General features: G+C 66.9%; 62 protein-coding genes, 1 tRNA gene and 1 pseudogene (1 of these 64 running past the window's edge). 26 read left to right on the plus strand and 38 right to left on the minus strand.

Annotated elements, in window-relative coordinates:
• The first annotated feature begins 197 nt into the window (after positions 1–197).
• Positions 198–629 carry a MarR family winged helix-turn-helix transcriptional regulator gene (locus AC14A7_RS00950; protein ID WP_484006006.1) on the plus strand — a complete coding sequence of 144 codons (432 nt, stop codon included), beginning with the start codon at positions 198–200 and terminating at the stop codon, positions 627–629.
• Here the strand turns inward: AC14A7_RS00950 and AC14A7_RS00955 are convergent.
• Positions 626–1,225 carry a TetR/AcrR family transcriptional regulator gene (locus AC14A7_RS00955; RefSeq protein ID WP_484006007.1) on the minus strand — a complete coding sequence of 200 codons (600 nt, stop codon included), beginning with the start codon at positions 1,223–1,225 and terminating at the stop codon, positions 626–628. The two genes, AC14A7_RS00950 and AC14A7_RS00955, sit on opposite strands and share 4 nt — an antisense overlap.
• Positions 1,226–1,300: 75 nt before the next feature.
• On the opposite strand from AC14A7_RS00955, the gene AC14A7_RS00960 reads away from it, so the two are divergent.
• Complete coding sequence (locus tag AC14A7_RS00960; RefSeq protein ID WP_484006008.1) at positions 1,301–2,155, plus strand: alpha/beta hydrolase; 855 nt, start codon at positions 1,301–1,303, stop codon at positions 2,153–2,155.
• Here the strand turns inward: AC14A7_RS00960 and AC14A7_RS00965 are convergent.
• Genes AC14A7_RS00965 through AC14A7_RS00990 form a run of 6 tightly spaced genes read right to left on the minus strand, consistent with a single transcriptional unit; the run spans position 2,139 to position 7,067 of the window.
• Complete coding sequence (locus AC14A7_RS00965; protein WP_484006079.1) at positions 2,139–2,990, minus strand: prenyltransferase; 852 nt, start codon at positions 2,988–2,990, stop codon at positions 2,139–2,141. The two genes, AC14A7_RS00960 and AC14A7_RS00965, sit on opposite strands and share 17 nt — an antisense overlap.
• Positions 2,983–3,282 carry a lycopene cyclase domain-containing protein gene (locus AC14A7_RS00970; protein ID WP_484006009.1) on the minus strand — a complete coding sequence of 100 codons (300 nt, stop codon included), beginning with the start codon at positions 3,280–3,282 and terminating at the stop codon, positions 2,983–2,985. The genes AC14A7_RS00965 and AC14A7_RS00970 overlap by 8 nt, the downstream gene beginning before the upstream one ends.
• On the minus strand, positions 3,279–3,599 hold the full coding sequence (locus tag AC14A7_RS00975) for a lycopene cyclase domain-containing protein (RefSeq protein WP_484006010.1): 321 nt from the start codon (positions 3,597–3,599) through the stop codon (positions 3,279–3,281). The genes AC14A7_RS00970 and AC14A7_RS00975 overlap by 4 nt, the downstream gene beginning before the upstream one ends.
• A complete protein-coding gene (crtI, locus tag AC14A7_RS00980; RefSeq protein WP_484006011.1) occupies positions 3,599–5,134 on the minus strand; it encodes a phytoene desaturase family protein in 1,536 nt (511 codons plus the stop codon). Before crtI ends, AC14A7_RS00975 begins: the two co-directional genes overlap by 1 nt.
• Entirely contained in the window at positions 5,131–6,000 is an 870-nt protein-coding gene (locus AC14A7_RS00985; protein ID WP_484006012.1) for a phytoene/squalene synthase family protein, read from the minus strand. Before AC14A7_RS00985 ends, crtI begins: the two co-directional genes overlap by 4 nt.
• The gene (locus tag AC14A7_RS00990; RefSeq protein WP_484006013.1) at positions 5,997–7,067 is read right to left on the minus strand and encodes a polyprenyl synthetase family protein; all 1,071 of its coding nucleotides are present in this window, start codon (positions 7,065–7,067) and stop codon (positions 5,997–5,999) included. The genes AC14A7_RS00985 and AC14A7_RS00990 overlap by 4 nt, the downstream gene beginning before the upstream one ends.
• A 14-nt stretch (positions 7,068–7,081) precedes the next feature.
• Between AC14A7_RS00990 and idi the strand changes: the two genes are divergently transcribed.
• Entirely contained in the window at positions 7,082–7,609 is a 528-nt protein-coding gene (gene idi, locus AC14A7_RS00995; RefSeq protein ID WP_484006014.1) for an isopentenyl-diphosphate Delta-isomerase, read from the plus strand.
• Between the two features lie 6 nt (positions 7,610–7,615).
• Here idi and AC14A7_RS01000 read toward each other — a convergent pair whose 3' ends face one another.
• The 3 genes from AC14A7_RS01000 to dcd are packed head-to-tail and all read right to left on the minus strand — an operon-like array spanning position 7,616 to position 10,991.
• Entirely contained in the window at positions 7,616–9,613 is a 1,998-nt protein-coding gene (locus tag AC14A7_RS01000) for a sensor histidine kinase (RefSeq protein ID WP_484006015.1), read from the minus strand.
• A gap of 21 nt (positions 9,614–9,634) precedes the next feature.
• Entirely contained in the window at positions 9,635–10,366 is a 732-nt protein-coding gene (locus AC14A7_RS01005; protein ID WP_484006080.1) for a putative protein N(5)-glutamine methyltransferase, read from the minus strand.
• A gap of 19 nt (positions 10,367–10,385) precedes the next feature.
• A complete protein-coding gene (gene dcd / locus AC14A7_RS01010) occupies positions 10,386–10,991 on the minus strand; it encodes a dCTP deaminase (protein ID WP_484006016.1) in 606 nt (201 codons plus the stop codon).
• Between the two features lie 130 nt (positions 10,992–11,121).
• On the opposite strand from dcd, the gene AC14A7_RS01015 reads away from it, so the two are divergent.
• Positions 11,122–11,192: transfer RNA gene (locus tag AC14A7_RS01015), tRNA-Gly, on the plus strand.
• Between the two features lie 10 nt (positions 11,193–11,202).
• Here AC14A7_RS01015 and AC14A7_RS01020 read toward each other — a convergent pair.
• Positions 11,203–11,868: a TetR/AcrR family transcriptional regulator gene (locus AC14A7_RS01020; RefSeq protein WP_484006017.1), complete on the minus strand. Its 666-nt coding sequence runs from the start codon at positions 11,866–11,868 to the stop codon at positions 11,203–11,205.
• Between the two features lie 116 nt (positions 11,869–11,984).
• Here AC14A7_RS01020 and AC14A7_RS01025 point away from each other — a divergent pair, with 116 nt between their 5' ends.
• The 12 genes from AC14A7_RS01025 (at position 11,985) to AC14A7_RS01080 (ending at position 20,217) form a co-directional block, all read left to right on the plus strand.
• A complete protein-coding gene (locus AC14A7_RS01025) occupies positions 11,985–12,470 on the plus strand; it encodes a DUF6326 family protein (RefSeq protein ID WP_484006018.1) in 486 nt (161 codons plus the stop codon).
• A 69-nt stretch (positions 12,471–12,539) separates the two neighbouring features.
• Positions 12,540–12,995 (plus strand): cupin domain-containing protein, encoded by a 456-nt coding sequence (locus AC14A7_RS01030; protein WP_484006019.1) that lies wholly within the window; start codon positions 12,540–12,542, stop codon positions 12,993–12,995.
• 151 nt (positions 12,996–13,146) lie between these two features.
• Positions 13,147–14,094, plus strand: coding sequence for a hypothetical protein (locus tag AC14A7_RS01035; RefSeq protein WP_484006020.1), 948 nt, complete (start codon positions 13,147–13,149; stop codon positions 14,092–14,094).
• Positions 14,091–15,878 (plus strand): peptidase M16 family protein, encoded by a 1,788-nt coding sequence (locus tag AC14A7_RS01040; protein ID WP_484006021.1) that lies wholly within the window; start codon positions 14,091–14,093, stop codon positions 15,876–15,878. The genes AC14A7_RS01035 and AC14A7_RS01040 overlap by 4 nt, the downstream gene beginning before the upstream one ends.
• A gap of 49 nt (positions 15,879–15,927) precedes the next feature.
• Positions 15,928–16,200 carry a hypothetical protein gene (locus AC14A7_RS01045; protein WP_484006022.1) on the plus strand — a complete coding sequence of 91 codons (273 nt, stop codon included), beginning with the start codon at positions 15,928–15,930 and terminating at the stop codon, positions 16,198–16,200.
• Positions 16,201–16,209: 9 nt separating this feature from the next.
• Entirely contained in the window at positions 16,210–17,184 is a 975-nt protein-coding gene (locus AC14A7_RS01050) for a zinc-binding dehydrogenase (protein WP_484006023.1), read from the plus strand.
• The gene (locus tag AC14A7_RS01055; RefSeq protein ID WP_484006024.1) at positions 17,181–17,795 is read left to right on the plus strand and encodes a dienelactone hydrolase family protein; all 615 of its coding nucleotides are present in this window, start codon (positions 17,181–17,183) and stop codon (positions 17,793–17,795) included. Before AC14A7_RS01050 ends, AC14A7_RS01055 begins: the two co-directional genes overlap by 4 nt.
• Positions 17,796–17,815: 20 nt before the next feature.
• Positions 17,816–18,115, plus strand: a complete 300-nt coding sequence (locus tag AC14A7_RS01060; RefSeq protein ID WP_484006025.1) for a DUF2470 domain-containing protein — start codon at positions 17,816–17,818, stop codon at positions 18,113–18,115.
• Positions 18,108–18,524: a DUF4383 domain-containing protein gene (locus tag AC14A7_RS01065; RefSeq protein WP_484006026.1), complete on the plus strand. Its 417-nt coding sequence runs from the start codon at positions 18,108–18,110 to the stop codon at positions 18,522–18,524. The genes AC14A7_RS01060 and AC14A7_RS01065 overlap by 8 nt, the downstream gene beginning before the upstream one ends.
• Positions 18,524–19,018 (plus strand): hypothetical protein, encoded by a 495-nt coding sequence (locus AC14A7_RS01070; RefSeq protein WP_484006027.1) that lies wholly within the window; start codon positions 18,524–18,526, stop codon positions 19,016–19,018. The genes AC14A7_RS01065 and AC14A7_RS01070 overlap by 1 nt, the downstream gene beginning before the upstream one ends.
• A 43-nt stretch (positions 19,019–19,061) precedes the next feature.
• Positions 19,062–19,709: a biliverdin-producing heme oxygenase gene (locus AC14A7_RS01075; RefSeq protein WP_484006028.1), complete on the plus strand. Its 648-nt coding sequence runs from the start codon at positions 19,062–19,064 to the stop codon at positions 19,707–19,709.
• A 127-nt stretch (positions 19,710–19,836) separates the two neighbouring features.
• Complete coding sequence (locus AC14A7_RS01080; RefSeq protein ID WP_484006029.1) at positions 19,837–20,217, plus strand: hypothetical protein; 381 nt, start codon at positions 19,837–19,839, stop codon at positions 20,215–20,217.
• An 8-nt stretch (positions 20,218–20,225) separates the two neighbouring features.
• Here AC14A7_RS01080 and AC14A7_RS01085 read toward each other — a convergent pair whose 3' ends face one another.
• Entirely contained in the window at positions 20,226–21,503 is a 1,278-nt protein-coding gene (locus AC14A7_RS01085; protein WP_484006030.1) for an ATP-dependent DNA helicase, read from the minus strand.
• A 67-nt stretch (positions 21,504–21,570) separates the two neighbouring features.
• Here AC14A7_RS01085 and AC14A7_RS01090 point away from each other — a divergent pair, with 67 nt between their 5' ends.
• Positions 21,571–22,527 carry a hypothetical protein gene (locus AC14A7_RS01090; RefSeq protein ID WP_484006031.1) on the plus strand — a complete coding sequence of 319 codons (957 nt, stop codon included), beginning with the start codon at positions 21,571–21,573 and terminating at the stop codon, positions 22,525–22,527.
• Here the strand turns inward: AC14A7_RS01090 and AC14A7_RS01095 are convergent.
• The 14 genes from AC14A7_RS01095 to AC14A7_RS01160 form a co-directional block, all read right to left on the minus strand.
• Positions 22,496–24,490 (minus strand): bifunctional copper resistance protein CopD/cytochrome c oxidase assembly protein, encoded by a 1,995-nt coding sequence (locus AC14A7_RS01095; protein ID WP_484006032.1) that lies wholly within the window; start codon positions 24,488–24,490, stop codon positions 22,496–22,498. The genes AC14A7_RS01090 and AC14A7_RS01095 overlap by 32 nt on opposite strands.
• 86 nt (positions 24,491–24,576) lie before the next feature.
• A complete protein-coding gene (locus tag AC14A7_RS01100; protein ID WP_484006033.1) occupies positions 24,577–24,864 on the minus strand; it encodes an HU family DNA-binding protein in 288 nt (95 codons plus the stop codon).
• Between the two features lie 69 nt (positions 24,865–24,933).
• The gene (gene rpsN, locus AC14A7_RS01105; protein WP_484006034.1) at positions 24,934–25,239 is read right to left on the minus strand and encodes a 30S ribosomal protein S14; all 306 of its coding nucleotides are present in this window, start codon (positions 25,237–25,239) and stop codon (positions 24,934–24,936) included.
• 2 nt (positions 25,240–25,241) lie between these two features.
• A complete protein-coding gene (rpmG, locus tag AC14A7_RS01110) occupies positions 25,242–25,409 on the minus strand; it encodes a 50S ribosomal protein L33 (protein WP_484006035.1) in 168 nt (55 codons plus the stop codon).
• On the minus strand, positions 25,409–25,645 hold the full coding sequence (gene rpmB, locus AC14A7_RS01115) for a 50S ribosomal protein L28 (RefSeq protein ID WP_484006036.1): 237 nt from the start codon (positions 25,643–25,645) through the stop codon (positions 25,409–25,411). Before rpmB ends, rpmG begins: the two co-directional genes overlap by 1 nt.
• 186 nt (positions 25,646–25,831) lie before the next feature.
• Entirely contained in the window at positions 25,832–28,072 is a 2,241-nt protein-coding gene (locus AC14A7_RS01120; RefSeq protein ID WP_484006037.1) for a DUF5979 domain-containing protein, read from the minus strand.
• Between the two features lie 126 nt (positions 28,073–28,198).
• Positions 28,199–28,585, minus strand: a complete 387-nt coding sequence (locus tag AC14A7_RS01125) for a Fur family transcriptional regulator (protein WP_484006038.1) — start codon at positions 28,583–28,585, stop codon at positions 28,199–28,201.
• Positions 28,582–29,436: a metal ABC transporter permease gene (locus AC14A7_RS01130; RefSeq protein ID WP_484006039.1), complete on the minus strand. Its 855-nt coding sequence runs from the start codon at positions 29,434–29,436 to the stop codon at positions 28,582–28,584. Before AC14A7_RS01130 ends, AC14A7_RS01125 begins: the two co-directional genes overlap by 4 nt.
• On the minus strand, positions 29,433–30,245 hold the full coding sequence (locus AC14A7_RS01135) for a metal ABC transporter ATP-binding protein (RefSeq protein WP_484006040.1): 813 nt from the start codon (positions 30,243–30,245) through the stop codon (positions 29,433–29,435). Before AC14A7_RS01135 ends, AC14A7_RS01130 begins: the two co-directional genes overlap by 4 nt.
• Entirely contained in the window at positions 30,242–31,093 is an 852-nt protein-coding gene (locus AC14A7_RS01140) for a metal ABC transporter solute-binding protein, Zn/Mn family (RefSeq protein ID WP_484006041.1), read from the minus strand. The genes AC14A7_RS01135 and AC14A7_RS01140 overlap by 4 nt, the downstream gene beginning before the upstream one ends.
• Before the next feature lie 78 nt (positions 31,094–31,171).
• The gene (locus tag AC14A7_RS01145; protein ID WP_484006042.1) at positions 31,172–32,506 is read right to left on the minus strand and encodes a dihydrolipoamide acetyltransferase family protein; all 1,335 of its coding nucleotides are present in this window, start codon (positions 32,504–32,506) and stop codon (positions 31,172–31,174) included.
• Positions 32,507–32,519: 13 nt separating this feature from the next.
• Positions 32,520–33,500, minus strand: a complete 981-nt coding sequence (locus AC14A7_RS01150) for an alpha-ketoacid dehydrogenase subunit beta (protein ID WP_484006043.1) — start codon at positions 33,498–33,500, stop codon at positions 32,520–32,522.
• Positions 33,497–34,615: a thiamine pyrophosphate-dependent dehydrogenase E1 component subunit alpha gene (locus AC14A7_RS01155; protein ID WP_484006044.1), complete on the minus strand. Its 1,119-nt coding sequence runs from the start codon at positions 34,613–34,615 to the stop codon at positions 33,497–33,499. Before AC14A7_RS01155 ends, AC14A7_RS01150 begins: the two co-directional genes overlap by 4 nt.
• A 4-nt stretch (positions 34,616–34,619) precedes the next feature.
• Positions 34,620–35,711, minus strand: coding sequence for a histidinol-phosphate transaminase (locus AC14A7_RS01160; protein ID WP_484006045.1), 1,092 nt, complete (start codon positions 35,709–35,711; stop codon positions 34,620–34,622).
• A 61-nt stretch (positions 35,712–35,772) separates the two neighbouring features.
• Here AC14A7_RS01160 and AC14A7_RS01165 point away from each other — a divergent pair, with 61 nt between their 5' ends.
• On the plus strand, positions 35,773–36,195 hold the full coding sequence (locus AC14A7_RS01165) for a phage holin family protein (RefSeq protein WP_484006046.1): 423 nt from the start codon (positions 35,773–35,775) through the stop codon (positions 36,193–36,195).
• Here the strand turns inward: AC14A7_RS01165 and AC14A7_RS01170 are convergent.
• Both AC14A7_RS01170 and AC14A7_RS01175 read right to left on the minus strand, forming a co-directional pair.
• Positions 36,192–37,595 (minus strand): hypothetical protein, encoded by a 1,404-nt coding sequence (locus tag AC14A7_RS01170; protein ID WP_484006047.1) that lies wholly within the window; start codon positions 37,593–37,595, stop codon positions 36,192–36,194. The two genes, AC14A7_RS01165 and AC14A7_RS01170, sit on opposite strands and share 4 nt — an antisense overlap.
• A complete protein-coding gene (locus tag AC14A7_RS01175; RefSeq protein WP_484006048.1) occupies positions 37,588–37,857 on the minus strand; it encodes a hypothetical protein in 270 nt (89 codons plus the stop codon). The genes AC14A7_RS01170 and AC14A7_RS01175 overlap by 8 nt, the downstream gene beginning before the upstream one ends.
• Positions 37,858–37,968: 111 nt before the next feature.
• Here AC14A7_RS01175 and AC14A7_RS01180 point away from each other — a divergent pair, with 111 nt between their 5' ends.
• On the plus strand, positions 37,969–38,484 hold the full coding sequence (locus AC14A7_RS01180) for a low molecular weight protein-tyrosine-phosphatase (protein ID WP_484006049.1): 516 nt from the start codon (positions 37,969–37,971) through the stop codon (positions 38,482–38,484).
• A complete protein-coding gene (gene purB / locus AC14A7_RS01185; RefSeq protein WP_484006050.1) occupies positions 38,481–39,872 on the plus strand; it encodes an adenylosuccinate lyase in 1,392 nt (463 codons plus the stop codon). The genes AC14A7_RS01180 and purB overlap by 4 nt, the downstream gene beginning before the upstream one ends.
• 13 nt (positions 39,873–39,885) lie before the next feature.
• Here purB and AC14A7_RS01190 read toward each other — a convergent pair whose 3' ends face one another.
• The 9 genes and pseudogenes from AC14A7_RS01190 to AC14A7_RS01230 all read right to left on the minus strand — a co-directional run bounded on the left by AC14A7_RS01190 (position 39,886) and on the right by AC14A7_RS01230 (position 46,589).
• Positions 39,886–40,137, minus strand: coding sequence for a hypothetical protein (locus tag AC14A7_RS01190; protein WP_484006051.1), 252 nt, complete (start codon positions 40,135–40,137; stop codon positions 39,886–39,888).
• Entirely contained in the window at positions 40,134–40,775 is a 642-nt protein-coding gene (locus tag AC14A7_RS01195) for a DUF308 domain-containing protein (protein ID WP_484006052.1), read from the minus strand. Before AC14A7_RS01195 ends, AC14A7_RS01190 begins: the two co-directional genes overlap by 4 nt.
• Positions 40,776–40,862: 87 nt before the next feature.
• Positions 40,863–41,300 (minus strand): SRPBCC family protein, encoded by a 438-nt coding sequence (locus tag AC14A7_RS01200; RefSeq protein WP_484006053.1) that lies wholly within the window; start codon positions 41,298–41,300, stop codon positions 40,863–40,865.
• A gap of 140 nt (positions 41,301–41,440) precedes the next feature.
• Positions 41,441–42,820 carry a replicative DNA helicase gene (gene dnaB / locus AC14A7_RS01205; RefSeq protein ID WP_484006054.1) on the minus strand — a complete coding sequence of 460 codons (1,380 nt, stop codon included), beginning with the start codon at positions 42,818–42,820 and terminating at the stop codon, positions 41,441–41,443.
• A gap of 442 nt (positions 42,821–43,262) precedes the next feature.
• On the minus strand, positions 43,263–43,715 hold the full coding sequence (gene rplI / locus AC14A7_RS01210) for a 50S ribosomal protein L9 (protein ID WP_484006055.1): 453 nt from the start codon (positions 43,713–43,715) through the stop codon (positions 43,263–43,265).
• A gap of 11 nt (positions 43,716–43,726) precedes the next feature.
• Positions 43,727–43,990: a 30S ribosomal protein S18 gene (gene rpsR, locus AC14A7_RS01215; RefSeq protein ID WP_484006056.1), complete on the minus strand. Its 264-nt coding sequence runs from the start codon at positions 43,988–43,990 to the stop codon at positions 43,727–43,729.
• 27 nt (positions 43,991–44,017) lie between these two features.
• Complete coding sequence (locus tag AC14A7_RS01220; protein WP_484006057.1) at positions 44,018–44,542, minus strand: single-stranded DNA-binding protein; 525 nt, start codon at positions 44,540–44,542, stop codon at positions 44,018–44,020.
• 149 nt (positions 44,543–44,691) lie between these two features.
• Positions 44,692–45,033, minus strand: a pseudogene (gene rpsF / locus AC14A7_RS01225) (30S ribosomal protein S6); the annotation flags it as partial.
• 119 nt (positions 45,034–45,152) lie between these two features.
• Positions 45,153–46,589, minus strand: a complete 1,437-nt coding sequence (locus AC14A7_RS01230; protein WP_484006058.1) for a CCA tRNA nucleotidyltransferase — start codon at positions 46,587–46,589, stop codon at positions 45,153–45,155.
• A 55-nt stretch (positions 46,590–46,644) separates the two neighbouring features.
• Between AC14A7_RS01230 and AC14A7_RS01235 the strand changes: the two genes are divergently transcribed.
• The 6 genes from AC14A7_RS01235 (at position 46,645) to AC14A7_RS01260 (ending at position 53,758) form a co-directional block, all read left to right on the plus strand.
• Entirely contained in the window at positions 46,645–48,312 is a 1,668-nt protein-coding gene (locus AC14A7_RS01235; RefSeq protein WP_484006059.1) for a DUF6049 family protein, read from the plus strand.
• Positions 48,309–49,976, plus strand: coding sequence for a murein biosynthesis integral membrane protein MurJ (murJ, locus tag AC14A7_RS01240; RefSeq protein WP_484006060.1), 1,668 nt, complete (start codon positions 48,309–48,311; stop codon positions 49,974–49,976). The genes AC14A7_RS01235 and murJ overlap by 4 nt, the downstream gene beginning before the upstream one ends.
• Before the next feature lie 108 nt (positions 49,977–50,084).
• Positions 50,085–51,050 (plus strand): thioredoxin-disulfide reductase, encoded by a 966-nt coding sequence (gene trxB / locus AC14A7_RS01245; RefSeq protein WP_484006061.1) that lies wholly within the window; start codon positions 50,085–50,087, stop codon positions 51,048–51,050.
• 16 nt (positions 51,051–51,066) lie between these two features.
• Positions 51,067–51,393, plus strand: a complete 327-nt coding sequence (gene trxA, locus AC14A7_RS01250) for a thioredoxin (protein ID WP_484006062.1) — start codon at positions 51,067–51,069, stop codon at positions 51,391–51,393.
• Between the two features lie 96 nt (positions 51,394–51,489).
• On the plus strand, positions 51,490–52,794 hold the full coding sequence (locus AC14A7_RS01255; protein ID WP_484006063.1) for an aminotransferase-like domain-containing protein: 1,305 nt from the start codon (positions 51,490–51,492) through the stop codon (positions 52,792–52,794).
• Positions 52,795–52,798: 4 nt separating this feature from the next.
• A complete protein-coding gene (locus tag AC14A7_RS01260; protein ID WP_484006064.1) occupies positions 52,799–53,758 on the plus strand; it encodes a D-alanine--D-alanine ligase family protein in 960 nt (319 codons plus the stop codon).
• Here AC14A7_RS01260 and AC14A7_RS01265 read toward each other — a convergent pair.
• Positions 53,755–54,212 carry the end of a ParB/RepB/Spo0J family partition protein gene (locus AC14A7_RS01265; protein WP_484006065.1) on the minus strand. It continues 502 nt past the right edge of the window, so only the last 458 of its 960 coding nucleotides appear in the window; its start codon lies beyond the right edge, outside the window; the stop codon is at positions 53,755–53,757. The two genes, AC14A7_RS01260 and AC14A7_RS01265, sit on opposite strands and share 4 nt — an antisense overlap.

The following is a 54,212-nucleotide window of genomic DNA, read 5'->3' on the forward strand; positions in this document are numbered from 1 at the left end:
TCTGTCATCGGCCACCCCGGTGCGGTCGCACTGACGAGGCTCGCAGAGCTCGGAGTCTCGCGGGTGAGCTTCGGGCCGTTCATGCTCGGCCTCACCCTCGCGCACCTGCAGGCGGCAACCACGCAGCTCACCGGCCTCGGCGAATACCCCTCCGAACTGGGGTTCTCTTACTAGGCGCGGCGGCGTAGCTTGGGCCTATGACTGATCAACGCCCGATCGGATACTGGCTCAAGCTCGTCGACCGCCTTATCGACGAGCAGTTCGAATCGACGCTCGACGAGCACGGGGTGACCCGTCGGCAGTGGCAGCTGCTCAGCGTGCTCTCGCGCGGCACGGCAACCGTTGCCGAGATGGATGAGGCGATCGCGCCATTCCTCAGCGCCGACCCGGCCGGAGCCGCGAACGAGTCGTCGGCAGAGCACCTCTCCGAGCTCATCGAGAGCGGCTGGGTGGCAGCGACAGCCGACGGCTACGAGACGACGGAGCGCGGCCAGGCGGCCTACAGCCGGCTCGCGGGCGTCGTCGCCCAGAACCGGGCGCGCATCTCGAACGGCATCTCAGAAGCGGAGTACCTCGAGACGATCGGCACGCTCGAGCGCATGGCCCGCAACCTCGGCTTCACCGGCTAGGCGAGCAGCCGCGACAGCGCGGTGCGGGCTCGGGCGTATGGCGCTGCCGACCGGAACAGCAGCGAGTCGGTGTTGGCGGCATCCAGCAGCGCCCGGATCTCGAACACCAGCTGTTCCGTCTCGATCGTCGACGAGAACTCGCCCTTGTCTCTCGCCCGATCGATGACCCTCGCCAGGGAGCTGTTCCACAGCTCGATATGGGCAGCGACCGAGTCGCGCACCGGTCCGGGCTTCGACGCCACCGCGAGCGAGGTGGCGGCGAAGAAGCAGCCGCCAGCAAAGACCCGCGACTCGCTGTAGACGATCCAGTTCTCGAGCAGCGCATCGAGTCGGGCGCGCCCACCCGCCACCTGGAGGGCTGGATACACCACCACCGTGGCGAAGACCGCGGCGGCCGCCTCGATGGTGGCAAGCTGCAGCTGCTCCTTGGTGCCGAACAGGGCGACGACCCCACTCTTGCTCATGCTCGTCGCCGTCGCCAGCGCCCCGAGCGACAGGCACTCGATTCCCTCGAGGGAGGCCGTGTCCATCGCAGCGCGCATGATGGAGCCGCGCGAGCGCTCGCCGCGGATTCGACGGCCATCAGTCTCGATCATTGTGCTTCCCAGTATTGCGGTGTGCGGCATCCTGTAGATAGTGTACGACCGTTCGTTTACTTTAGAGGAGTCCCGATGAAGCCGCTGCCCGGTTGGTTCCGCACGATGGTGCGGATCGCGAGCATCATTCCTCCGCTCGGCACGGCGATCGCCTGGCGGCTGTTCTGGAGCCTCGGCACCCCGGTCACCGTGCGCCCATCAGAGCTGGAGACCCACCAGCGCGCCCGTCGTGGCACGCTCGATGTCGACGGCGCGACCATCGCAACCTACGAGTGGGGATCGGGTGAGCGCACCGTGCTTCTCGTGCACGGCTGGCGCAGCAGGGCGTCCCGTTTCGCGGCGCTCGTCGACGAGCTCGTCGGCCGCGGCTTCACCGTCGTCGCCTTCGACGCTCCCGGCAACGGAGACTCGACGGGCACTCGCATGGATGCGCTGCAGGTCACGTCGATCGTGCAGCGCCTCGCCTCGCAGCACGGGCCGCTCGAGGCAATCGTCGGCCACTCCTTCGGCGGCATGCCGACCTTCATCGCCCGGCGCCGGGGGGTCGACGTCGCGCGACTCGTGACCATCGCGAGCGCCCACAACTTCTCTGCTGTCATAGCCATGTTCGCGGCCGGGATCGGCCTTCCGAACACCCGCGGTCTGCACCGCCGCAGCGAGGCGTGGGGCCGCGAGCGCGGGATCGACATCTGGCGCACCGCACTGGCAGAGCTCGACCCGACCGACACCAGCACTCCCCTTCTCGTAGTGCACGACGCGAACGACCGGGAGGTTCCCCTCGAGCAGGCCATGCTGATCGTCGAGGCGCACACCGGCGAGGTCGAGACTCTCATTACCGATGGGCTCGGACACCACCGCGTGCTCAGCGACCCCGACGTCGTCGGCCGAATCGCCGCGTTCGTCTCCGGCTCGGTCAGAGCAGGGCGCTGAGGATGAACAGCATCGTCACGCAGAATCCCGTGGCGAAGTTGAGCCAGAGGAATCGCCGCCAGCCGCGGTTGGCTGACTCTGCTTCGGCATCCGTGATGTTCCAGTACACCGCGCAGCTCGCCGCGTAGGGAATCGCGAGCACCGACGCCAGCACGCCCGGCCAGCCGCTGAGCAGCAGCAGCACTCCGGCGAGCAGATACAGGATGACCGAGAGACGCACCGTGGCGCGCGCGCCGATCACGGTCGCGACCGAGGCGAGGCCGCCCTCCCGGTCGGCGATGACATCCTGCACCGCTCCGAAGGCGTGGCTGGCCGCACCCCAGAGGAAGAACGCGCCGAGCACGGCCACCAGCTGCGGGGTGAATGCGGCTCCGGCGAGCACGAGGCCGTAGACGGCTGGCGACACGAAGTGGGTGCTGCTCGTCAGGGAGTCGAGGAACGGCGTCTCCTTGAACCGCAGCCCCTTGGCGGAGTACGCGATGACCGCGAAGACGCTGACCGCCAGCACGAGCCACGAGAGCGGGGAGCCGACCGCAACGAGGTAGACGAGGAAGGGCACGTTGGTGACGACGACGGCGATGAGGGTAGGTCGGTGCATCGATCGGTCGAGCACCGCGCCCTCGACGCCGCCCTTGCGCGGATTGCGCAGGTCGGACTCGTAGTCGAAGACGTCGTTGATGCCGTACATCGCGAGGTTGTATGGAATGAGGAAGTAGAGCGTGCCGACCACGAGCGTGAGATCGACGCCGGCGGTGAGAACATAGGCCGCCGCGAAGGGAAAGGCTGTGTTGACCCAGCTCAGCGGGCGGCTGGAGACGAACAGCGCCCTAAGCACGACGACCACCGACCAGCGTCCACAGTGACGGCAGCAGGATGACGGCTGCGACCGCGTAGGCGAAGTCCTCCAGCGGCGCGACGCCGATGAACGCCCCGCTGATGAGCTCTGCGTTGTAGCCGACCAGGCCGACGCCGATCATGATGTTGTCGAACACCGCGGTCATGACCAGCACGACACCGAGGACAAGGCCGACGGATGCCCACCGCGGCGCGCGCTTCGACAGCACCGCCGCGAGGGCGACGGCCGCGACCACGCCGAGGAACACCGCGTTGAGCGCCCAGTAGGTCACGACGCGCTCCGCGGCCGAAGCCGGATGGCAAAGCCGTAGAGGTTCATCGTCAGGTAGCAGAGCAGGGTGAGGAAGAAGAGCTCCTCCACCGGCAGCTCCGGCGCGACCTGGAGTCCCGTCATGAACGAGGTCTCTCCGCGAAAGAAGATGCCGAGCCCGATGCCTGCGAGATCCCACACGACGAAGAACGCGACGCCGATGAGCAGCACGGCCAGCGCCCGCCGCCACGACGCCCAGAAGAAGAGCGAGAAGCGCCGGTCGAGCAGCACCATGCCCGTGAGGGCAATGAGCAGCGCAAGCAGGTAGAGGAATGCCATCAGCGCAGCGGTTCCGCCAATGGGCCGGCCGAGGTGTCGCCGCGCAGTCGCTTCACCAGCACCTCTGCACTGATGAGGCACATCGGCAGCCCGATGCCGGGAATCGTCGATCCGCCGACGTAGTAGAGCCCGTCGACCTTCTTCGACTTGTTGCCGGCGCGGAAGAAGGCACTCTGCCGGAGTGTGTGGGCGGGGCCGAGGGCAGTGCCGCGCCAGGCGTTGAGGTCGTCGGCGAAGTCGCCAGGGCCGACCGTGCGGCGCACGACGATGCGGTCGGCGAGATCGGGCACGCCGGTCCACTCCGCGATCTGCGCGATGGCGTCGTCGCCGAGCTTCTCGAGGTCTGGATCTCCGCCCTTGCCGATGCTCGGGTCGGCCGGGATTGGAACGAGCACGAAGAGGTTCTCATGGCCCTCGGGGGCGACATCCGGGTCGAGGCCACTCGGCTTGCAGATGTAGAGCGACGCCGGGTTCGGCACCGACGTCTCCCTGCCGAAGATCGCGTCGAAGCCGCGCTTCCAGTGCCTGGTGAACAGCAGGGTGTGGTGCTCGAGCTGGGGAACCCTGCCCTCGATGCCGAGGTAGAGCAGCAGTGCGCTCGGCCCTGGCACCTTGGCGTCCCAGTAGCGCTGCGGGTAGGTCTGCTGCTTCGGCTCGAGCAGCTGGGTCTCGGTGTGGTGAAGGTCTGCCGCCGACACCACGATGTCGGCATCGGCGAAGAGCACCTCGCCGTTGGCCCCGCGGTACTCGACGCCCTCGACGGCTCCGTCGCGCACGAGGATCTTCTGCACAGCGGCGCTCGTGATAATCGTTGCACCCTCGCGGCGGGCAAGGTCGGCGATGCTCTCGATCACCCGCGTGAATCCTCCGACGGGGTAGAGAACCCCGTCTTCGAGGTCGAGGTAGCTCATGAGGTGGTACATGCTCGGCGTCGCATACGGCGACGAGCCGAGGAAGACGGCTGGGTAGCCCATGACCTGTCGCAGCTTGGGGCTGCGCCAGGTGCGCGCCACCTTTCTGGAGAGCGGCTCGATGAGCAGCCGCGTGAAGGTGAGTCCCTTGGCGAGAACCTCGCGGGTGAACGAGGTGCGCAGGTCGACGAAGGTCGAGTACAGGAAGTACTTCTTGGCCAGCTCGTAGGTCTCGCGGGCAGAGATGAGGTAGTCGTGCAGCTTGAACCCGGCCCGCTTCTCGACAGCCTCGAAGATGTCGAGGTTCTCGTCGCGGTTCGCCGCGATGTCGAGTGGCTTCTCGTCGCCCTCGAAGAACACCCGGTAGCCGGGGTCGAGGGTCACGAGCTTGAGTTGCGCGTCGGCACTCGTGCCGAGCAGGCGGTAGAAGTGGTCGAAGACCTCAGGCATGAGATACCACGACGGACCGGTGTCGAACCGGAAGCCGTCTTTCGACCACGAACCGGCGCGGCCGCCGACCTCTGGACGGCCCTCGAGCACCGTCACCTCGTGTCCTTCGCGCGCGAGCAGGGCAGCGGAGGCCAGGCCGGCGATCCCCCCGCCGACGATGACGATCTGACTCACTGGGGAAGCCTTCCGCTCGCAGCACGCAGCACGAGTCTTGCCTTGACGGGATTGGGCACGCGCACGCGCGTGGTGCGCAGGCGTTCTGCCGGCGTCGCACGCAGTCTGCGTGAGAGCTCGGCGAAGAGTGACTGCGCGAGGGCGACCGCGCGACGGCTGCTCGACGGGAGGAGGGGGAGCACGGATGCCGAAACGGCAAGGTCGGCATCGATGTCGTCGAGAAGCCGCAGCTTGGTCTGCTCGTCGAAGGACTCCACGCGCACCCCGGGAAAGTAGCTGCGGCCGAGCGCATCGAAGTCGGCGGCGAGGTCGCGGAGGAAGTTGACCTTCTGGAAGGCAGCGCCGAGGGCGCGGGCGCCGCGCTCGAGAGTGGCGGCGTCATCCACTCGCTCATCGGCTGTCGGTGCATCCTGCATGAAGGCGCGAAGGCACATGAGGCCGACCACCTCGGCCGAGCCGAACACGTAGCGCTCGAAGCTCTGCTGGTCGTGCACCGTCTCGGTGAGGTCCATGCGCATCGACTCGAAGAACGGGCGGGTGAGGTCGGCACCGAAGCCCGTCTCCCGCGCGGTCAGGGCGAAGGCATGCACGACGAGGTTGGCGCTGAACCCGAGCTCGATGGCCAGCTCGGTCTCCTGCTCCAGCGCGTTGAGCGCCTGCCCTGTCTCGAGCAGGGTGAGCCCAGCCGCCTCAGCGGAACCGTCGACGATCTCGTCGGCGACGCGAACCAGCGCGTAGATGTTCTCGACGTGCTGGCGCACCCCTGCACCGAGCAGTCGCGAGGCAAGCCCGAACGAGGTGGAGTAGCGGCGGATGACGATGCTCGCGGTCTGCTCTGCCACCTCGTCGTAGAGTGTGCGGGTCATCGCACCCTGCTCAGCACGGCATCGGCGACAGGGTGCAGCTCGAGCCGCAGTGCCTCGGGAATATGCGTTTCGGCCAGTCGCGCGAGCGCACGGTTGCCGTAGTAACGGGCGAGCCCGTTGGCGAAGGACCGCGCGCCACTCGCGACGAGCACCGCACGGATGCGCTCCGCCTCCGCCTCGGTGAGGTCGTGCTTGCCGATGAGCGGCTCGATCGAGTCCCACTCCTCTGTGCTCGTCGCATAGGAGATCATGACGGTGCGCTTGCCCTCGCGCAGGTCGCCGATCGTGGTCTTGCCGGTCTGAGTCTCCTCGCCGAAGACCCCGAGCACGTCGTCGACGATCTGGTAGGCGATGCCGATCTCCCGGCCGAAGTCACCGAGGGTCGCGACCACGTCTTCGCTGGCTCCCGCGAGCACGGCCCCCGCCTGCAGCGGACTTTCGAACGAGTAGACCGCGGTCTTGAGCCGCTCCATCGTGAGGATGTCGTCGACCCTCGGCATGCTGGCCGCGGTTGCGAAGTCCACGTCGATCAGCTCGCCGGCCGCGGATGCGAAGAGTGCCTCGTCCATGATCTCGATGAGCCGGTGCCGCACCTGGTCGCTGACGCCGCTGCGGTCGATGAGGCGGTAGGAGTTGAAGAGGGCGAGGTCACCCGCGATCACGGCGGCGGAGAGGCCGCGGTGCTCAGCGCCGGCCGTCGTCGCACCCTGCTCGAGGGCGAGGTCACGGTATCGCCCGGAGATGTTCGGAGCGCCACGTCGGGTGAAGTCGTGGTCGATGACGTCGTCGTGCACGATGAGGGCGGTGTGCAGCAGCTCGAACGCGGCGCCGATACAGGCGGCGGCCTCGAGATCGGTGCCACCGAGGGACTGGTATGCGGCCATGACCATGCGTGGCCGAAACCGCTTGCCGCCGATGGTGTTCGACTCGAGTGTCTGCCACAGCTCGACGTACTGGTGGCCGAAGGCCTCTGCACGCTTCTTGGCTACACTGAAGAAGCGCTCGAGAACAGCATCCACTTGGGCTTGTCTCGAGTCAGAGGCGGCGACCAGCCGGGATGCATCCACCTAAGCAGGATACCGTGACCGTCCCTCAGCCAACCGAGCTCGTCTCTCTCCTTGACAACGACGGCACACCCATCGGCGTCGCCGACAAGGTCTCGGTGCACTCGACAGACACGCCGCTGCACCTTGCCTTCTCGTGCCACCTCTTCAACGACAACGGGGAGGTGCTGCTGACCAGGCGTGCGCTCGGCAAGCGCACCTGGCCAGGCGTGTGGACGAACTCGTTCTGCGGGCATCCCGCACCCGGCGAGCCGATGGAGGACGCGGTCGTGCGTCGCGCCTCGTTCGAGCTCGGCGTCGCGATCGAGGGGCTCACCCTGGCACTGCCCGACTTTCGCTACCGCGCCGTCGACGCATCCGGCATTGTCGAGAACGAGGTCTGCCCCGTCTACCGCGCGCACATCGCATCCGACCTCGCACCGAACCCCGACGAGGTAGTCGAGTGGCAGTGGGTCTCCCCCGCTGCCCTGCGCGCCGCCGTCGACGCCACGCCGTTCGCCTTCAGCCCGTGGATCGTGCTGCAGCTGGAGGCGTGGTCGTACTGACCGCGGCTAGTCTGCGCTGGTCGCGACGGGGATGCTGACCAGCACCGCTGTTCCCGTTGCACCGTCAGAGGTGAGCCAGATCTGCCCGCCGAGGCCCTCGACGAGCGCCTTGGTGATCGGCAGCCCGAGACCCGTTCCCGGCATGAGCTCGGTCGACTTGGATCGGAAGAACCGGGTGAAGACGTTCTCGAGGTCCTCAGCCGGAACCCCCACACCCGTGTCGACGACTCGCAGATGCAGCTCCGTGTCGGTGCGCTCTGCAGTGATGGTGACCGAGCCTCCCGCTGGCGTGAACTTGACGGCGTTGGAGACGAGGTTGCTCATGATGCGCTCGAGGTCGCGGCGCACCGTCCTGATCTCCCCGGCGCTACTCGCCTCGGCGATCGACAGCTCGATGCGCTTGTCGGCCGCCCTCGTCGAAAGGTCCTCCCGTATGTGCGAGAGCAGCTCGTCGACGTCGACGACCTCAGGCTCTGGCTGTGCCTCCGCGGCTGCGGCCGTTCCCACCTGCAGGAGGTCCTCGATGAGCGAGGCGAGTCGCTGGGCATTTCGGTTGATGGTCGTGACGAACCCTCTGGCCGGCTCATCCAGGTCGAGCTCGATGAGTTCATCGCTGAAGCCGAGGATGCTGGTGACCGGAGTGCGCAGCTCGTGGCTGACGGCTGAGACGAAGTCGTCTTTCTGGCGGTTGAGGTCGGTGAGCCGATCGACCGTTGCCTTCTCGTTGCTCAGGGCGTTGGCATCCGCGATCTCTGCGAGTCGTCGGGCAGTGGCGTCCTCGACCTCCACCGTCATCACGTAGCCGCTTGTTGCATCGTCGACTCGCGAGAGCCGAACCTGCAGCGTGTGCCCAGCCTCTGTCTCGACCGCTCCCGACCACGTCGTCGAACGCCCACTGCTGACCGCTGCGAAGGGCGCCGCTATGGCCTCTGGCACATCGCTGAGCGGGAAGTCCTCTCCCGGCACCCACCCCTCGGTCGAGAACAGCAGTGCCGCACCGTTGTTGAAGGCGGCGCGGCGCAGGCGACCGCCGGCCCTGCCCTCGAGCACGAGAATGCCGACCGTCGATGCCAGGATCCCGCTGCGCAGTACCGCCTCGCGCGCCGCCACCCCGGCGATCAGCCGCTCCCGCTCGTTGCGGCCCTCGCTGATGACGAGCAAAGTCGCCGAGACGACGATGATGAACGCCTGCAGCGCGTGAAGGGCGAGCCGTGGGTCGGAGTCTGCCGCCGCCTCGAACGGCCCGCCCCCGAGGATCGTCAGTGTCGTCGTGGCGATAGCGACCGCAAGCGACTGGATAAGGACTGTTCCAGAGCGGAACCGGAACGCCGCCCAGACAAGAATCGGGATCGGCATGAATGCGAAGGGGTAGGACTGGTCTGGCCAGAAGACGAACGCGACGACCGCGATGAGAGCGAGGTGCTGCCACAGCATCTCAAGGCTTGGCGGAGTGCGGAAGGCCGAGAGCGGCTTGAGGAAGAGCGGCACGACCACGAGCACGGCAGAGGCGTGGGAGGCGCCGATCGACCACAGCGATGTGGCGAAGTCGCCTCCGCCTGCTGCAATCGTTGCTCCCGCAAGAACGCCGATCACCAGTCCGCCACCCAGGCTGGCCAGCACGAAGCGCACCGCCCTCCCGACGCTGCCAAGGCGGAGAAGGCCGTGGCGGTCGGAGGCTAGCCTCCACACGAGCCAGGCCTCTGCGGCGTTGGCGAGGCCGAAGCAGACGGACACCCACAGCGGGCGACCCGCGGCGAAGTTCGCGAGCGTTCCGACTGCCACGACGACCAGGGCCGTCGGAAGGCGAGACCCCCGAGAGCACGCGACCGCCAGCACCGCAGCGCTCGCGGCTGGCCACCAGGCGGCACTGCTCGAGCCCGCGGGCGTCATCAGGATCGCGAGCGAGCCGAGAGGAATGGTGAGAAGGGCGAACCCGGCGACGATGAGTCGCCGGTAGGCCGCGGGAAGCGCAAGCACATTGGCAACGATGCTCCTGCCCTGCATGAGCGGCCTCCCTTGAACCGGTTAGTTAGACCGTACTCTGTGGTCGGGTGCCGCGATCACGATCGTCGCGCCCTTCTTGCGCTTTACGCGGGTGCTGAAGCCGTGCTCCTCGAAGGCACGTGCGGTGAGCGGCGCCTGCGCGCGGCTCGTCTCGACGAGCACGTGCGCGGTGGGTGAGAGCCATGGCGCGCATTCGGCGGCGACGCGGCGGTGGAGGGCGACGCCATCCGGTCCTCCGTCCAGGGTGACGAGCGGTTCGAACTCGCGCGCCTCTCTTGGCATGTTCACGATCTCGTCGGTCGGCACGTACGGCGCGTTGACGACGAGGATGTCGACGCGCCCCCGCAGGTCGTCTGGCAGTGCCGCGAACAGGTCGCCCTCGTACACGCGCGCAAGGTTGCGGCGTGCGTTCACCACTGCCGCGTGATCGATGTCGGCCGCGTGCACCTCTGCCGAGGGCAGTGCCGCCTCGACGGCCGCACCGATCGCACCGGACCCACAGCAGAGGTCGACGACGACATCGCCCGGCCTGGCCAGCTTGATCGCCTGGTTGGCGAGGTAGGCGGTGCGCTGGCGAGGCACGAAGACCCCGGGGTCGATGAACACCCGGATGCCCGCGAACGACACCCAGCCGAGGATCACCTCGAGTGGTTCGCCCGCCTCCCGTCGCTGCACGAGCTGCTCGAGGTCACGACCGTCCGCTTCGAGCAGCGCGGCCTCATCCTCTGCGAAGACGCAACCGGCCGCTCGCAGGCGCTCTACGGTGTCCGTACTACGCGCCCTTTGATCCGGCGTCGGTGACCGAGACGTCGACCTTCGAGAAGTTCTGAAAACTGCGGCTCGCCGTCGGGCCGCGCTGGCCCTGGTAGCGCGAGCCGTAGTGGTCGGAGCCGTAGGGGTGCTCAGCGGCGCTCGACAGCCGGATGAAGCAGAGCTGCCCGATCTTCATGCCGGGCCAGAGCTTGATCGGCAGGGTCGCGACGTTGCTGAGCTCTAACGTGACGTGTCCGCTGAACCCGGGGTCGACGAAGCCGGCGGTCGAGTGCGTCAGTAGGCCGAGGCGGCCGAGCGAGCTCTTGCCTTCGAGCCGCGCGGCGATGTCATCGGGCAGCGTGACGAGCTCGTAGGTGCTGCCGAGCACAAACTCGCCAGGGTGAAGGATGAACGGCTCGTCTGGCGCCGTCTCGACGAGGTGCGTGAGGTCAGGCTGGTCTTCTGCCGGGTCGATGAACGGGTACTTGTGGTTGTCGAACAGCCGGAAGAAGCGGTCGAGTCGCACGTCGATGCTCGACGGCTGCACCATGGCAAGGTCGAGGGGCTCGAGGCCGACCCGCCCGCTCGCGAGCTCTGCCTTGATGTCGCGGTCTGAGAGAAGCATGGGGCAAGACTACTAAGGGCCAAGTACAGTTGAAGAGCTGGTGCACGTCGGTTCCTGACGAGCGAGACGCTCGTCAGCGCTGGCTGCGCGGCGAAGGCCAGAAACGGCCTTCGCTCTGAGCAAGCAGCGCGCGGATGTAGTTCAATGGCAGAACTTCAGCTTCCCAAGCTGATAGCGCGGGTTCGATTCCCGTCATCCGCTCTCGTGTGCGTCAGTTGCCGAGTGCGCTCTCGAGAGCGCCGAGGATCAGGTCGAGGCCGTAGGCGAACTCGTCGGCCGGGTCGTAGCCGCTCGTCATGAGCTCTGTGGCCGCATCGTTCAGGTATGGGTACTCCGCCGGGGGCAGCTGCGGCAGGTACACCTCGTCGATCATGTGCTCGAGCTCACCGGCGTCGGCGAACGGGAGGCTCGCCTCCTGAAGGGCATGCCCGTAGACATAGCTGTTGAGCAGCCAGTTCGCGTGGGTGGCCAGCTGCACAGAGAGGCCTGCGGTGCGCAGCGTTGCCATCACCGCCTCGCGGTGCCGCAGGTTGGCGGGCCCCGGCGTGGTGCGTGACTCCATGAGGGAGATCGCCCAGCGATGCCGAGCGAGCACGTCTCTGGCCGAGACCGCCTCCGCCCTCAACTCCGCCTGCCAGTCACCGCGGCGATCTGGCAGGTAGATCTCGGCAAAGACGAGGTCGACCATGCCGTCGAGCAGCTCTTCCTTGTTGCCGACGTAGTGGTAGAGCGACATCGTTCCTGCGTCGAGCTCCTTGCCGAGCGAGCGCATGCTGAGCCCGTCGAGTCCACCGGTGTCGGCAAGGGCGATGGCCTGGCGCAGCACCCTTTCCTTGCTGAGGGGTATTGCGGGGGCCGCACGTCGTTCGGTCACCATTCCGGTGTCCCTTCGCTTGCCATGTTGACTTACGTACAGCGTACGCCTATCGTACACCGTACGAGTTTCGTACGGTGTACTACTCATTTTCATCCACGACCAACGAAGGAGAACCCATGTCCCGACAGGACCCACATGTCGAGGAGTCGATGACCCAGAGGATCCCGGTGCAGGCCAAGCTCGCTGCAGCCTGGGCCAGCCTCATGTTCCTCGTCATCTATATCGACTACTTCCACCTCTACCAGCCCGGCGAGATCGATCTCATTCGCGATGGCGTCATCTTCGAGTTCGACATCAGCGCCACCTTGATGTCTGTCTTCTTCGTGATCATCGCGATCCCGGCCCTGATGATCACGCTCTCCGTGGTGCTGCCTGCCCGCGCGAACCGCATCACGAACCTCATCGTCGCGTCGCTCTACGTGGCCGTCATGGTGTTCAACGTGTCAGGGGCGACCGCCGACTGGGTCGGCTACTACGCCCTCACCATCGGCGTCGAGGTGGTGATTCTCGCCTTCATCCTGCGCGCCGCGTGGACGTGGTCGCGCGCTCGCTCCGGCACTACAGCGGTCGGCACCGCGACACGACAGCGAGCCAGCGTCTGAGCCGTCGGCGGCTCGCCGCAGCCCCTTCTGGGGCATGTGCGCGGGCCGCCGAGGCGGCAGACTCTGCCCATGAGACTCGTGCTTCCCGTGATCGCGTTCGCCATCATCCTGAGCGGTTGCGCGACTCCCGCACCAAGTCCGGAACCGTCGGCGAGCATCGCCCCCGTCACTGCCGTCGACCTCGCCGCCGGTGTCAACGACGATGGCGTGGATGTCGAGGTCGCCGGCCCGACGCAGGTCGTCATGCGCGAGATCACCCTCAAGCCCGGCGCAGGAACCGGCGAGCACTGCCACTACGGCCAGCTCATCGCCGTCGTCGAGCAGGGGGTGTTCACCCACTACGCGCCGATCTACCCTGAGGGGGTGCACGTCTACGAGGCGGGCGACTCGATCGTCGAGGGCTCCGGCTACGTGCACCAGGGCATGAACGAGGGAACCGAGGATGTCGTGCTCACCGTGACCTACGTCATCCCCGCCGGCGAGCCCCTCGCCGAGACCGACCTGGCGAACTGCGACCCGGAGTAGTCACTGAGGAGACCCCCATGGCAAGGCCACGGCCCCAGTTCGAGTCAACATATTCTCACATCCTCGCCCGATTGCTAATCTGGCAGGGGTTCCACGCAATGGGGCTTACCGTCCAGCTCGGGAGCGGAACCGCAGAGAACAGGAATGACGCATGGATACGCTCGTGCGGAACTTCCAGACTTTCGAGTCGACGCCCGAGTACGCGCCGATTCGAGCAGCCCTTGCGACGAACCTATGGCCGCCTGTCGAAGTCGAGCTGGCGCGAATGCCTGCAGAGCACCTTGGGTACGCTCTTTTTCTCCTCGGCCAGGTCGAAGGGATCGAGGGATTTCTGCGGTACGCGGTCGATCACCATCCACGATCTCCCTACGCTCGTACGGCACTTGCCGCGTGTTTCGCGATGCTTGGCTGGAAGGAGCGAGAGGCGGCGCCATCCTTCGACTCCGCGCAGTTCAGCGCATTCGAGCAGTGGATGAACTCGACGGAACAACTGCTGCTCGATGTCTGCGCCGAGTACCCGCGGTTCGCTCCCGCATGGTCCTTCCGGGTGCTGACCGCTCGCGCACTGCAGGTGGGCGAGTCGGAGGCCAGGCGGCGCTATCGTCGGCTCGCTGAGCTGTCGCCGCACGACTACCCGTCGCAAGCCCAGATGCTGCAGTACTTCCTGCCGCGCTGGATGGGATCTCCGGAGTCCGCGCTCGCATTCGCCCGCGACTGTTCGCGCGATGCCCCGCCCGGATCGAACTCGCCTGCCATCATCGCCCTGTGTCACATCGAGCACTGGGTCTCTCTAGGCCGGGGCAAGCCCGGCACGGCCTACATGGGGTCACCGGAGGTGCATGCCGAGCTACTCGACGCCGCACACCGGTCGGTGCTGGATCCGAACCACCGCCTGGATCCGATCGGTGTCGAGGCGCGCAGCGCATTCGCGATGGCCTTCTACGCCGGCGGCCACTTTGCCGACGCTGCCGATCAGATTAGAGCGCTCGGCGACCGAGCTACTTCCTTTCCTTGGTACTACGAGGCCGACACCGTTGACGGTCTCAACCGGGTGTACCGCACAATATTCGACGCGGCCAGCACGGCGGGCCGACGATGAGCAACGGCACCGGAGGCCTCTCGGAGCTCGCCCCCATAGCGGATCTGATTGGAAGCACGCGCATCGACGGGATTCCGGCCGTCTACGCACCTCGCGACGGTCTCATTGCAGCAGGGCTCATGTTTCGCGTTGGCATGGCCGACGAGCCTCTATCGCTTTCCGGAATCACCCATCTCGTCGAGCACCTGGCGCTTTTCGACTACAGCAACGGCGATGTCCATCACAACGGTGAGACCAGCGACGCCTTCACGCACTTCTATGTGGTGGGAACCGAAGCCGAGGTGGTCACGTACCTCAATCGGGTGTGCCGATCACTCCGCGAGCTCCCGCTTGATCGGTTGGAGACGGAGAAGCAGATCCTGCGAACGGAAGCCAGCCAGAAGCCGGCCAGTGCGATGCGTACGCAGCGCTACGAGAGATTCGGTGCCCGTGGTTTCGGGATCGCCGGGCTCGGCGAGCTCGGGCTGGATGGGCTCACGACCACTCACGTGCTGGACTGGTCGCGCACGCGCTTCACCCGCCACAACGCCATCGTCTGGATGACGACCGCCGAGCCACTCACAGGGCTCGATCTTCGCCTTCCCGATGGCTCCTGGATTCCGCTCGCACCCCCGCAGGACATCATCGAGACCAAGCCCGCCTACTTCGGAGGGCCAGAGGGCGGTGTTCTGCTCGACGCTCTCGTTCCGCGTTCGACCGCTGCGACAGTGTTCTCTCTCCTTGCGTCGAGAGTGCTGTACCGAGCGCTTCGTCAAGAGGGCGGCTATTCATACACGGCCACGTGCTCCTACGAGCCAGTGGATGCGCGAACGGCCCGAGTCTCACTGTTCGCCGACGCGCTTCCCCAGCAGCAAGCAGCCGTCGTCGGAGGATTGGTAGACGTGCTCGCATCCCTGCGAGCGGGAACAGTCGACCCGGAGGACCTTGCGTACGCCATCGGCACCTTCGACCACATGATCGACGTTCCCCACCTCGGCTCTACCCTGCTGGTGTCGACGGCGAGTCGACTGCTTCTCGGTGCGCCCATCGAGCATCCTGCGGCAATCGTCGCCGAGGCGAAGGCAGTGACCGTTGCCGACATTGCTGGCGTCGCAGCCATGGTCTGGCAGAATGCAGTCGCGCAGATACCTGAGGGCAATCTGGCCTGGGCGGGATTCGCCTTCGCACCCCGGTCATCACGGGATGTCGTTGTGGGCGACCTTTTTCCCTATACGGAGTACCCCGATTCGGCGATCATTATCGCGAGCGACGGCGTCTCCTTCACTGGCCAGGGAGCACAGTCGACGGTGTACTTCAGAGACTGCGTCTCCATGCTCGCTACCCCAGATGGAGCGCGCACCTTCGTCGGCAGTGATGCGTTCAGGGTGAAGATCGAGCCAACCCTTATCGATGGGATGACGCCGGAGATCACGACCTGGCTCGATGCACAGGTGACCCCTGAGGTGATCGTGCGATTGCGACCCCGGCTCGCCGCAGACATCCCTCAACCCGATCCAGCCGCTGTCGCTGCCGTTCGCGCTCGCTCTGCGGCCGCGCGCAAGGGTCTCGGTCGGTGGGCGTGGTTTGCCCTCCTCCCGGCTGCAGTGACCAGCTTCCTCATGCTGATGCTGGTCAGCGGACACACGGACGCGTTTGGCGAGCCCACTGCTCTTGGTCGCAGCCTCACAGTCCCGCAACTTCTGTCTGAGTGGACAGCGACGATCGCCGTGACGGTCTTCAGCTTCTACCTTGTGATCGGCATCAGCACACGAGCCAAGTGGAAGGCCGCGCGGCCCACCGCCTGAGGTGATCGCCACCTCACAGACGCCCTGCGCGCCGAGGTAGATTCTCGACATGGAGTTCGCGGTCGTCGTGGCAGTCGCGGCCATCCTCTGCGCATTCTTCATCGGCTGGCCGGCGCTCGTGCGCCACCGCCGACGCACCGACCCGAGCTACTCTCCACCCCGCGTCATCGGCGTGCTCGACGAGCTCTATCAGCCGAGCGCCCACAACGCTGAGCTGGAGAAGGACACTCGGCGCGAGATGTCTGCGCCAGCTCCGAGCCCCGACGAGCCGGATCTCGAGCGCGGCCGCGTCACCATCGACCTCGACACCCCGCAGAGCTAGCCTCAGTACATGCTGGCCGTCAGGGCGATACGCGCCTCCCCGGAGTCTCCCCTCGATGCACTGCGGGTCGGCGATGTACCAGACCATGAGATCGAGGATGCCGCACCCGCCGACTGGGTGCCCGTCACCCTGCGCGCGATGGCCCTCAACCAGCACGACCTCTGGAGCCTGCGCGGTGTCGGTCTCGCAGAGGCCCACCTGCCGATGGTGCTCGGCTGCGACGGAGCTGGCATCACCGACGACGGCCGAGAGGTCATCGTGCACGCCGTCATCATCAGCCCGGACTGGACGGGGCCGGAGACGCAGGACCCGAAGCGCTCCCTGCTCAGCGAGCGGCACAACGGCACCCTCGCAGAACGCGTGTGGGTACCTCCGCAGAACCTCGTGCCGAAGCCGCCCTCCCTGAGCTTCGAGGAGGCCGCCTGCCTACCGACGGCGTGGCTCACGGCGTACAGCATGCTCGGCAAGGCTGGGCTGAGCGATGGCGACACCGTGCTCGTGCAGGGAGCCGGCGGCGGGGTGAGCACCGCGCTCGTGAGCCTCGGCTCCGCGCTCGGCTACCGGGTCTGGGTCACCTCCCGCGACGCGGCCAAGGGCCAGCGAGCCGTCGGACTCGGCGCCGACCAGGCATTCGAGAGCGGCGCGCGACTGCCCCAGCGCGTGGATGCCGTCATGGAGAGCGTCGGCAAGGCCACCTGGGCGCACTCGCTGCGGGCCCTTCGACCGGGCGGCACGATAGTGACGTGCGGCGCGACGAGCGGCGACGACCCGAGCGCGGAGCTCAACCGGGTCTTCTTCCAGCAGCTGCGGATCCTCGGGTCGACGATGGGAAGCCGGCGCGAGCTGGAGGAGGTGGCGGCGCTGGTTGCCGGCCGCGGCATCCATCCGGTCATCGACTCTGTTCGCCCGCTCGCCGACGCCGGCGGCGCCATCGAGCGACTCCTCTCTGGCGAGGCGTTCGGCAAGCTCGTGCTCACCGCATGAGCGAGACGGTCTACCTTGGCGAGCAGGCAGCGCCCCTCGTGGTGATCGTGCACGACTGGTTCGGCCGGCTCCCGTGGCTGTCGTCGTTCGCGGGGGCGCTCGTTGCCGAGGGGCTGCAGGTGGCGATTCCCGATTTCTACGACGGGTTCACGACGACCGATGCCGAGGCAGCACGGGCGCACGTGAGGAGCATGGACATCGGCGGCTGCCTCGCTGTCATCGACGACATCATCGACGAGGCGCGCCTCTACGGCTCGGAGCGATTCGGCACCCTCGGCTTCTCGACCGGCGGCTGGCTCGCCCTCGTGCACGCGCAAGGTGGAGACGTGGATGCGGTTGTCGCCTACTACGCGAGCGTCGACGACCGGCACCACAGCGTCATCCCGTGCCCCGTGCTGCTGCAGTACGCGGAGCGCGACGAGTGGGAGTACGGCGGCGAGCCGCAGGCGTTCCTCGACCGGCTCGACGAGCACGGAACACCGGTCACCCGGTTCGGCTATGTCGGCACCTCGCACCACTTTGCCAACCCCGCCGTCGCCGAAGCCGATCCGCATGCCGCCGCACTCGCGCAGGCTCGGGCCGCCGCGTTCCTCGCCGCCCAGCTCGACTGACCTACGGGTAGCGTTGGAGCGTGCCAACCTTCACCGCAGACGTCGTGACCGCCGTGCTCTCGCACATGAACGGCGACCACCTCGACGACAACCTGCTCATCGCGCGCGCGTTCGGATCGCCGGATGCCGAGTCGGCAACCATGACATCCCTCGACGAGAACGGCGGCACCTTCCGCTACACGGTCGGCGCCGAGGAGCACGAGGTCACGGTTGCGTGGACTGCTCCCATCAGCGAGCGCGCGGAGATCCGTCGGGAGGTGGTCGTGCTCTATGACCGTGCGTGCGGGATCCTCGGCCTCGAACCCCGTGCCCATGACTGACGCCGCCCCGGTCACGGCGTCGGCCAACCGCATCACGGCACTCTCGGTCGGCGCGGCCTTCCTCGCCCTCGGTGCCGTCGGGCTGGCTATCGGCGCGGGGCTGCCGTCGACGAGCCCCGTCGGCGTGCTCCTGCTGGGGGTCGTGAGCGTCAACCCCCTGCTGTCTGTCGTGCACCTCGCGGTTGGCGCTGCCCTCGTGGCCGCGGCGATCCGCGGACGCACACCGGCGCGGCTCATCACGCGCATCGTTGGAACCGTGCTGCTCTGCCTCGGCCTCGCCGGGCTCTTCCTCTCGTCGACAGAGCAGAACGTGCTCGCGGTGAACGCGGCGGCCAACCTCGTGCACTTCCTCGCGGCGGCCGTGCTGCTCGCCGTCGGTCTCGGCACCGACCGCGAACCGCGCCGCTAGTGTCGCCGATCACGCGCAGCTGGATCGCCTTCGCCTCGGTCGGGGCGGGTCTCATCTACCTCGCCCTGGTGATCTCCGCGACCCCCGCCGTCGGCGCCGTGCTCGCCGCGATAGGCGTGGCCGGCTTCGGCTGGGGGGTGCTCGTCATGTTCGACGAGCGCTTCCTCGCTCCTCGCATCGCCGTGGTGGCGGTGCTCGCTCCTATCGTCATCTGGCTTCTCATCGTGCTGCTGTCATCGGCCGGGGTCGCCGAACTCGCGGCGGGGTTTCGCCCACTCCCCCTCGGCGTTGCCACGGCCCTCGAGCTGTTCGTCGCGGTCGCTCTCGCACTGCACCTCCGGCGCGGACCGCGCACCGCACCGGTGTCGACCCGGCGCTATGTGATCGGGCTGCTCGCGGGCATCCTCGTTGTCGGCGCGGTCGTTGCCCCCGCCCTCGCGGCGACCGACGGACTTGCCCCGTCTGCACGGTTCGAAGACGGTGTGCACCACTGACCGCGTTCAGTATGCTTAGGGCACCCTAACCTCTGGAGCTGCCGTGTCTGTCATCCCCTTCTCGCAGGCGCTTCGCGAACGCACGCGCTCCGGCCACTCGGCCAGCGAGGGCGCGAGCTTCATGGACGACCTCATGACCGGCGCCGGTTCTCGCGACGACTACATCGCCCTCGTTGCCCAGCACTACTTCATCTACGAGGCCCTCGAGGCGGCGGCGGCGAGACTCGCCGACAACGCGGAGGCAGCGGCATTCATCACGCCACAGCTCACGCGCCTGCCGGCGCTCGAGTCCGACCTGTCGTTCCTCATCGGCGACGACTGGCGATCGGCGATCGCGCCGCTGCCGACGACGGCGCGCTACGTCGCCCGCATCACCGAGGTCGCCGACCAGGGCTGGGCCGGCGGGTTCATCGCGCACCACTACACGCGCTACCTCGGCGACCTCTCTGGCGGGCAGATCATCCGCACGCTCATGCAGCGCCGGTTCGGCTTCGAGACCAACGGCGTCGGCTTCTACCTCTTCGACGAGATAGCCAAGCCGAAAGAATTCAAGGAGACCTACCGCGACCAGCTCGACGCTGTCGACTGGAGTGAGCCGGAGCGCGAGCGCGTCATCGACGAGGTGCTTCTCGCCTACACCTTCAACACTGACCTGTTCAGCGACCTCGCCCGCGCAAAGGCCGCCGCCTGACCCCGCCCTGCATTTCGTAAAACAGGAATCTGGGTGGCCAGTGTTGCTGCTGGGTCAAACGGGCTCCCGCTGATGACAATCTGCCACTCCGGCCCCACACCTTCCTGTTTTGCGAAAGGGTGGAGGGATGGATGACGCCACCCTCCTCTCGCAGTTCGAGGACTGCACACTCCCAGAGCTGAGCCACCGTGACCACGTGCGGCTGGTGTTCCTCTATGCGCAGCAGGATTCTGCGTACGAGCGCGTGCGCGAAGGGCTCAAGGCGTACACGGCCTCACGCGGGTCGTCGCAGTGGTTCCACGAGACGCGCACCTGGGCGTGGGCGGCGCTGATCGCCGAGGCCCTCTCGGAGGACGCGGCAGCGGGCTTCGGCGGCGACTTCGATGCGTTCTGGATGCGGCATCCAGAATTCGACCGCCGCGACCTTCTCGACGACTACTACTCCGACATCCTGAAATCGGATGCCGCGCGCACGACCGTGCTGCAGCCCGACCTGCGCCCGCTCTAGCTCGTTGCTCAGGCCTCGATCGCCGGGATCGCCGTCGCGCGCGACATGAAGCGGGCCACATGCTCGTCGACGATCACGTCGGAGGGGCGCAGCGGGCGCGAGAGGTAGAGGCCGTCGAGGGAGGAGATGCGGCTGAGGGCGACGTAGGTCTGGCCGGGGGCAAAGGAGCGCTGGCCGAGGTCGACAACCGCGCGGCTGTAGGTCTTGCCCTGCGACTTGTGGATGGTGACGCCCCACGCCAGCCGAAGGGGGAACTGCGTGAACTCCGCGATGATCTCCTTCTTGAGCTCCTTGGTCGCCGGAGAGTAGGAGTAGCGGAACTTCTCCCACGTCGAGGGTTGCACCTCGAACTCCTCTCGATCGATCTCGACGTAGACCGTGTCTTTGATGCGGGAGACGACGCCGACTGATCCGTTGACCCACCGCTGGTCTGGGTCGTTGCGCAGGAACATGACCTGGGCGCCCACCTTGAGCTCCAGCTCCTCGTCGGCGGGAAAGGCCCGCCCGGCGAAGTCTCCCACCACCTCCGCCTTCGCGGTCAGCGCACGACCGGGGATGCGCGCGAGCTCCGTCGCGTTGATGCGGTTGACCGTCGCGTTCGTCGTCGCGAGGGTAATGATGCCCTCGTCTGGCGGGGTTCTGGCACCCGTCGTGTTGAGGCGCTCCGCGATCTCCGCCGTCACCTGCCCGTGCCGCACGGCGTTGAGCATGTAGCGGAACTCCGCCTCGTGCTGGCGGTGCACGGTCGCGAGCTCGAAGATGCGCAGGTCTGCCTCGTTCCACACCTTCGCGTCGAAGAACCACATCGACTCGTAGTGGTCGGCGAAGTAGGCGCGCTCGTCGCCGTCGCCGGGCACCGGGGCAAGCTGGTACGGATCACCGAACAGCACGAGCTGCACTCCCCCGAAGGCCTCGTGCCGCCGCGAGCGCGCGATGCGCAGTGAGCGGTCGATCGCATCGAGCAGGTCGGCGTTGACCATCGAGACCTCGTCGATCACGAGCGTGTCGATCGTGTTGAGCAGCTTGCGCAGCTCTGCACTGTGCTCGATCTCGTGGTCGGCGATGACCCCGATCGGCAGCCGGAACAGCGAGTGGATCGTCTGCCCGCCGACGTTGAGTGCCGCAACCCCCGTTGGCGCGCAGATGACGACCTGCTTCGACGTGTTCCACGACAGCTGGTTGAGCAGCGTCGACTTGCCCGTGCCGGCGCGACCGGTCACGAAGATGTGCTCGCGCGTCGTCTCGATCGCCGCGAACACCGCTGCCTGCTCTGGCGAGAGTTCCACTGCACCAAATCTACCGGCCAGCGGATGCCGCGGCCCGGCCCGTGCACAGCGTGCCTAGGATGAACGCATGCACCGCTCCCCCGTTCCGTGGCTCGTGGTGTTCGCCCTTCTGGTCGTCGGCTTCGGCGCAACCGTGCTCGCCCTCAACAGCGATGTGTACAGCGCGCACGGGTTCGTGAGGTCGTACCTGCAGGCCCTCGAGCGCAAGGACGCCGACGAGGCACTCGCGTTCGCCGGTGTCGTCGTGCCGGAGTCGGAGGCGGCCACGCTGCTGGTCGACGGGGCGCTGGGGGGTGTTGGAGACATCCGGTTGCTGAGCGATGTCGCCGATGGCGACGAGCGCGTGGTGCGGTTCGCGTACACGATCGACGGCGCAGAGGAGATCACCGAGTTTCGCGTGCGGCCGACGGGAACGACCTTCGGTCTGTTCTCCACCTGGGCCTTCTCCGTATCACCGCTCGCCCGCCTCGACGTGTCGGTCGTTGGCGACTCCCGCTTCACCGCCAATGGCGTGGATGCCGCCGCTGGCACACCGCTGCTGGTGCTGGCTCCCGGCGCCTACGTGGTCGATCGCGACACGGAGCTGCTCGACACGGCTGGGGTGACCGTTGCCGTCACGGCCATCGGTGACACGGAGTCGGTCGATATCTTCGCAACGCCGACCAGTGCGTTCACCGCAGAGGCGACGGATGCCGTGGCCGCCTTCCTCGACACCTGCGCAACCCAGCAGGTGCTCAAGCCCACCGGCTGCCCCTTCGGCTTCTCCGAGGCGAACCGCATCGAGGGCGTTCCGCGCTGGAGCGTCGAGTCCTACCCACAGGTGACCCTTGCTGCCGCCGACGAGAGCGCGACCTGGCGCGCCACCGGCACCGGTGGCGCCGTCGGCCTCGAGGTCACCGTCAAGTCGGTGTTCGACGGCAGCGTGCGCCGCGTCGACGAGAGCCAGCCCATCGCTGGCAGCTACCTGCTCGCGATCGGCGACGACGACGCCGTCATCGTGCTGGAGGCGACGACGACTCCCTAGGCCGTTGCTTCGAGGCGCGTGCGGCGAGCATGGCGTTGTACTCCTCGAGCTCTGCGTCGCCGTCGCGGTCGGCCTTGCGGTCGTAGCGCTTCGCGGTGCGCGCGTCGCTGCGCGACCACATGAGCGCGACGACGATGGCGAGGGTCACGGTCGGGATCTCCCCGACGCTCCACGCGATGCCGCCTCCGGTCTGCTGGTCGACCAGGGCATCGGTGCCCCATCCCATGGCGCCGTACCAGTCGGCCAGCAGCAGGCCGGTGCCCGACATGAGCGCGAGGCCGAAGAAGGCGTGGAAGGCCATGGTCGCGAGCAGCACCATGAGCCGGATGGGGTACGGAGCGCGGTTGGGGGCGGGGTCGACGCCGATGAGGGAGGAGACGAACAGGTAGCCGGCCCCGAGGAAGTGGATGATCATCCACTCGTGACCGACGTGGTCGACCGTCGCCCAGCGGAACACCCCGGTGTAGTAGAACACCCAGAGCGACCCGGCGAAGATGACGGCCGAGACCACGGGGTTGGTCAGGATGCCGAAGTAGCGCGAGTGCACCACGAGCAGCAGCCATTCCCGCACGCCGCGACTGCCGTCGTCCCGTTTACGGATAGCCCGCAACGCGAGCGTGATGGGAGCCGCCGGAACGAGCAGCACCGGCACCATCATGCCGAGCGTCATGTGCCCGAACATGTGCTGGCTGAAGAGGAACTTCTGGTAGACGTTGACGCCGCCGTTGGTGACCCAGAACAGCAGCGCGAGCCCGAGCAGCCACAGCACGGTGCGGTACCACGGCCACGAGTCGCCGCGGCGGCGAAGGCGCCACACGCCGGCGAGGTAGAAGGCCGCGGCGAAGGCGCAGAACAGCGCCCAGACGAGATCGAAGCTCCACGACGTGAGCAGTCGCTCGATGGTCACGGGCGGCGGGAGGGGTGAGCCCTGCGTGACGATCTCGGCGGCCGTCGCATCGCCCGTCGACTGCTCCTGCCCGATCGGGGTCGCGGTGCGCGCGAGGGCTGCGGCCGTGCCGGAGGCAACCCCCATGAACGCGAGCTCTGCCACCACGAGGTACCAGAACCAGCGGCGGCGCTGCCCGTCGGTGGCGAGCCGCGCGATGAAGAACCGCCGGTACCCGATTCCGAAGAGCCCGAGGGCGACGAGCGCCCCGATCTTGATGAGCACGAGGATGCCGTAGGGCGTCAGCAGGTTCTCGATTGTGCCGACGCGCAGCTCAGCGCTCACATAGCCCGACGCCACGATCGCGACGAACGCCGCGAGGGCGAGCGAGGAGTACCGTCCGACCAGGTCGGCGAGCCGTTTCGACTCGACGGTGCGCGACACGAGTGCCACCGTCAGCAGGCCGCCGAGCCACACCGCGGCGGCGACGATGTGCACCCAGATGGCGCTGATCGCCTCGTCGTGGCTCGCCTCATCGCCCGAGTGGCCCTGCAGCGCCATCGGTATCAGCGAGAGCACGGCGCCGATCGCCATCGCGAGAACGACCGACTGGTTGCGCACCGCGAAGGCGAGGATGGTGAGCACGGCACCCGCAAGGGTCGTGGCCAGCCAGGCCTGGCCGACCTCGTACCCGGTGAGGTAGCTGCCGAGGAGGTTGCCGAACTCGTCATCGAGCGAGACCGGCTGCTGGTAGATGGCGAGGAAGCTGAAGAAGCCGGTCGCCGCGGCCGCAACGGTCAGCAGCGCGGATGCGGCCGCAGCAATATCGAGGGCCAGTGCGTAGGCGCGTGCCTCGGCATCCAGTGCGAACGCGGCAATTGCGAGTGCGCCGATCGCGCCGGCCGCGCCGAGGTTGACGGCGAGCTTGGCGAACGGAAGGCCGTAGCGTACGACCTCGCCGGAGTCGGCGATGAGCTGTGGCGCCGCGCCACCGCCGATGGCAAGGGCCGCGATGCACGCGAGCAGCGCGGCGAGCAGCAGCGCCGCGGGGGCTGCGATTAGCACGGGTCGTGGCACCAGCCAAGCCTAAGCGCGAGTGCTCGAGCTTAAAGCAACGAGGGCACCGACTCTCGTCGATGCCCTCGTTACAGGTGAAACAAGAACTACTTGGCAGCAGCCTTCAGCTTCGAGCCAGCGCTGATCTTGACGCCCTTGCTCGCTGCGATCTGGATGGTCTCGCCCGTCTGCGGGTTGCGACCGGTGCGCGCTGCGCGGTCGGTGCGCTCGACCGAGAGCCAGCCCGGGATCGAGACCTTGGTGCCCTCGCTGAGCGAGGTGGAGAGAACCGCGAACACACCATCGACAACGCTGGTGACCGCGGCCGTGGTCTGCCCCGACTCAGCGGCAACAGCGGCGATGAACTCTGAACGGTTTAGTGACTTGTCAGCCATGTGTTGTCCTCCTCGGACTTAGTGCTTTGAAGGAACCAGTAGCGGGGGCCACAGGAACCGCCTGTGAATCTACCAGCTTGACTTGGTAATTCCGGGCAATTCTCCACGGTGAGCCATGTCACGGAAGCGAACACGCGAAACGCCGAACTGGCTGAGGAAACCACGGGGGCGTCCGTCGATGGCGTCACGACCGCGCACGCGAACGGGCGAGGCGTTGCGGGGGAGCTTCTGCAGGGCCACGCGAGCGGCCTCACGCGACTCGTCGGTGCCGGCCGGGTCGACCAGTGCCTTCTTGATCTCGAGGCGCTGTGCGGCGTAGCGTGCCACGATCACCTTGCGCTGCTCGTTCTTTGCGATCTTGCTCTTCTTAGCCATGTTTAGCGCTCCTCGCGGAATTCGACGTGCTTGCGCACAACGGGGTCGTACTTCTTCAGAACCAGGCGGTCTGGGTTGTTACGACGGTTCTTCTTGGTCACGTAGGTGTAACCGGTGCCCGCAGTCGAGCGGAGCTTGATGATCGGACGAATGTCCTGCTGCTTTGCCATTAGATCTTCTCCCCACGTGCAAGGAGGTCCTTGACGACGGATTCGATACCGCGAACGTCGATGACCTTGATGCCCTTGGCGGACAGCTGCAGCGTGACGTTACGGCGAAGCGACGGCACGTAGTACGTCTTCTTCTGGATGTTCGGATCGAAACGACGCTTGGTGCGTCGGTGCGAGTGCGAGATGTTGTGTCCGAAGCCGGGAACGGCTCCGGTCACCTGGCATGTTGCTGCCATGGGTGTACTCCTAGTCTGGTTACCGTAGGGCGACTGCCCTACCCAAGGTCACTTGTCGGCACGCGACCATCCCGCCGTGAACGACAGGACTGCGTACGATGTGCGCCCGATTACTCAGGCACCAAGGGGATAGCCTACTTTCCCGCTGGCCCGAGGGCAAGCTGGGTACTCGCCCAGCTCGCCCCCTCAGGCCAGTCGACGTCGGCGCGCGAAGTAGACGAGCAGGATGCCGCCCGCGACCACTCCGCTGCCCAGCAGCAGCCAGACGATCGAGTCGGTTCCCGCCTGGGCGAGGCCGCTGATGTCGCCGATCGGGTCGTAGACGATGTTGGTGACGGTGATGCGGTGCAGGCCGCCATCCAGGATCGTCACCGTCGCCGGCGTGATCACCGGAGCGAGCCAGACGTACTGGGGGAATCCGGCGAGCGGGGGAGCAGCGAGCGTCGCCGCGTCCTCGGCGAGCGTGCACACCGTGCCGGCCGGCAGGTCGGTGGCCAGTGTCAGCGCCGGAGCGCCCGCCGTCGTCGACCAGGTGCCCGACTCGATGGTGGCGTTGTTGAAGGTGCATCCCCAGGTGCCGGTGTAGACACGTGCGAGGTCGACGACGTCATACGGGTCGTCGAGCACCTTCACCATCTCGAAGTCGCCGAGACCGCGCTCGACCACATTCGTCACTGTGAGCGCGACGGTTGCACTGGTCGCGATGGTGACACCCGTGCTCGAGTACGTCGGCGTGCCCCAGGTGTAGGACGAGTCGGTCGCCGAGGGGCCAGCAGTGAGGGTCGCCGCATCCTCGGCGATCGCGCAGACGGCGCCGGTCGGGATGTCGTCGATGGTCACCGAATCGCCGGCCGTGAGCGCCCACGTGCCACTCGCCACCACCGCAGGAGTCGAGTCGGAGCACGAGTACGTTCCCTCGAAACTGCGGGTCGCGCTGACGACGTTGTCGGCATCCGTCAGCGCCTTCGTGATCGACAGGCTGCCGACGTCGTGCAGCACAACGTTGGTGACGGTGATCGACACGTCGTCGTCGGCGATGACGGTGACGTCCTCGTCGGAGTAGGTGGGGGAGCCCCACGAGTAGCTCGGGTCGGCCGACGGACTCGCCGTCAGGGTCGACGCGTCTTCGACGGCCGTGCAGACGGTGCCTGCCGGCAGTGCGGTGACCGTGACGGTCTCGCCGGCCTCGAGGCTCCAGGTTCCGCTGTCGACGGGGTCGCCGAACGAGTCGAGGCACTCGTATGTTCCGGTGTAGACCCGCGTGTCATCCGCGACAGAGTCGGGGTCGCTGATCGTCTTGCCGATGGTGAACGTGCCATCGGTGGCGGCGCAATCAGTGCGGAGCGGATAGTTGTGGATCTCGAGGCCCGAGGTGCCGGTGCCGCCGAACGTCACGTCGCCGTTGACGTAGAGGCGGCCGTTGATCGTGGTGCGCAGGTCGAGCGTGCTCGCCGCGGTCGGAATGAGCACGGAGCCGGGCAGCTGCCCGTTGAGGCCGAGCGACACGGTCGTGGCCGTCGGGAAGTTCCAGGCGATCGACTGGGTCCAGCCGGAGAAGACGCGGTCGGGCTCCGCCGCAGAGAAGTCGAGTGCTGCTCCGTTCATCGAGAAGCCCCACGAGCTCAGCTCTGCGGTGGCGCCGGTGACGTTAACCACGATGACCGCCCCGGCGGGGATGTTGGTGAACTCGATGCCCTTCTGCGACGCGTCGGTGCCGAGGGCGGAGCCGGCGACGGAGAACACCTGTCGGGTCGAGACGCCGTCGCCGATGAAGGTGACCTGGGTCGGGTCGGTGAGGAGATCGACGGTGGTCGTTCCCGTCGGCAGGGCAGCGAAGGTGGCAGATAGCCCCTGGTAGTAGGTGGGCACGGATGCGTACGGGGCGAGCGGGGCAACAACCCCGTCTGTGGCGGTGCCGCCGTTCAGCTCGTACTTGACCGAAGGCAGCGACGGCGTGATCGTGCCGCCCGCGACGATGTCGCCGCCACGGTGGTTGCCGACGTCGAGGGTCGACGTGGAGAGCACAGAGATGTCGCCACCGGTCGTGAGCATGTCGGTGAACGCGCCGGCGTTCACCTGCGAGCCGACGCCGACCGTGCCGAGGTTGAAGTAGGCGCCGGAGTCGAAGGTGGCATTGCCGCCGACGACGATGGTGCCCTCGGCCTCCGCGGCGCCGCCGATGACATCCCAGTCGCCCGCGATGTAGACGCCGACCTCGGGGTCGACACCGTAGAAGCCCCACGGCACGCCGTAGATCTGGGGGTGCACGTTGGGATAGTCGGCGATCGGGGTGGTGCACGACGGGTTGTCGGCACTCGCCGTCGCAGCCGGTGCCAGCGAGGTGGCTGGCAGCGCGACGAGGGTGACGGCAAGGGTGGCCAAGGCCGCAGAAAGGGCAAGCGCGCGCGAACGCAGGGAAATAGTCATTGGGGGTCGTCTCGGGTAGACAGTGGTGCTCGGGTACACAGGGGGAAGTGCAGGAAGCGGCGCTTAACGCGACGCTGGGTAATTTCGGGTTACCGTCGTGACTTTAGTTCGGCTACCGTCGGCGCGTCAACCGGGGTTTGAACAGTCTGCGCACAGTCCGAAGACATCGACAACGTGGTTCGGCTGCGAGAATCCGTGCTCCGCGGCGATCTGCTGCGCCCACTGCTCGACGGCATCGGCCTCGATCTCGACCGTCAGCCCGCAGTTGCGGCAGATGAGGTGGTGGTGGTGGCTGCCCGGTGTGCACGCACGATAGAGGGCCTCACCCTCCTGCTGCAGTGAGTCGGCCTCGCCCTCAGTCGCGAGATCGGCAAGCGCGCGGTAGACCGTGGCGAGGCCAATTGGCGAGCCAGAGGCGTGAAGCGTCGAGTGCAGTGCCTGTGCGCTGACGAAGGCCTCGGATGTTCCGAGCGCCTCTCGCACAGCCTCGCGCTGCCAGGTGTTGCGCTTCATGCCTGAATTCTACGCGCGGCCGATCGACGCCAGCCGATCACCCGGCAGACCAGGTAGATCGCGAACGAGATGGTCGTGATGTACGGGCTGATCGGCAGGGAGCCGCCGATGGCGAGCAGGATGCCGCCGACAGCGGCCACGAACCCGAAGGCCATGCTGAGCACCGGCACCATCACCGGCGACGACGAGACCCGGAGCGCTGCCGCGGCGGGCGTCACGAGCAACGCGAGCACGAGCAGCGCGCCGATGATCTGCACAGAGACCGCGACGGCGAGCCCGAGCAGCACCATGAACGCGAGTGACAGGGCACGCGACGGAACACCGCGGGCCGCGGCGGCCTCCGGGTCGAGGCTGTCGAAGCTCAGGGGGCGCCACACCACGAGCAGCGAGACGAGCACGACGACAGAGATGACGATGAGAAGGCCGAGCTGCGCGAAGTCGACGGAGATGATCTGGCCGGTGAGGAGTCCGAACTTGTTGCCACTGCGTCCGGGATAGAGGGCGAGGAACAGGATGCCGAGGCCGAGGCCGAAGGGCATCAGCACCCCGATGATCGAGTTGCGATCGCGAGCGCGGGCCCCGAGCAGCCCGATGAGCACGGCGGCGATGATGGAGCCCACGAGCGAGCCGGCCACGACATTCACCCCGAGAAGCAGCGCACCGGCGGCGCCGGCGAACGACAGCTCGCTGATGCCGTGCACCGCGAACGCCATGTCGCGCTGCATGACGAAGACGCCGATGAGCCCGCCGAGAACGCCGAGAATCGCCGCAGCGATGATCGAGTTCTGCACGAGCGCCAGCAGCTCGCCGTAGTTCTCGAAGTTGAACAGCCGATCGAGGATGTCGTTCACGCGGTCACCTCGCCGTGGTGGTCGTGGTGTTCATGACCGTCGGGCACACCGGGCACACCGACGACGATGACGCGGCCGTGGTGCCGGATGACGTCGATGGGAGTGCCGTACAGCTCGCTCAGCACGTCGGAGCGCAGCACCTGCTCTGGAGTTCCGATGCGGAAGCCGCCCTCGGCGAGGTACAGGATGCGGTCGACGAGGTCGAGCACGGGGTTGACGTCGTGGGTGACGAAGACGACCGCGGTGTTGTGCGTGCGCCGACGGCGGTCGATGAGCTCGGAGACCGCGCGCTGGTGCGCGAGGTCGAGACTGAGCAGCGGCTCGTCGCACAAAAGCAGCACCGGATCGCCGGCAAGCGCCTGCCCAATCCGCAGCCGCTGCTGCTCCCCTCCAGAGAGCAGGCCGACAGGACGCGACGCGAACCCGGTCGCACCCACGTCGCTGAGCAGCTCGTCGACGCGGTGTCGATCGGCTGGCCGTGAGACCGGAAGACCGAAGCGGTGCCCGCTGACGCCGAAGGAGACGAGGTCGCGGCCGCGCATCGGTGTGCCAGGGGGCAGCAACTTCTGCTGCGGGATGTACCCGACCCGCCGATCGCCTCGCCGCACCGGCGCTCCCACGAGCCGCATCGATCCGGCACTCAGGGGCTGCTGCCCGAGGATCGCCTTGAGCAGGCTGGTCTTGCCTGAGCCGTTGGGGCCGAGCACCGCGATGAACTCACCGGGCTGGATGTCGAGGTCGAGCCCCGTCCACAGCGTGCGGTCGCCGAAGGCGAGCGCCCCGCCCGCGATCTCGAGCACCGCGGTCATTGCAGTGCTGCGGTGAGGGCGGAGACGTTCGCGGTCATCCAAGAAATGTAGTCCTCGCCGTCGGGCAGCGTCTCGCTGAACTCGACGACGGGCACCCCAGCATCCTCGGCGGCCTGACGCACCTGCTCGGTCTCCGGGCTCGCGGTCTGGCTGTTGTAGGCGAGAAGGTCGGCGTCGCGCACGGCGTCGAGGGTGGCGGCCAGCACCGTCGGTGCGACATCCGTGCCCTCCTCGATGGCCTCGGAGAACTCGTCGGGGGTCGTCACGGTCATGTTGGCCCCCGTGAGGAGATAGACCGGAACGGGCTCCGTGATCGCAGCCTTCTTCCCGGTGCCGATTCCGTTGATCGACGTCACGAGCGCCTCGACCTGGTCACCGAACACCTCCGCATTTGCCTCGTACTCCGGGGCGTTGGATGGGTCGATCGTCGAGAGCTCCACTGCGATCTCATTCGCGATCTCATCCATCCCGAGGAGGTCGTACCAGAGGTGCTCGTTGCCAGTGGCGAACTCAAGGCGGTCGGACACACGGAGCAGCACGGCGTCGGACCCCGCGGCGCTGTACAGGTCGAAGACGAACGGGTCGTAGCCGCCGCCGTTCTCGATGACGATGTCGGCCTTCGAGATTGCGAGCTGGTCTTGCGCGGACGCCTCGAAGCTGTGCGGGTCTTGCGCCGCCGAGTCGATGAGGCTCGTGACCGACACGAGGTCGCCGCCGACGGCCCCGGCGATGCTGCCGTAGACGTTGGTCGAGGCAACGATGTGCACGCGGCCGTCGTCGGGGGTCGGCGCTGCAGCACAGCCAGAGAGGGCGAGGAGTGCGATAAGGGTGATGGCGATTCGTGCCATGGGTGAAGCCTGTCTAGCTCGGTGGATGAATACCCCGACGCTAGCCGTTATTGATAATGATTGTCAAAACCGATAGCGCTAGTCGAGCAGTAGTGCTGGCTCCTCGAGCACGCTCGCCACATCGGCCACGAAACGGCTGACCACGTCACCGTCGACGACGCGGTGGTCGAAGCTGCCGCCAAGCGTCGTCACGAAGCGCGGCATGATCTGGCCGTCGACGACCCATGGCTTCTGCTTGATGGTGCCGAGCACGAGAATGCCGACCTCGCCAGGGTTGAGGATCGGGGTGCCCGTGTCCATGCCGAACGAGCCGAGGTTCGTGATCGTGATCGTGCCGCCCGACATCTCGGCCGGCGAGGTCTTGCCGTCGCGCGCCGTGATGGTCAGCTGCTCGAGCGCGACCGCGAGTTCCTTCAGCGACAGGGTGTGGGCATCCTTGATGTTCGGCACGACGAGGCCGCGGGGCGTCGCGGCGGCGATTCCGAGGTTCACGTAGTGGTGGACGCTGATCTCGGTGTCGGTCCACGTGCTGTTGACCATCGGGTTGCGCCGCACGGCCCAGATGAGCGCCTTGGCGGCGATGAGCAGTGGCGAGACGCGGATGCCGGCGAAGTCTGGCGAGTTCTTGAGCCGCTTGACGAACTCCATGGTGCGGGTCGCGTCGACGTCCACGAACACGCTCACGTGGGGAGCGGTGAACTTGCTAGAGACCATCGCAGAGGCGATCGCCTTGCGCACGCCCTTGACGGGGATGATCTCCTCGCGCTCCGAGCCCCACTCCGGCGTCTGGATGTTCTTGAAGACGCTCGCCTGGCTCGCCTGACGGATCACGTCGTCCCGGGTGACCTCGCCGACGAGGCCCGTCGGGGTGACTGCCGAGAGATCGACGCCGAGGTCTTTCGCGAGCTTGCGAATGGGCGGCTTCGCCATGACCGTGGATGCCGCTACCGCAGCAACAGCGGAAGGCCGGGCCACTGCCGGAGCCGCTGCAACCGCGGCGGGTGCCGTCGCCGTCGGTGCTGAGCCGCGGCGGCGCCGGGATCCCCCGTGCCCACCAGCGCCGTAGCCGACGAGGTTCGGCAGCTCCTTCTCCGCGGTGATGGTCGAGGCGGTGTCGCCGACCGTGTCGATGATGATGGGCTTGGATGCAACCGGCGTCGCCGGCTCCGAGCCCTCGGAGGCGATGGTGATGATCGGGGTGCCGACCTCGACGGTCTGGCCCTCCTCGACGAGCAGGGCTGCGACGGTTCCGACGAAGGGCGACGGCAGCTCGACGAGCGACTTCGCCGTCTCGATCTCGACGACGACCTGGTTCATCGTGACCGTGTCGCCGGCCTTGACCTTCCACGACACGATCTCGGCCTCGGTCAGGCCCTCGCCGACGTCGGGAAGGAGGAAGTCAGAATTCGCCATTAGTGGATCCTTCTCAGTACGCAAGGGAACGGTCGACGGCCTCGAGCACGCGGTCGACGTCAGGAAGGTAGTTCGCCTCGAGCTTCGCGGGAGGGAATGGCACGTCGAAGCCGGCGACCCGCAGCACGGGCGCCTCGAGCGAGTAGAACGCGTGCTCTGTGACGGTGGCCGCGACCTCGGACATAACGGAGACGTGACCGGGAGCCTCCGACGCGACGACGAGTCGGCCCGTCTTCTGCACCGAGGCGATGACCGGCGCGTAGTCGATGGGGGAGAGCGAGCGCAGGTCGATGACCTCGAGGCTCGTGCCCTCCTCCGCCGCAACGTCGGCTGCCTGCAGCAGCACAGAGACCATGGGACCGTAGCCGACGACCGTCACGCCGGTTCCCTCGCGCACGACCGTCGTCGAGTGCAGCGGTGTGCCGCTTGCGGCGAGGTCGACGTCGCCCTTCGGCCAGTAGCGGCTCTTGGGCTCGAGGAAGACGACGGGGTCGTTGCTCGCGATCGCCTCCTGGATCATCCAATAGGCGTCGTGCGGGTTCGAGGGGCTCACCACGCGGAGGCCGGCGGTGTGCGCGAAGTAGGTCTCCGGGCTCTCCTGGTGGTGCTCGACGGCGCCGATGTGGCCGCCGAAGGGGATGCGGATCACGAGCGGGAAGGTCGTCTTGCCGTCGTGCCGCGACGTGAGCTTCGCGAGCTGGCTCGTGATCTGGTCGAATGCCGGGTACACGAAGCCGTCGAACTGGATCTCGCAGACCGGGCGGAACCCGCCCATCGCGAGGCCGATCGCCGTGCCTATGATGCCGGACTCCGCGAGCGGGGTGTCGAGCACCCGGTTGGCGCCGAACTCTGCCTGCAGGTGCTCTGTGATGCGGAAGACGCCGCCGAGGGCACCGATGTCCTCGCCCATGAGGATGACCTTCTCGTTCTCGGTCATCGCCTTCTTGAGCCCGAGGTTGAGGGCCTTCGCCATGCTCAGCGACTCGACGGTCATGCAGCACCGCCTTCGAACGTCGACTCGTAGTTCTCGAGCCAGGCGGCCTGGGTCGTCATGAGCGGGTGCTCCTCCGCGTAGACATGGGCGAACATCGAGGATGCCGGCGGGGGAGTGAGCGCGATCGTGCGGGCGCGGATATCGGCGGCCAGGTCGTCGCCCTCCTGCTTGATGCCGGCGAAGAAGGCCTCGCTCGCGCCGCGGGCACGGATGAACTTCTCGAACCGCGCGACGGGGTCGTGCTGCGTCCAGAAGGTGAGCTCGCTGTCGTCGCGGTACTTGGTCGGGTCGTCGCTCGTGGTGTGGGCGCCCATGCGGTAGGTCAGCGCCTCGATGAAGCGAGGCCCGCCGCCGGCGCGTGCGGCATCCAGGTTGCTCTTGGTCACGGCGTAGCTCGCGAGCACGTCGTTGCCGTCGATCTGCACGCTCGGAATGCCGAAGCCCTCGCCGCGGTGGTACAGCGGCGTACGCGACTGGCGGGAGACGGGAACCGAGATGGCCCAGTGGTTGTTCTCGAGGAAGAAGATGGTCGGAGCCTGGTAGCTCGCGGCGAAGACGAGGGCCTCGCTCACGTCGCCCTGGCTGGAGGCGCCATCGCCGAAGTAGGTGAGCACGGCACCGTCGGTCTCCGGGTTGCCCGTCGCCGTCGATCCGTCGAGGGTCATGCTCATCGCGACGCCGGTCGCGTGCAGGGTCTGCGAGCCGAGCACGACAGAGTAGAGGTGGAAGTTGTTGACCTCTTTGGGGTCCCAACCGCCGTGGCTGAGGCCGCGCAGCATCTCGATGATCTTGATGAGGTCGACGCCACGCATGCGCGCGACGACGTGCTGGCGGTAGGTGGGGAAGATGTGGTCCTGCGGGCGGAGGGCGGATCCCGACCCAACCTGGGCGGCCTCCTGGCCGAGGCTCGGAATCCACAGCGCGAGGTGGCCCTGGCGCTGCAGGTTGGCTGCCTCGACATCGAACCGGCGGATGACGACCATGTGGCGGTGGAACTCCAGCAGCTGCTCGTCGGAGAGAGCGGTGATCAGCGGAAGATACTCCGCGTTCACGTCGTTCTCGACGAGAGTGCCTTCCGGCGAGAGCAACTGGATCGTCGCGTCGGTGTAAGACATTCGTCTAATCTAACGTGGTTGCGGAGGGGGTCGTTCGTAGCCTCTCGATAACCTCTTGCGAGGCCTTTAGGAGTTTCTCTACAGAAGCCTCCTCGCCGATCGTCACCCGGAGGCCCTCGCCCAGCGCACGGGACACGATGCCGTTGCCGGTGAGAACCTCTGCCGCCCACGCCGTGTGCTCACCGGTCGGCAGCCAGATGAAGTTGCCGTGCGGGCGGGGAACCTGCCAGCCCTGCGCGAGTAGCGCCTCGTACAGCTGGTCGCGCAGCACGGCGAGGCTGGCGACCCGTTCGAGTAGCTCCGCCTCGTGGTCGAGCGATGCGATCGCGGCCCGCTGGGCCTGGTCGATCACGGCGAGGGGAATCGCGGTGGCGCGCGCGGCATCCATGACGTATTCCGGCCCGACGGCGTAGCCGATGCGGAGGCCGGCGAGCCCGTAGGCCTTGGAGAATGTGCGCAGCACCACGAGGTTGGGGTAGCTGCCGATGAGCTCTGTGCCGACGACGGCATCTGGATCGGTCACGAACTCCGCGTACGCCTCATCGAGCACGACGAGGATGTCGCTCGGCACGGCGCGCATGAACGCAGCGAACTCGGTGCGGGTCACAACCGTGCTGGTGGGATTGTTCGGGCTGCACACGATCACGACGCGGGTTCGCTCGGTGATCGCCGCAGCCATGGCCGCCAGGTCGTGCCGGTGGTCTGGCAGGTTCGGCACGTGCACGCTCGTGGCTCCGGCGACTGCGACGAGCCCGGGGTATGCCTCGAAGCTCCGCCAGGCGTAGAGCACCTCGTCGCCGGGCGCGGCGGCAGCCGTGATCAGCTGCGACAGCACGGAGACCGAACCGGCGCCCACCTGGATCTGGCCGGGGGCGACTCCGTGGCGCTCGGCTAGGCGCTCGCGCAGAGCCGTCGCCATGCCATCGGGATACCGGTTGATCTGGCTCGCGGCGATCGCCTCGATCACCGCGGGCAGCGGTTCGTAGGGGTTCTCGTTGGAGGAGAGCTTGAAGGCGTCCTCCGCGGCCGGCTTTCCTTGACGGTAGGGGGCCATTGTCTCGATTTCCGGGCGGAGCCGGACGCGGGGCGCAGTCACGAGCCAAGCCTAAACGCGCGGCACGTGGCGAGCGCCCGTCGGGACGGGCATAGTTGGTGCTATGAAGCGATTCCTCGTCAAGGTAGTCATCACCGCCATTGCGTTCTGGCTCACGACCCTGGTCATCGGCCTGTTCAGTGATGAGCCCGGTATCAGCATCACGCCGTTCCCTCCGGGGGGAACGATCGAGTTCATCCTCACCCTGCTGCTGGTTGCCCTCATCTTCGGTCTGGTCAACGGCATCGTCGGCAACTTCATCCGAATCGTCGCCTTCCCGCTGTACATCCTGACCCTCGGCCTCATCGCCCTCGTGGTCAACTCCCTCCTGCTGCTTCTCGTCAGCTGGATCTCCGGCCTGCTCGGCTTCGGCCTTCACATCGACGGCTTCTGGTGGGGCGTGCTCGTCGCCATCGTGCTCGGCCTCATCTCGCTCGTGCTCGGCCTCTTTGCGAAGCCGATGACGACTGAGAAGCGCCGCCGCTAGTCGGAACGGCTGACCAGGTATCGCTGCGTGCTCACCTCCTCGTAGCCGGAGGTGAGCGCAGCGAGGCGCTGCCGAAACTGCACCACCTGACCGCTCTCTGCCCTCTCGTCGATCGCCTCCGCCGTCGCAAGGTATGCCTCGATGCGGTGGGCCGGCAGGGCTAGTCCGTCGGGAACACCGTGCGGGTATGCCCGCGCCGTCACGACGAGCGCGTGCTCGTTCGACTGGATGCCGCCGAGTGCCGGCACGACGTCATCGGTGTTCTCGACGACGAGGGTTGCAACCGTCGGCGGCACGGATATCTGACCGGCGGGTGCGCCGAAGGTCACGAGCGCGTCGACCCGGTAGTCGCCGGATGCAGCAAGCGCGCTGGCGACGAGACCTCCCTGCGAGTGGCCGACGAGCACGATCTCGCTGTCGGCGTCGACTCCGGCGAGGGCCATCGCCTCGCGCACCCCCTCGTATGCCCCACTGGGCAGCCCTGCCTCCATCTCGAGATTGCTGGTGAGGTCGAACGGCTCGTCTTTCGCGACGGGGCTGAAGTCGACCGTTCCGCCGATGTAGACCTCGAACCGGTCGGGCATACCGGGAGAGCTGTAGGTCTCGATGCGCACCTGCGGCACATCTCCCGCCACCGCGTTCGGAATGCGCGCTGCCCGATCGGCGATGGTGGCCGCCGGGGTCGTGCGGCTGGGCGCACCAGAGGGGCTCGCAGAGACGGGGCTGCTCGCGAACAATCCCCCCATGGCGCCGAGCGAGAGCAGCACCAGGGCGGCCACTCCGACCTCGGAGGTCGAGTCCCGGAGGTGCGGAGGAACGTCGACAACGCCGGTGGCGAAGTCGTCAGCCGACATCAGCAGCGCTCGCAGCATGCGCACCACGCGGGGGTCGGAGAGCATGACGTTGATGCCGGCCGGCAGCTCGATGTCGTTCGGCCCGATCGTGTCGCCGAGCAGCTGCCGCGTCGTCATGGCTGTGAGGCAGGCGAGCAGCAGCGCGAGACCGCGATTGCGCTCGACACCGTCGTTGAGAACGGCGCCGCCTCTGGCTGCGAGTTGGTCTGTGAGGGAGATGAAGCGCTGGGTCGCCTCCCGCTCGGCTGTCTCGTAGGCACGGGCCGCGGCATCCATCGCATCGGCGATCTGCTCGCAGTGCTCGATGGCCAGTTGGAGGTCTGTTCGCGCGCGATGGATGGCGGTGTCGGCCTCGCTCGCCCGCCACGACCCGAGGGCCATCGCCTCGGCCGGCCCGGCGATCGACGCGACACCTCGCAGGCTCTGCGCCGCCATCGGCAGCACGCTCGACATGGCCCGCAGCCGCTCGTAGTCGGCGAGCATCGCGTCGGTGCTGACCCCGACGACCCCGCCGCCGGAGATGACGAGATCGGGGCTGTCAGTCAAGGCCCGCCTCCCCGATGACCACCCAGAGCGTGTCGATGGCCTCGCGCAGCCTCGACCGAACGTCGGCAAGTCGCACGAGCAGCGCGGTCAGGTCGCTCTCGTAGGCCTGACTCGCGCCTCCCCGCCAGTCGGCACGGCATTCGGCTCGTGGCTCGAGCTGCCGGTAGAGCTCGAGCTGGTCGAGCGCCGCGGCGGCGGCCGCCCGCTGGGAGCGAATCGCGTCGAGGGCACGGGTGGCGTCCGTCGCCGAGGTGAGCGTCATCCGGTCATAGTGCTCGCACCATCTCGGCGAGCGGCGGGGTGTCTCGGCATCGGTGCAGTTCGTGGCGATGCTGCCGCTGTGGGGGAGGGGAAACTACGGGACAATGGACGCATGAGCTTCGACCGCGTCCTCGACGAGTCATCGCTCTTCCGCATCTGCTTCGTCTGCACGGGCAACATCTGCCGTTCTCCCATGGCGGAGACCGTGTTCCGCGACCTCGTCGCCAAGGCCGGGCTCGACAAGTCCATCGCGGTCATGTCGGCGGGCACGGGGGACTGGCACGTTGGCGAGCCGGCCGACGACCGCACGGTCGAGGCACTGCACGGTCGCGGCTACGACGGTTCCAACCATCGCGCACGGCAGTTCGATCCGGCGTGGTTCGACCGGCTCGACCCCGTCGTGGTCTTCGACCACGGGCAGGAGCGCATCCTCAAGGGCTGGGCGCCCAACGAGCGCGACCGCTCCAAGGTGCAGCTGCTGCTTGCCTTCGACAAGGAGCAGGCGGCAATCGGCGACGTGCCAGACCCCTACTACTCGGATGCCGCCCTCTTCGACCACGTTCTGTCCATGATCGAGAGGGCGAGCACCGCTCTCTTCCGCCAAGTCACCCCGGGAATCCCACAATGAGCCACTTGCCAGAACAGCCCCTCAGCCCCCTCGACGGCCGCTACCGCAAGGCCGTCGCCGGCCTTGGCGACCACCTCTCTGAGGCCGGTCTCAACCGTGCCCGTGTGCAGGTCGAGGTCGAGTGGCTGATCTACCTGACCGACCACGAGTACTTCGGCTCGATCAAGCTCGACCCGGAGCAGGCGCGCGCCCTTCGCGCCCTCGTCACCGACTTCGGCCAGGCCGAGATCGACGAGCTCGCCACCCTCGAGGCCACGACCCGCCACGACGTGAAGGCTGTCGAGTACCTCGTGCGCCACAAGCTCGCCGACCTCGGCCTCACCTCGATCGCAGAGCTCACCCACTTCGCCTGCACGAGCGAGGACATCAACAACCTCTCCTACGCGATCACCGTCGGGGCGGCCGTGCGCGAGACCTGGCTGCCGAAGTACCGCGCGGTGATCGAGGCCGTTCGCGCGCTCGCGCTCGAGCACCGGGGGGTCGTCATGCTCGCCCACACGCACGGGCAGCCGGCGACGCCGACCACCATCGGCAAGGAGTTCGCGGTCTTCGTCGCCCGGCTGGAGCGGGTGTACGCCCAGATCGCCGCGACCGAGTACCTCGGCAAGTTCAGCGGGGCAACCGGAACATTCGCCGCCCATGTCGCGGCCGACGCCTCCCTCGACTGGCCGACCATCTCCCGCGAGTTCGTCACGGGCCTCGGCCTTGACTGGAACCCCCTCACCACGCAGATCGAGCCGCACGACTGGCAGGCAGAGCTGTACCAGCGCGTGTCGCACGCCAACCGCATCCTGCACAATCTCGCCACCGACATCTGGACCTACATCTCGATGGGATACCTGACCCAGATTCCGCAGGCCGGCGCAACCGGCTCGTCGACGATGCCGCACAAGATCAACCCGATCCGGTTCGAGAACGCCGAGGCCAACCTCGAGCTGTCGAGCGCTCTCCTCGACTCCCTCGCCGCCACCTTGGTCACGTCACGACTGCAGCGCGACCTCACCGACTCGACCACGCAGCGAAACATCGGCGTGGCCCTCGGCCACTCGCTCGTCGCCCTCGACAACCTCGAGCGCGGGCTCGGCGAGTTCGCGGTGAATGCAGACGCACTCGCAGCCGACCTCGACGGCAACTGGGAGATCCTCGGCGAGGCCATCCAGACGGTCATCCGCGCAGAGATCACCGCTGGCCGCAGCTCGATCGCCGACCCCTACGCACTGCTGAAAGACCTCACCCGCGGCCGCCGCATCGGGCAGGCAGAGCTCGTGGAGTTCGTCGACGGCCTCGACATCGGCGACGAGGCCAAGGCCAAGCTGCGCGCACTGACCCCGGCAGGGTACTCGGGGCTCGCGAGCGAGCTCGTCGACTTCCTCGCCAGCACCGACTAGGGCCGACTAGCGGTCAGTGCGCCTGGTCGCGGTCCTGCTCGTCGAGGTCGATCCGTTCGATGTCGCTCGGCCCGGAGATGGTCAGAGCGAGAGTCGCGACGATCACCAGAACGAGGATGAAGGTCACGCCGAGCGCGATGACCGCCAGCACGAGGTCGCGCGTCGACATGAGAGCGATGACGCCGACGAAGGCGGCGAGCACCGCAGAGAGTCCGAGCAGCTCGGCGGGGCGGGTGCGATCGCGGCGGTCTGCGGGCTGGCTCATGGTGCACTCTCTCCTGTCGCAACGGCATCCGGATGCTTCGCCCACTTAAGCGACAGCCCCGCGATCACCGAGAACACCGCGACGATCGCGGCATAGGCACCGAGCGCGCCGACCACCACGACAGACGCGGTGAGGTTCGGCACCTCTTTGCCGGGAATTGTGATCTCCTGGCTGAGATCGGTGGGGATAAGCAGAACGGCGATGCCGAAGACGACGCTGACCGCACCGAGGAAGACCCAGTCGCGCGAGACGGGGAGGTCGCCGCGCGACCGCACTCCGGCGAAGAGCTCCAGCGCGCCAGACACGATGAACGCGGCGGCAATGACGATGACCAGCAGTTGGACGTCGGCGTCCTGAACAGCAGCAACCGTCGCGACGACACTGGTCGCAGCCAGGATCGCTCCCTGGCCGACCTGCTCCCGGCGCACGACTGCGGGCGCCATGCGAATCGAGCCGACGATCAACACGGCACCGGTGAGGACTCCGAATGCGGCCAGTGCGATCCATCCGATGCTCACCGAGTGATTCGCGCTGAATGTGATGAACGCGGCAATGGCCGCGGCGGGAACCGCGCGTGCGATGAGCACCATCCAGTACCGGTCGCCGGCGATGGCAGTCGGTGCGCTGGTGGTGGTCACACCTGCAAGCTTAGGCGCTCGGCATGAGCGGGAGCCCGGCCCGCGCGTCCTCGGCGGCTGACCCTCGGCTGGGCGGCCCGAGGAGCCTCAGCGGGCCTCGGCCAGTCGGATCAGCGTCTTCATATCGGCGCGGTTGTGGTGCACGGCCATCTGGCTGAGGAAGCGAACAACTGCATTGCCGGCATACGTCATGTCGGCTTCGGAGACGAGACGGGTCTTGCCGTCGACCGTCTCGAGTCGGTAGGTGATGTCGCCAGAGAAGTCGGGGTGGCTGATCCTCGTCGCGAAGAGGTCTGGAGCCTCGTTTGCGGTCACCTGCGAGTTGATTCGGTACTCGGTCTTCCTTCTCCCCTTGTGAAAGACCTCGACCGTCTGTGTTCCTACTCGCGACCCTACGGCTGACCCGTCGACCGAGTCGATGGAGACTAGGCCGTCGCGCCAGAGCAGTTGTTTGGCTGGATCGCTAAGCAGTTCAAATACGATCTCGCGAGGCGCGGCGATGGTCTCTGAATGGGTGAGCTTCATGGGTTTCCTTTGCTTGGTGTGTGCTGGAAACCATATACCCCCCGGGGGTATGTGCGCGAGCGCACCACAAATGACGTCACGCACCGGAGATCGCCCGTGAGGGCGGGGGCGTGACGTGTTAGTGCGAAGCTACATCGCGACTAGGAGTCGGGCGGCAGGTCGACGAAGCGCGAGAAGTGGCCGTGGAAGCCGACCTCGACGGTCTTGGTCGGCCCGTTGCGGTGCTTGGCGATGATGAAGTCGGCGAGCCCGGCGCGAGCACTGTCTGCCTCATAGGCGCTCTCGCGGTGAAGAAGGATGACCATGTCGGCATCCTGCTCCAGCGACCCGGACTCGCGGAGGTCGGAGAGGGCCGGCTTCTTGTCGGCGCGCTGCTCTGGGCCACGGTTGAGCTGCGAGATGGCGATGACGGGAACGCTGAGCTCCTTCGCCAGCAGCTTGAGGGCACGAGAGAACTCGCTCACCTCCTGCTGGCGGGACTCGACCTTCTTGCCGCTGGTCATGAGCTGCAGGTAGTCGATGATGATCATCTTGAGTCCGACGCGCTGCTTGAGACGGCGGCACTTGGCGCGGATCTCGACGAGTGTCATGTTCGGGCTGTCGTCGATGTAGAGCGGCGCGTCGTTGATGCGGCCGCGGGTGGCCGCGATCGTCTTCCAGTCCTGGGAGTGCACGGTTCCCTTGCGCATGCTCTGCAGCGGCACGGCTGCCTCGGCAGAGAGCAGGCGCATGGCGATCTCGCTGCGCCCCATCTCGAGCGAGAAGATGATGACGGGCAGGTCGTGCTTGATCGCCGCGGCGCGGGCGAAGTCGAGGCCGAGGGTCGACTTTCCTATGGCAGGGCGGGCGGCGAGGATGATGAGCTGGCCTGGGTGCAGCCCGTTGGTCAGCTCGTCGAGCTCTGCGAACCCGGTGGGAACGCCGATCATCTGGCCGCCGCGGCTCTTCGCCGCCTCGATCTCGTCGATGGCTGTCGTCACGGCATCGGTGAGGGGAACGAAGTCCTCGCTCTCGACGCCGCCGGTCACGGCGTAGATCTCGGCCTGGGCGTTGTTGACGAGGTCGACGACCTCGCCCTCGCTCGCATAGCCCATCTGCACGATGCGGGTGCCCGCTTCGACGAGACGGCGAAGCACGGCCTTCTCCGCGACGATGGTCGAGTAGAAGCCGGCGTTCGCCGCGGTCGGAACGAGAGCGGTCAGGGTGTGGAGGTACTCCGCCCCGCCGGCACGCGTGAGCTCACCGGTCTTGGTGAGCTCGTCGGTGACGGCGATGACATCCGTCGGCTCGCCATGCGAGTAGAGGGCGAGCACCGCGTCGAAGATGATCTCGTGCTTGGGGATGTAGAAGTCGACACCGCGAACGACCTCGATGACGTCGGCAACGGCATCCTTGCTGAGCAGCATGCCGCCGATGGCACTCTGCTCTGCGAGCAGGTCATGTGGGGGAGTGCGGTCCCCCTGGCGGCTGTCGCCCTGCTGTCGCTGGTCGCCGGCGATACCGAGGTGGGCGATCGACATGACACCTCCGTGTGCTCTGGTTGCGTCGCGGCGGGGGATCCGTGCGCCTCAAGTGTGTGTGCTGCCGCCGACATCGGCGGTCTCCCACGCGTCGCGGGCAGCACTGCGGATGCGGCTGGTTCACGATAGGGACGCTGCCGTCGCAGTCACAAACTGCCCTGTGTACGCGCCTGTGGACAACGAGCGCGAAACGCCGTGATCCATGTGTGCTACCTGTGGGAAGATCTGTGCACTATTCCACCAATATTGCGCGAATAGCCGCTTTGACCTGCTTTTTATTCATTCACATGGTGTGTGTAGAAACATGTTTAGAGTAGACGTTGAGAGTTTGCCAACTTGGGTGCGAGCCTGTGCACAATGAACCCGGCGCACCCTTGACAGCCGAAAAGAAAATGCGGTAGCAACGAGGTCTCCCTCGCTGCTACCGCATGGATTTCTTCGACTACTTGGCAGCCACCACGTTGATGGTGATTACTGCCACGACATCGTCACGGAGGCGAACAGTCGCCTCGTGGGTGCCGGTCGCCTTGATGGGCGAGGTGATCTCGACCTTGCGCTTGTCGATGGTGCCGAGGCCGGCAGCGGCAACGGCGTCAGCAACGTCGGAGGTCTTGACGGAGCCGAACAGGCGTCCGCCCTCTCCGGCCTTGACGGAGAGGCTGACGGCCGTGGCCTGCAGCTTCGCCTTGAGATCCTGTGCCTCTTCGAGCGTTGCGTGCTCGCGGGCGACACGGGCTGCCTTGATCGACTCGATCTGCTTCTCTCCACCGCGGGTCCACGCGACAGCGAAGCCCTGGGGGATGAGGTAGTTGCGAGCGAAGCCGTTCTTGACGTCGACGACATCGCCGGGGGCGCCGAGGCCGGTGACCTCGTGAGTGAGGATGAGCTTAGACATTGCGGTACTCCTTAACGGCCAGAGCCGGCGTAGGGAAGCAGTGCCATCTCACGTGCGTTCTTGACGGCACGTGCGATGAGGCGCTGCTCCTGGACGGAGACACCGGTGATACGGCGGGCGCGGATCTTTCCACGCTCCGAGATGAACTTGCGAAGGGTCGCGACGTCTTTGTAGTCGATGACACCGACGCGGATCGCCTTGGCAGGAGCGGCGTTCTTGCCGTCCTTGCCCTTGCGGATGGGCTTGCGGCGGTCGCCGCTGCTCTTTCCAGCCATGGTCTGTATTCCTTAAAAGTTGATCGCCTAGAAAGGCGTTTCGTCTGAGTAGCTACCGGGCGTGTTCCACACGTCTCCGGCAGGAGCATCCGGTGCACTGGCTGCCCACGGCTCATCGGCGACGGGGGCGTTGCCGCCTCCACCGAAGTTGCCACGGTTGCCACCGGCCCCGCCACCGTCGCGCGACGAAGCCGCGCGGGTGATCTGGGCCGTTGCGTAGCGAAGCGACGGGCCGACCTCGTCGACCTCGAGCTCGATGCTCGTGCGCTTCTCGCCTTCCTTCGTCTGGTAGTCGCGCTGCTTGAGGCGACCGGTCGCGATGACCCGGGTGCCCTTCGTCAGCGAACCGGCAACGTGCTCGGCGAACTCGCGCCATACGCTTGCGCGCAGGAACAGGGTCTCGCCGTCTTTGAACTCGTTGCTTGCACGGTCGAAGTTGCGTGGGGTGGATGCGATCGTGAAGTTCGCGACAGCGAGCCCGTTCTGCGTGTAGCGCAGTTCGGGGTCAGCCGTGAGGTTGCCCACGACGGTGATGACAGTCTCGCCAGCCACGACTACTCCGCGACCTTCTCGGCTGCGGTTGCAGACTCAGACTCGGCCGGAGCCTCTGCCTTTGCGGGAGCCTTGGGAGCCTTGGGAGCCTCGGCCTTGGCAGCATCAGCCTTGGGGGCCTCTGCCTTCGGAGCAGCAGCCTCGGCGGGCTTGACCGGGTTGGCTGCCTTGCGGGCGGCCTTCTCGTCAGCAAGCTTCTTGGCGGCGGCGACCTGGGCGAAGCCCTCTTCTGCGCGCAGAACCTTCGTGCGCATGACTGCCTCGCTCAGGGAGAGCTGGCGGTCGAGCTCGACGGTTGCGCTGGAGTTCGCCGTGAAGTTGACGACGGCGTAGATGCCCTCGTTCTTCTTGTTGATCTCGTAGGCAAGACGACGACGGCCCCAGATGTCTACGTTGTCGATGGTTCCACCATCGGCGCGGATGACATTGAGGAACTTGTCGAGGCTAGGAGCCACGGTGCGCTCATCGATCTCTGGATCGAGGATGACCATGAGTTCATACTGGTGCGTCACAAACCCACCTCCTTCGGACTAGAACGGCTGCAGACGATCTGCAGCAGGAGGGTGTTGACGTGTCGTCGCACCCCATGGGCGCGGACAACCTGCCTATTCTAGACGCTTTCTGCCCGGGAACTCCACCACTCGCGCAAGCGCTGCTCCGCCACCTCCGCGCCGAGCGGCCCTTCCTCGAGGCGCAGCTCGAGCAGGAACCGGTATGCCTCGCCGACGTCTCGCCCGGGGGCGATGCCGAGCAGGGCCATGATCTGCTCACCGTCGAGGTCGGGGCGCACCGCGGCGATGCCCTCCGCCTCGGCGATCTCGGCGATGCGGTGCTCGAGGTCGTCGTAGGCGAAGCCGAGCCGGTCGGCCTTGCGGCGGTTGCGCGTCGTGACGTCGGCACGCGTGAGGATGTGCAGGCGCTCGAGCAGCGGCCCCGCATCGCGCACGTAGCGGCGAACGGCCGAGTCCGTCCATGCGCCCTCGGTGTAGCCGAAGAACCGCAGGTGCAGCTCGATCAGCCGGGACACGGATGCGATGGTCTCCTTGTCGAAGCGCAGCGCCTTGAGCCGCTTCGCCGCGAGCTTCGCTCCGACCATGTCGTGATGGTGGAAGCTGACGACACCGCCGCGCTCCACGTGCTTCGTCGCCGGCTTGCCGATGTCGTGCAGCAGGGCGGCGAGGCGCAGCACCAGGTCTGGTGCTCCATCCAGCTGTCTCGACTGCTCCAGCTCGATGGCCTGGGTCAGCACGGTGAGGCTGTGCTCGTAGACGTCTTTGTGGTGCGCGTGCTCGTCGACCTCGAGGCGAAGGGCGGGAACCTCGGGAAGAACGAGCTGCGCGAGCCCGGTGTCGACGAGCAGCCGGATGCCCGGCACCGGGTCGGCGGTGAGCAGCAGCTTCGACAGCTCGTCGCTCACCCGCTCGATGCTGATGATGCCGATGCTGTCAGCGCGCTCGCGCATGGCCTCGACCGTCTCATCCGTCACGACGAATCCGAGTTGCGCGGCGAACCGTGCTGCGCGGAGCATGCGCAGCGGGTCGTCGCCGAAGGAGACCGCCGGGGTCGAGGGTGTGGTGATGCGCTTGGCCAGCATGTCGTCCAACCCGCCGGAGGGGTCGACGAGCACCTGCTGGGGGAGCCGGAGCGCCATCGCGTTGACGGTGAAGTCGCGCCGGGTGAGGTCGACCTCGAGGGAGGTGCCGAAGGCCACCTCCGGCTTGCGGCTCTCGCCGTCGTACTGGTCGGATCGATAGGTCGTGATCTCGACGGTGTCGTCGCCGAAACGCGCTCCGATCGTTCCGAACGCGCGGCCGATGTCCCAGTGGGCATCGGCGATCGGCTTCACGATCGCGAGGATCTGGTCTGGCAGGGCATCGGTCGCGAAATCGAGGTCGTTCACGCTGCGACCGAGGAAGGCGTCGCGCACCGGGCCACCCACGAGGGCGAGCTCGTGGCCAGCGGCCTCGAACGCCAGGGCGAGTCGGTCGACAACGGGCGACGCAGCCAGCTCGGCGAGGCGCGCGATTGCCGAAGCGACGCTGTCCATTCCTAAGAGAATAGACTCATCCCATGCTGGCCGAGAGACTGACAGGGGCTGGCTCGTGACCCTCAGGCCGACTGGTGCGGCAGCAGCAATCGTGCTCGGCCTCGCGATCTGGCCGCTGGCGGGAGCCGTGCCCGCCGTGGCGCAGACGAGCCCTGGACTCCCCACCGAGGTTGCGCTCGTCGTGCCGTTGACCGTGCCAGCCGGCACAGACGGCTTCATCTCTGCCGAGCTGCTCGAGAACTACACCTCGGAGTTCGGCCTGCTCACCCGCTCGCTCGACCAGGTTGCCGACCGCCCCGTCACCCTCGCGATCGACCCCATGATCATCGCCTCCATCCGCGTGCTCGGCACCGAGGCACCGGAGAGCGCCACGCTGTGGCTCGATCGCCTCGCCGCGGTCTCCAACGAGACCTTCGCCCTGTCGTGGGCAGACTCCGACCTGACGCTCGGTCTCAATGCCGGCAGCGGGGCCGTGCTCTCCCCCATCTCGCTCGACTTCGCGATCGACCCCGCGCGCTTCAGCGCTGCCGAGGCAGAGCCAACAGGGGTGCCGACCGCCGACCCCAGTGCTACGCCGGAGCCTGACGACGGATCCCCTCCGCCTCTGCCCACTACGGATTCCCTGCTCGATTGGCCGTACTCGCTTCCCTCCATTGCCTGGCCGCAGTCCGACTCGGTGTCATCAACCACACTGCCCGCCCTTACCGAGAGCTACCAGTACTCGCTGCTCTCGTCTGGCAACCTCGCAGGCCTCTCCGCGATGACGGCGACCGCGACCGTGAGCGGCTCTCCAGCGCTCGTCTCTGATGCAGGTCTGTCTGCACTGTTCTCCTCGACGGTCTCCGCCACGGCGGGCTCCGACTGGGAGAGCGCGGTCGCGGCCCTCGTCGCATCGACCACGGCCGCGGTAGAGAGGCCAGACGCGGCATCGGCCGTCATCGCCCTCGACCGCTCCGTGCCGCTCACCGACATCGACCTCGGCGCGACGATCACGGCGCTCGACGCGATTGCCTCCCTTCAGCTCGTCGGCCTCAGCGCGGTCGCCGACAACCCCGGGCCCGACGTGACGATCGTCGACAAGTCGCAGGATGCGGCATCCATCGAGTCCGTCTCCGCGCTCCTGAAACTCGAGGCGCTCGATTCGACATTCGCGCAGATCGCCAAGGACCCGACGCTCATCACCTCGGACCGCCGGCTCGACCTGCTCGCCACGCTGTCCAACTCGTGGGACGGCGACCAGGTCGGCTGGGCGGGGGCGATCGCCGACTACCGCAAGGCATCTGCCGACCTGCGCGCGCGTGTGAAGGTGGTCAAGAGCAGCTCGATCACGCTGTGGGCCGACCGGGGGTCCCTCCCCGTGATCGTCGAGAACGAGCTCGACCAGGCGATCACCGTCTACATCACGGTGCGCCCTCTCAGCCCCCTCGTTCGTGTAGAGAACTCGTTCTTCGAGCTCGTCGTCGAGCCGCAGTCGCAGCGAAAGGCATCCGTGCCGGTGCAGTCGATATCGAACGGCGTGGTCGAGCTCGAGATCTCGCTGCACGGGGCAGTCAACCAGCAGATCGGCAGCACGACCTACGTGCGCACAACGGTGCAGGCGGGGTGGGAGACCCCGTTCACCGTCGGCGTCGGTATCTTCGTCGTGCTCGTCTTCGCCGCCGGTGTCGTTCGCACCATCGTGCGACGGCGCAAGGCGCGAGCAGAGCGGATCACCATCGCATGACGACCGCAGACGAGCCGCGCGGGCGCGGGGTCGGCGCGGCAGCCGCAATCATCGCCTCCGGCACGCTCGTCTCGCGGCTCCTTGGTTTCGTCAGCGGGGTGGTCGCCGCGCAGACCATCGGCATCGTCGGCACAGGTGCCAACACCTTCGCTCTCGCCAACCAGCTGCCGAACAACATCGCGATCCTGCTCGCCGCCGGACTGTTCAACGCCGTGTTCGTGCCCGCGATTGTGCGTGCCGGCCTTCACGATGACGGCGGGGCTCGCTTCATCAACCGGCTCGTGACCCTCGGCATCGTCGTCTTCCTGGGGGTCGGCGTTATCTCGACGCTTGCGGCGCCGCTGCTCGTCAGCCTCTATGCCCAGCTCGGTCCAGCGGGCAATGGCGGCTTCAGCGACGCCGACATCGCCCTCGCCACGGCCTTCGCCTACTGGTGCCTTCCGCAGGTGCTGTTCTACGCGCTGTACAGCCTGCTCGGCGAGGTGCTCAACGCGCGCGGCGTCTTCGGGCCCTTCTCCTGGGCACCGGCCATCAACAACATCGTCGCCATCGGCGGACTCATCGCGTTCTCCGCACTCTTCGGCGGCAAAGAGGTTATCTCCACGCTCAGCGCGGATTCGTGGACCCCAGAGATGATCGCGGTTCTCGGCGGCAGCACGACGCTCGGCGTCGCCGCCCAGGCCTTCATCCTCATCTTCTTCTGGCGCAGGGCCGGTCTTCGGTACCGCCCCGACTTCCAGTGGAGGAACGCCGGGCTCGGCACGGCGGGGCGCGCAGCGCTCTGGACCTTCGCGATGATCACCGTCACCCAGCTCGCCGGCATCGTGCAGAGCAATGTCGCGGCGCTCTCTGCGACGCCGGGGGAGGAGAACGCGTCCCTCGCGGTACTCCGCATGTCGTTCCTCATCTTCATGCTGCCGCATTCCATCGCCGCGATCCCGATCACCACCGCCTACTTCACTCGAATGAGTGCGGATGCCCGCGACGGCGACTTCGACAGCCTCCGCGCCGACGTGCGCCAGTCGCTCCTCTCCATCGGATTCGTCATCGTCTTCTCCGCTCTCGGACTCATGGTGCTCGCGCTCCCGTTCAGCGCGCTCTTCGCCGAGCCGAGGAATGTGCCGGCCATGGCGGTCGTGCTCATCGCATTCCTCATCGGACTCCTGCCGCTCAGCGTTCACTACGTGCTTCGCCGGGTGTTCTTCGCCCTGGAGAACACGAGAACGCCGTTCCTCATCACGGTCTTCCAGTCCGTGCTGTTCGTCATCGGAGCGATCGCCGTTGCCGCACTTCCCGCCGATCGCATCGCCGTCGGCCTCGCTGTCGTCACCTCCGTCGCGGCAACAGCCCAGGCGGGTCTCGCCCTCGTGCTCGTGCGCCGCCGTCTCGGCCACCTCGGACTGGCGATTCTCGTTCGCCGCTACGCCGTCTACTTCGGCGCGACCCTGCCTGCCGTCGGAGTCGGACTGTTGCTCGTGTGGGCGTTCGGGTGCTTCACGCCCGACGGCTTCGGCCTGGCGAGTCCCTTCACCGCGATTGTCACGCTGGCCGTCAGCGGATCGGCGATGGCTGCGGTCTACGGGGGCATCCTTCTCGCCGTACGCAACCCGGAGGCCGTCGCTTTCGTGCGCCCCGTGCTGTCACGACTGCGCCGTCGCGGCTGACGACCCGTCGCTCTGGTGCAGCGTGCCGAAGACCTCAGTGAGTCGGAATAGCGTGCACCTAGGATGTGTTGTACCGGCTAACGAGACCTTCTGAAGGAGTCAATCGACGTGCGCCAGCTCATCATCATCGGATCGGGACCCGCCGGTTACACCGCGGCGATCTACGCGGCACGCGCCAATCTTGCCCCCCTGCTCATCGCGAGTTCTGTGGAGTTCGGCGGCGAGCTCATGAAGACCACCGAGGTCGAGAACTATCCCGGCTTCCCTGAGGGAATCATGGGGCCAGACCTCATGCTCGCGATGCAGAAGCAGGCAGAGCGCTTCGGCACCGAGATCGTCTACGACGACGTCACGAAGCTCGAGCTCGCCGGCGAGGTCAAGACCGTCACCCTCGGCAACGGCGACGTGCACGAGGCCCTCGCCGTGATCTTCGCCACCGGTTCTGCGTATCGCAAGCTCGGCATCCCTGACGAGGACCGCCTCAGCGGCTACGGCGTCTCGTGGTGCGCGACCTGCGATGGCGCGTTCTTCCGCCAGAAGGAGATCGCGGTCGTCGGCGGCGGCGACTCCGCCATGGAGGAGGCGACCTTCCTCACCCGCTTCGCCGACAAGGTCTACGTCATCCACCGCAAAGACGAGCTGCGGGCCTCGAAGGCCATGCAGGATCGTGCGTTCAACGACCCGAAGATCGAGTTCCTCTGGAACAAGGAGGTCGCCCACATCTACGGCGACACCCTCGTCACCGGCGTTGGCCTCATTGACACGGTGGACGGCACAGAGACCACCAAGGATCTCTCCGGCCTGTTCATCGCCATCGGCGCCGACCCGCGGGTGCACCTCGTGCACGGACAGCTCGACCTCACGGAGCACGGCACCATCGCCGTCGACGGGCGCTCGTCGCGCACCAACCTGCCGGGTGTCTTCGCCGCCGGCGACGTTATCGACCCGACGTACCGCCAGGCAGTGACCGCTGCTGGCTCCGGAACGGTCGCAGCGCTCGACGCGGAGCACTACCTCGCAGCCCTGCCCAAAGAACTCATCGAGAAGGCGACCGCAGTAGCGGTCTCCGCCTAAGCAAGTAAGGAAAGTCATGTCTGTTGCACACGACGTCACCGACGCCACGTTCGCCGAGGAGGTCCTCAACTCGAAGGACACCATCATGGTCGACTTCTGGGCAGAGTGGTGCGGCCCGTGTCGCGCCGTCTCGCCCATCCTCGACCAGATCGCTGCGGAGAACTCCGACAAGATCAAGATCGTCAAGCTCAACGTCGACGACAACCCGCAGACCGCGATGAAGTACCAGATCACGAGCATCCCAGCCATGAAGGTCTTCAAGGGCGGCGAGCTCGTCAAGACCATCATCGGAGCCAAGCCAAAGCCGGCCATCGAGGCCGACCTGGCGGAGTTCCTGGCGTAGACAACGCAGAACAGGAGCCCCGCCCACGACACCGTGGGCGGGGCTTTTCTCTGTGATCCCCCTATTCTTGAACGATTGGCCGAACGGGAAAGCACCATGACGACACAGGGCAACAACTTCGATCCGTGGTACCACAGCTACGCGGAGCGCACCGCTGGACTCAGCGCCTCCGAAGTGCGCGCCCTCTTCGCCGTTGCCTCGCGCCCTGAGGTCGTCTCGCTCGCCGGGGGCATGCCCTTCGTCTCCGCGCTTCCCACCGAGCTCGTCACCGCCGCGATGGAGCGCACGATTCGCGACTACGGCGCCTCCGCCCTCCAGTACGGCTCTGGTCAGGGCATGCCCGTTCTGCGCGAGCAGATCCTCGAGGTCATGGCTCTCGAGGGCATCAGGGCGAGTGCCGACGACGTCGTCGTCACCACTGGCTCCCAGCACGCGCTCGAGCTGATCTCGAAGCTGTTTCTCGACCCCGGCGACGTCGTCATCGCCGAGGGGCCGAGCTACGTCACGGCTCTCGTCGTGTTCCGCTCGTTCCAGGCGGAGGTCGACCACGTGGCCATGGACGAGCACGGGCTCGTTCCCCAGTCGCTTCGCGAGCACATCGCGGCCGTTAAGGCGGCGGGCAAGAAGATCAAGTTCCTGTACACAATCCCTACCTTCCAGAATCCCGCCGGCGTAACCCTCACATGGGAGCGACGCATGGAGGTTCTGGAAATATGCCGGTCAGAGGGCATTTTGGTGATCGAGGACAACCCATACGGCCTCCTCTACTTCGACGCCGTGCCGCCCCAGGCCATGCGATCGGTCGAAGAAGAGGGTGTCGTGTACCTCGGCACCTTCTCCAAGACATTCGCGCCCGGGCTCAGCGTCGGATGGGCCCTCGCACCGCACGCGATTCGCGAGAAGCTCGTGCTTGCCAACGAGGCAGCCGTGCTGAGCCCTAGCTCCTTCACCCAGACCGTGATCAGCGAGTACCTCGGCGCTTCCGACTGGCGCGGGCAGATCGACACCTTCCGCGGGGTCTACCGCGACAGACGCGATGCGATGCTCACCGCACTGGGCGAGCATCTGCCCAAACTCGAGTGGACGGTTCCCAACGGAGGCTTCTACGTCTGGCTCACCCTGCCAGAGCACCTCGACTCGAAGGCGATGCTTCCCCGCGCCGTCAAGGAGCTCGTGGCGTACACCCCAGGCACTGCCTTCTTCTCCGACGGTGACGGGCGCAACAAGATGCGACTCTCGTTCTGCTACCCGACGCCGGAGTTCATCGCCGAGGGCATCCGTCGACTGAGCACCGTGATCAACGGCGAGCTCGACCTGCTCAACACCTTCTCGCAGACCGGACCCCTGGCAACAACGCGCCAGCAGGACCGCGTCGTCAGCCCACCCCCGAACATCGCTTAGGACCATGGCCTCCAGCACTCTGAAGAACGTCATCGTACTCGCCGGCGGAATCTCGCACGAGCGGGACATCTCGCTTCGGTCGGGCCGCCGCGTCGCCGACAGCCTCGCCGAGCACGGCATCACCGTCGAGTCGAGAGACCCGGATGCCGCCCTCATCGACTACCTCGTCGCCACCAAGCCCGACGTCGTGTGGCCCGCACTCCACGGTGCCAGTGGCGAGGACGGCTCGTTGCGCGGCCTGCTCGAGTTCTTGAACATCCCCTACGTCGGCTCGCGCCCCGCCGAGAGCCGCATGGCCTGGGACAAGCCGACCGCCAAGATGATCGTCGAGCGCGCAGGCTTCAGCACACCGCACTCGATCACCCTGACCCGTGAGGCGTTCCGCGAACTCGGTGCAGCGAGTGTGCTGCGCACGATCTCGGCGGAGCTGCCCGTACCCGTTGTGGTCAAGCCGACCCAGGGCGGATCTGCCCAGGGCGTGAGCGTGGTGGAGGACGAGGCCGACCTTCCCAAGGCGATGGTGCATGCGTACACCTACGGGGATGCAGCGCTCGTCGAGCAGAAGATCACCGGAACAGAGATAGCCATTGGAATCATCGACACCGGCGATGGCCCCGTGGCCCTTCCCGCCGTGGAGATCGAGCCGGTCTCAGGCGTGTACGGCTACGAGGCCCGCTACAACGCCGGGGAGACGAACTTCTACACTCCCGCCCGAATCGACGCCGTGGCGGCCGCCAGAGCGGCGGGGGAGGCCCTCGGAGCCCACCGTGCTCTCGGGCTTCGACACATCTCGCGCATCGACATGATCGTCGACGGAGCGGGAACCCCGTGGTTTCTCGAGGCGAGCACCATGCCGGGGCTCACCGAGACCTCGCTGTTTCCGCTTGCCCTCGAAGCTGCCGGGCACGACATCGGCTGGGTCTACTCTGCACTGGCCGAGTCGGCCGTGCGCGACGCCCTCTAGTTCGAGAAGCCCGGCTCGCCGAGCTCCCCGAGAATGCGGTTGAGGTCGCCCACTGTCGCGAAGTCGATGACGATCGTGCCCTTGCTGGCTCCCAGTGTCACCTTGACGCGGGTGTCGAGACGGTCGCCGAGTCGCTCTGCGATCTCATCGAGCTGTCCCTGCTTCTTGCCGGCCGAGGGCTTTGCGGCTCGTGCCGGCTTCTCGCTGACCTGACCGGCTGCCGCCTCGGCGGCACGCACCGAGAGCTCCTCTGTGACGATCTTCGTCGCGAGGCGCTCCATGGCCACGGGGTCGGCGACCGACAGGATGGCGCGCGCATGGCCCGCTGTCAGCACGCCGGCAGCGACGCGGTTCTGAATCCCGGTTGGCAGCTTGAGCAGTCGAAGCGTATTGGTGATCTGCGGCCGTGAACGCCCGATCTTCGCTGCCAGCTGCTCCTGCGTGATGCCGAAGT

The organism is Conyzicola sp. (assembly GCF_057073975.1).

What these genes read in the sequence shown, in the direction of transcription:
- AC14A7_RS00950 (WP_484006006.1), top strand. Translation starts at nt 198, where the DNA reads ATGACTGATCAACGCCCGATCGGATACTGGCTCAAGCTCGTCGACCGC.
- AC14A7_RS00955 (WP_484006007.1), bottom strand. Translation starts at nt 1,225, where the DNA reads ATGATCGAGACTGATGGCCGTCGAATCCGCGGCGAGCGCTCGCGCGGC.
- AC14A7_RS00960 (WP_484006008.1), top strand. Translation starts at nt 1,301, where the DNA reads ATGAAGCCGCTGCCCGGTTGGTTCCGCACGATGGTGCGGATCGCGAGC.
- AC14A7_RS00975 (WP_484006010.1), bottom strand. Translation starts at nt 3,599, where the DNA reads ATGGCATTCCTCTACCTGCTTGCGCTGCTCATTGCCCTCACGGGCATG.
- AC14A7_RS00985 (WP_484006012.1), bottom strand. Translation starts at nt 6,000, where the DNA reads ATGACCCGCACACTCTACGACGAGGTGGCAGAGCAGACCGCGAGCATC.
- AC14A7_RS01000 (WP_484006015.1), bottom strand. Translation starts at nt 9,613, where the DNA reads ATGCAGGGCAGGAGCATCGTTGCCAATGTGCTTGCGCTTCCCGCGGCC.
- dcd (WP_484006016.1), bottom strand. Translation starts at nt 10,991, where the DNA reads ATGCTTCTCTCAGACCGCGACATCAAGGCAGAGCTCGCGAGCGGGCGG.
- AC14A7_RS01020 (WP_484006017.1), bottom strand. Translation starts at nt 11,868, where the DNA reads ATGGTGACCGAACGACGTGCGGCCCCCGCAATACCCCTCAGCAAGGAA.
- AC14A7_RS01025 (WP_484006018.1), top strand. Translation starts at nt 11,985, where the DNA reads ATGTCCCGACAGGACCCACATGTCGAGGAGTCGATGACCCAGAGGATC.
- AC14A7_RS01030 (WP_484006019.1), top strand. Translation starts at nt 12,540, where the DNA reads ATGAGACTCGTGCTTCCCGTGATCGCGTTCGCCATCATCCTGAGCGGT.
- AC14A7_RS01035 (WP_484006020.1), top strand. Translation starts at nt 13,147, where the DNA reads ATGGATACGCTCGTGCGGAACTTCCAGACTTTCGAGTCGACGCCCGAG.
- AC14A7_RS01040 (WP_484006021.1), top strand. Translation starts at nt 14,091, where the DNA reads ATGAGCAACGGCACCGGAGGCCTCTCGGAGCTCGCCCCCATAGCGGAT.
- AC14A7_RS01045 (WP_484006022.1), top strand. Translation starts at nt 15,928, where the DNA reads ATGGAGTTCGCGGTCGTCGTGGCAGTCGCGGCCATCCTCTGCGCATTC.
- AC14A7_RS01050 (WP_484006023.1), top strand. Translation starts at nt 16,210, where the DNA reads ATGCTGGCCGTCAGGGCGATACGCGCCTCCCCGGAGTCTCCCCTCGAT.
- AC14A7_RS01055 (WP_484006024.1), top strand. Translation starts at nt 17,181, where the DNA reads ATGAGCGAGACGGTCTACCTTGGCGAGCAGGCAGCGCCCCTCGTGGTG.
- AC14A7_RS01065 (WP_484006026.1), top strand. Translation starts at nt 18,108, where the DNA reads ATGACTGACGCCGCCCCGGTCACGGCGTCGGCCAACCGCATCACGGCA.
- AC14A7_RS01080 (WP_484006029.1), top strand. Translation starts at nt 19,837, where the DNA reads ATGGATGACGCCACCCTCCTCTCGCAGTTCGAGGACTGCACACTCCCA.
- AC14A7_RS01090 (WP_484006031.1), top strand. Translation starts at nt 21,571, where the DNA reads ATGCACCGCTCCCCCGTTCCGTGGCTCGTGGTGTTCGCCCTTCTGGTC.
- AC14A7_RS01100 (WP_484006033.1), bottom strand. Translation starts at nt 24,864, where the DNA reads ATGGCTGACAAGTCACTAAACCGTTCAGAGTTCATCGCCGCTGTTGCC.
- rpsN (WP_484006034.1), bottom strand. Translation starts at nt 25,239, where the DNA reads ATGGCTAAGAAGAGCAAGATCGCAAAGAACGAGCAGCGCAAGGTGATC.
- rpmG (WP_484006035.1), bottom strand. Translation starts at nt 25,409, where the DNA reads ATGGCAAAGCAGCAGGACATTCGTCCGATCATCAAGCTCCGCTCGACT.
- rpmB (WP_484006036.1), bottom strand. Translation starts at nt 25,645, where the DNA reads ATGGCAGCAACATGCCAGGTGACCGGAGCCGTTCCCGGCTTCGGACAC.
- AC14A7_RS01120 (WP_484006037.1), bottom strand. Translation starts at nt 28,072, where the DNA reads ATGACTATTTCCCTGCGTTCGCGCGCGCTTGCCCTTTCTGCGGCCTTG.
- AC14A7_RS01125 (WP_484006038.1), bottom strand. Translation starts at nt 28,585, where the DNA reads ATGAAGCGCAACACCTGGCAGCGCGAGGCTGTGCGAGAGGCGCTCGGA.
- AC14A7_RS01135 (WP_484006040.1), bottom strand. Translation starts at nt 30,245, where the DNA reads ATGACCGCGGTGCTCGAGATCGCGGGCGGGGCGCTCGCCTTCGGCGAC.
- AC14A7_RS01140 (WP_484006041.1), bottom strand. Translation starts at nt 31,093, where the DNA reads ATGGCACGAATCGCCATCACCCTTATCGCACTCCTCGCCCTCTCTGGC.
- AC14A7_RS01145 (WP_484006042.1), bottom strand. Translation starts at nt 32,506, where the DNA reads ATGGCGAATTCTGACTTCCTCCTTCCCGACGTCGGCGAGGGCCTGACC.
- AC14A7_RS01150 (WP_484006043.1), bottom strand. Translation starts at nt 33,500, where the DNA reads ATGACCGTCGAGTCGCTGAGCATGGCGAAGGCCCTCAACCTCGGGCTC.
- AC14A7_RS01155 (WP_484006044.1), bottom strand. Translation starts at nt 34,615, where the DNA reads ATGTCTTACACCGACGCGACGATCCAGTTGCTCTCGCCGGAAGGCACT.
- AC14A7_RS01165 (WP_484006046.1), top strand. Translation starts at nt 35,773, where the DNA reads ATGAAGCGATTCCTCGTCAAGGTAGTCATCACCGCCATTGCGTTCTGG.
- AC14A7_RS01175 (WP_484006048.1), bottom strand. Translation starts at nt 37,857, where the DNA reads ATGACGCTCACCTCGGCGACGGACGCCACCCGTGCCCTCGACGCGATT.
- AC14A7_RS01180 (WP_484006049.1), top strand. Translation starts at nt 37,969, where the DNA reads ATGAGCTTCGACCGCGTCCTCGACGAGTCATCGCTCTTCCGCATCTGC.
- purB (WP_484006050.1), top strand. Translation starts at nt 38,481, where the DNA reads ATGAGCCACTTGCCAGAACAGCCCCTCAGCCCCCTCGACGGCCGCTAC.
- AC14A7_RS01190 (WP_484006051.1), bottom strand. Translation starts at nt 40,137, where the DNA reads ATGAGCCAGCCCGCAGACCGCCGCGATCGCACCCGCCCCGCCGAGCTG.
- AC14A7_RS01200 (WP_484006053.1), bottom strand. Translation starts at nt 41,300, where the DNA reads ATGAAGCTCACCCATTCAGAGACCATCGCCGCGCCTCGCGAGATCGTA.
- dnaB (WP_484006054.1), bottom strand. Translation starts at nt 42,820, where the DNA reads ATGTCGATCGCCCACCTCGGTATCGCCGGCGACCAGCGACAGCAGGGC.
- rplI (WP_484006055.1), bottom strand. Translation starts at nt 43,715, where the DNA reads ATGTCTAAGCTCATCCTCACTCACGAGGTCACCGGCCTCGGCGCCCCC.
- rpsR (WP_484006056.1), bottom strand. Translation starts at nt 43,990, where the DNA reads ATGGCTGGAAAGAGCAGCGGCGACCGCCGCAAGCCCATCCGCAAGGGC.
- AC14A7_RS01230 (WP_484006058.1), bottom strand. Translation starts at nt 46,589, where the DNA reads ATGGACAGCGTCGCTTCGGCAATCGCGCGCCTCGCCGAGCTGGCTGCG.
- murJ (WP_484006060.1), top strand. Translation starts at nt 48,309, where the DNA reads ATGACGACCGCAGACGAGCCGCGCGGGCGCGGGGTCGGCGCGGCAGCC.
- trxA (WP_484006062.1), top strand. Translation starts at nt 51,067, where the DNA reads ATGTCTGTTGCACACGACGTCACCGACGCCACGTTCGCCGAGGAGGTC.
- AC14A7_RS01255 (WP_484006063.1), top strand. Translation starts at nt 51,490, where the DNA reads ATGACGACACAGGGCAACAACTTCGATCCGTGGTACCACAGCTACGCG.
- AC14A7_RS01260 (WP_484006064.1), top strand. Translation starts at nt 52,799, where the DNA reads ATGGCCTCCAGCACTCTGAAGAACGTCATCGTACTCGCCGGCGGAATC.